Below are 55,158 nucleotides of genomic sequence, written 5' to 3' on the forward strand. Positions count from 1 at the left end.
CCTCCGGTCGATCTCACGCCTCGCTTCCGCGACCGCTTGGACGCCTTCCGTCGGCTATGCGAAGAGCACCGGGATTCGGCTCATGAGAAAACCCGTGCGCTGGCGCGCGAATTTCTCTACGACTGGGAGGCGGTCTGGATCGTCGTCGCCCATCCCTATCTGCCGTTCACCAACAACGAGGCCGAACGGGCCTTGCGGCACTGGGTCATCGCCCGGCTCATCAGCCAAGGCACCCGTACCGAGCAGGGTACCCGTGCCTTTGCCCTGTTGGCCAGTGTCATCGACACCTGCCGGCGTCGCCACATCTTGCCCTGGCCCTACCTGGCCAAGGTGGTCGCCGAGCGGCGTAAAGGCAACGCAGCGCCCCTGCTACCGGCTGCTGCCTGATTTTTGGTAGTGGTCGTCGGGGGGGCTAAACGGTTACACCGCGGAAATCTGGCGGAGAAAAGCGCAGGTCAACATGGCTGTAAGCGCGGAAATGCCGCGCTTACAGCCATGCCCCAGCGTATCCGTCCCTCCGCCGCGTCAAGGGTATGCTGCGCCGGGCTGTCGCCCGCCCTTGACCCGGCTCCAGGAACGCAATTTGCGTGCCCGAGTTTTTGGCGACGCCAGATTTCCGCGGTTTTTGGCCGCCATTGACATTGACCAACGCGCCGTCGTACTCCAACCAGTTCCTCCACGATATCGCTGCTTGAGGCCCACCTCGCCAGTCTCCCGGTTACCTCGCATTGCCATGCCAGCCTTCTCAGATGCCACGCCCTGCCGCACCCGCGGGTCATTACTATACGAACGCCTATTGCACCAACACTACCATGATATTATTACGAAACATTTTTGGTTATGGCATACTAATTCTTCTGCAGAAGGCCAGCATATTTTTGTTGATGCCATTTGTTATCGCGTCGCTGAGCGTTGAAGATTTTGGCAAGGCTAGCCAAGTTTTTATATATTGGCAACTTGTGTATATTGTTTGTGATATTCGGCACCGATGAGGCTCTAGCCAAAAGAGCATCTCATTCAAAGGCGGACTATGGCTCCCTTCTGACAAATGGATATGTGCTTCTATTGTTGGCATCTTCAATATTTGTCCTGTTTAGCTACTTCCTTTCAGACTTACTATATAACTACTTCACAACTAATTTAAGGCCGCGCGATAGGTACATTTCCATAATAACTGTAGCAATTTCGCCAATCGTCATTTCTGCGCTCAAGATTCTTAGAGTTACCGGAGAGTATCCTGCATTTGCGCGTTTTGACAATTATTCAGGTTGCTGTCCAAGCTGCGTCGATAATGACGTTCGTTGTATGGATCGACGGCGGTATGACCGGATATTTGGCGTCATACTTGTTGGCTCTCGCAGCCGCGCTCCTATACGTCCTTGCCGTGCACCGCACACATATAAATCTGAATTTCGTTTCAAGAAAAAGTATCATTGATCTATTGTCGTATGGCGCCAAGATTGCACCGCACACTATCGCAAGTTGGGGGTTATACGGTTTTACGTTGGTATTCATAGGGAAACAGCTTGGCGCAGAGTCGGCGGCAATGCTGGCCGCTAGTAACTACATCCCATATATGGCTAACGTTGTTTCGTACGCCCTTTTGTATTCATTTCAAGAATCGTTATACAAGAAATTAGGCTGCAAGATGCAAATAAGGACTCTGTTGCCGTTTTTTCTTTGGTTATGTGGCCGCTTTCTTCTTGATAGTTATCATAATGTACGCTATGTCAGCAAAAAATCTTCAGTATAATCTTCGATAGCAGGTACGCGTTAAATGATAAGTTGATATTACTACTATTTGCTGCCGTATTTTGCCAGTTTTGCGACTCAATGTTCCAGTATGTGCTATACTACATGGAACGCGCAACCCAATATACGGCGGTATCTACAGTTGCCGCCGTAGTTTTTTAATGTGGTAGGGCTAGTTTTGGCTGCTAGAACCCTGTCAATAGAATATATGGTTGGGGTGTATGCGCTTTCACAGTTCCTGCTCTTATGCATTCGGACAATGCTAGGTATCGGGTTTTATATGAGGTTTCAAAGTGAAATCTGATTTTGCGTGGTATTATCGTACCGCCGAAGCCCTCGGCCGGGGCTTGGGTGGTCTCAGTGTCGATCTAAGCGACTATAAAAAGGCAGCGGTTAATTTCTATGTGCTAAAATGCAGGTCCCACCATGAAAGGGTCGATGCCGATGTTCCAATTGCCGCAGCAGATCTGGAACGAGAGCTCAAGAATCGGAAGCTTTCGCATCGAGAGATAGTTAGGGCCATTGCGAAATACTGTGCTCACCGGCTTTTTTATACTGCTTGGCGCTAAACACGCAAATGAATATCGGTACGTAGTTAAGACCTATGTTGAGGTGGAGTACGAATCTTTTCATGCGTTAAGAAAGGACGAACGGCACCTGGTGCTGATATTCCCTTTTCCGTTGTCCATGAAGAGGCAATTGCGATATATTTATGGGTTGCTTACCGATAACGATCCGTCAAGGGATATAGAATTCTGCGGCAATCCATACAGCTTAAGGAGATTGGCGACGATCATTGTCCGACGTCGTAAATACGATGAGTTCGCTTTTTGAACTAGATGCCGCGATTAAGCTTAACAAGTATTTGCAAAATCTCCATTTTGAGGTACTCTTGAACATGGACGACGTCGATCCTCTTAGCATGATTGTGAACAGAGTTAATTGCTGCAAGAAAACTGTTGTGACTTATTTGCATGGCATTGGAACGTACTCTCCATTTATTTTTACGGACGAGTTAAAGGTGTTTGATCAACGTCAGGCTGATTATTATTCCTCGCTAAATGACATTAAGAAGATTGAGATTTACGACTTCGCTACAAAACGGAACAGCGACAACGCTCAGAGTCAGGTAACACCGAAAGCGGTCATTTTTTTATTCGCAACTTACGAAGTCCAGCGCCATAATTGCTCCCGTAGAAAAGCGGGTTTTACAGGCGCTCGCCAGAATATGCCAAGCTAGCGGTGTGCGCTTGTTTTACAGGCAGCACCCAAACAATACTAGAAGCTTGCCTTTGTATGTTAAGGAAAGTCATGCTGTCAAATGGGACCATAGTAATGGTTGGGAACCAGCAGAATCGTTGGGTTTGAGCCTTTATTCGACGGCGTATTATACGTCGAGAGAGGCCGTCTCGGCGCTAATAGATGTGCCTGAAATTCCAATTAGGTTGCTTTTTTTCGGATGAGTGTAAGGTTGTAAAGGAAGACAATTTGTCACAGCTATTTGGGGTAAGAGATGGTTAGACGCTTATTTGCAAGGCTCTTTAAGAAGGCTCGTTTGCATTCAGTACAGGATTGCTGCATCCACAGCACCTCTCGAATTCAGTCGGGAAGCAACCTTTGTAACGTGGTGATGAACAAGCATTCGTATTGTGGCTACGATTGCGAGATAAGCAATTGTGATATTGGCGCTTTTGTTTCGATAGCTAACTTTGTTAGTATCGGGGGCGGTGAGCATCCAGTAGACTGGGTGTCTACGTCTCCTGCATTTTACGAAGGTCAGCGCAGCATTCCGGCTCAGTTTGCAAACCACAAGAGGAGCTCCCCAAAAAAAAACGATAATAGGTAGCGACGTGTGGATTGGCTATGGAGCGCATATAAGGCAAGGTGTAAGAATTGGAAATGGGGCAGTGGTTGGAATGGGTAGTGTAGTAACAAAGGATGTCGAATGCTATGAAATCGTCGCGGGCGTACCAGCTCGACATGTGCGATTTAGGTTTGCAGAAGAGGTTCGGGAACAACTCAATATGACGAGGTGGTGGGACTATCCGGACGAAACGATCGCGGAACTTGGTGGGCTATTTGACGATCCACTGGCGCTACTTATGGCTTGTTCCAAGAGTGGTGAGTGAGAATTTATATCGACGCAGATGCTTGGAATAATTGCGCAATGTTCCTAATCTATTAGAACAGCTAGTAGTGTACCAATGCCTTTCTTTGACTGCTTTGACTAACCGGCATCGGAGTGAGTTATGGTTAAGGTTGCCATACGAGATGATGACACTAATTTTTTTTACAGACGTAGACTCCTTCTGTAAGGCATATAAGGGACTTGAAAGCATTCCAATTTCAGTGGGTGTTGTGCCCTGGGTGAGCGGCTACAACGGGGATTGTCCCGAGTCATCTGGTATCGATTCGGGGAGTTACTATGACGTAGCCGACAACAAAGACTTGGTATCTTTTCTATCCAGCGGCATTAATACTGGACGTATTGAAGTACTGCTGCATGGCGTCACTCACGAGTACCGCTTCGACGACGGACGTAGACTAGCTGAAATGCAGTGGCGTGAGCTCCAAAGCACCTTGCCCAACAAACTGCTAGAAGCGCGACAGCACCTTCAGCGGCTGACGAACTCGGATATTTCTTGGTTTGTCCCGCCAAGCAATATAATTTATAAAAACGGCATTAAGGCGGTGATATCGGCAGGAATGAATTTGTCAGGCATCATCGGTTTAAGAATTGATCGTGAGTTAAATAGGCAGTGTGTGGTCAACTACTTACTTCGGTGGCTATATCGCGGAATCTATGGGTACCCTTACCCCGCTGTCTTGGAGTATGCTAAACATAACGAGCTCAATGCGTGTCGGATGGCGTCGTATGAGTATCTAAAGGGGATGTTTGATCTGTGTAAGAAATACACGCATCCGATGGTGGTGAATACTCACTACTGGGACCTCCGTGACAATGGGACTAAGCGCGATATGCTGGCGCGTTTTTGTTGACTATGCGGCTGGTGACAATGCAGATTTTGTTCTGATGAGCGATATCGTGCCGAGAAAGCGCAATGAGTAATGCTGGAGCGGGCGGCGATGTTATTTTGATTAATTCTGGAATCTAGTAGTTATTATCCTTCGATAGAGCTGCAAACTATGCGTGAATGGTTATGATTCTCCTACAACTCTTGACGGGAATGATCACCGCCGGGAAAGCGAAGCGGGCTGCCTTGGTCTCGAGGGCCGATGAGCGGGCGATGTTGACGAATTGCGCGACCGAGAGCGGCGTCGGTACGCGAGGTGGAGCGTGCCAAGGTGCTACTGGGCTACGCCAACCGCGGCTTGCGCTAGAACCAAGTGCAAGCTGCGCGCGGCGACTCCACGATTTCCTGGCTATGACAACTCTTCCTTGTATTTCTTTCAAAATCTTTTTTCGCGTCGCTGGAGCACCTCCGGCCGCTGTGGGCGACCGCGAGTGTATAGACCTGACATAATATGAAACAGATTCTCCAAAATCTCAAGAGCGGTAGTAACTGAAGTGGCGGAGGTACCTTCTCCGCGCGCGAGCAACAGTCAGTTGTTGATCCGCACGAGCCGTTCTCTGATCTCCGCCGGCACGGAGCGGATGATGGTCGATTTCGGTAAGGGGAATCCTATCGAAAAGGCCCGCCAGCAGCCGGATAAGGTGCGCATGGTGCTGGACAAAGTCAAGACAGACGGGCTGATGCCGACGCTGGATGCCGTGCGCAACAAACTGGAGCAGCCATTGCCGCTGGGGTATTGCAATGTAGGCGAGGTGGTGGAGGTCGGCAAGGGCGCTGCAGGCTTTGCCATCGGGGATCGGGTCGCGTCCAATGGCAAGCACGCCGAGGTGGTGAGCGTGCCGCTGAATTTGTGCGCACGGATACCGGATGCCGTGACCGACGAGGCGGCGGCGTTTACAGTGCTTGGCGCGATTGCCTTGCAGGGCATTCGGCTGGTTCAGCCGACCCTCGGTGAGGTGGTGGTGGTGACGGGTCTGGGCTTGATCGGGCAGATTGCGGTGCAGTTGTTGCGGGCCAACGGCTGCCGGGTCCTGGGGATTGATTTTGATCCGGGGAGACTGGCGTTGGCCAGGTCATTCGGTGCGGAGGTCGTGAACCTCGGTGCCGCGGAAGATGTGGTGCAGGCTGCCGAGCGGTTTTCACGTGGGCGCGGGGTCGATGCAGTCTTGGTGACGGCGGCCACCAAGAGCAGCGAGCCGATTCATCAGGCGGCTCTGATGTGCCGCAAGCGTGGGCGCATCGTGCTGGTGGGAGTCACCGGACTTGAGTTGTCCCGCGACGACTTCTTCAAGAAGGAGTTGACCTTCCAGGTATCTGCTTCTTATGGCCCCGGCCGCTATGACCCGAACTACGAGGAGAAGGGGCAGGACTACCCGGTTGGCTTTGTGCGCTGGACCGAGCAGCGAAACTTCGAGGCGGTGCTGGACATGCTGGCCGACGGCCGGTTGGATGTGCAGCCGCTGATCTCGCACCGTTTCAAGCTGGATCAGACTGAAGCGGCGTACGCGGTGGTGGGCGGCAGCGAACCGTCGATGGGCATCTTGCTGGAATATCCGACGCGTATGGAGAAGCCTGACGCGGTGATGCGGGAATCGACCGTTCGTCTGGTGTCCGAGAGGTCGCTGACGGGGACAGGTAAGCAGCCGGCTGTGTCGTTTGTCGGTTCCGGAAACTACGCCACCGGGGTATTGATCCCGGCCTTCAAGGAAGCGGGAGCTTTTCTGGCTTCGGTAGCCTCCAGCACCGGGGTAAGTGGGGTGCATGCCGCCAGGAAGTATGGTTTTGCCGAGACCACCACGGATACGGCCAGCGTGTTTGCTGACCCGAAAGTGGATGCCCTGGTGATCACCACCCGACACAACAGCCACGCGGGGTTCGTGCTGCAGGCGCTGGCCGCGGGCAAGCAGGTCTTTGTTGAAAAGCCGATGTGCCTGACCTTGGAAGAGCTAGATGAGATCGAGGCGACGCATGCGCGGCTGGAAAATCAGGGCAGGGCGCCGTTGGTCATGGTCGGCTTCAACCGCCGTTTTGCGCCGCACGTGCAGAAGATGAAGTCGCTGCTGGCCGGGGTTAGCGGACCGAAGTCGCTGGTGATGACGGTAAATGCCGGCGCAATTCCCGCAGATCACTGGACGCAGGATAGTGAAATCGGTGGCGGACGCATCATAGGTGAGGCGTGTCATTTCATTGATCTGCTGCGTTTTCTGGTGGGGAGCTCGATCGTTGCATATTCCCGGTTAGCGATGGATTCGCCCAATGGCGATACCGTCACACTGCAGCTTCGGTTTGCTGATGGTTCCATCGGCACCGTGCATTACTTCGCCAATGGTTGTAAGGCCTTCCCGAAAGAGCGCCTGGAGGTGTTTGCCGCCGGAAGGGTGTTACAGATGGATAACTTCCGGAGGCTGAAGGGCTATGTGTGGCCGGGCTTCAAGGATATGAATCTGTGGCACCAGGACAAGGGCCAGAAAGCCTGCGCTGCGGCGTTTGTGAAAGCAATTTCTGAGGGCGGATTGGCGCCCATCCCGTTCTCTGAAATTATCGAGTCAAGTCGGGTTTCCATCGAACTTGCTGGTTGCTGAGGAATTATCATGGGGAGCGTGGTAGAGTGGATCGACAGTAGCTGGTATTCGGCTTATGCGAAGAACTGGGATGACGCTATGTTCCGCGAGCGGATCATAGCCCACATCAAACCGGATTCGGTCGTCTTGGATCTTGGTGCAGGGGCGGGCATCGTTGCGCAGATGAATTTCAAGGGTTTGGCACAAAAGGTCTGTGGTGTGGATTTGGATCCACGGGTGGTGGATAACCCCATGCTGCATGAAGGACGGGTTTCTGATGCTCGTGGAATTCCCTACGAGGACGAGGTGTTCGACGTGGTGTTTTCCGACAATGTATTCGAGCATCTCGATGACCCATTGTCGGTTTACAAGGAGGTTTCGCGTGTATTGAAGCCAGGCGGTGTGCTCTTGTTCAAAACCCCGAACAAATGGCATTACATGCCGACCATCGCACGCCTGACACCGCACGGTTTTCATCAATTTGTGAACAGGCTACGTGGGCGCGCCGAGGCGGATACGTTTCCAACGCGATATCGCACCAATACGAAAGGCGACGTGTCGCGGCTTGCTGCCGAAGCCGGCTTCACCGTTGAACGCATTGAGCGTATCGAAGGTCGGCCTGAATACTTGCGCATGACTTGGCCTACTTACTTGGCTGGTGCTCTGTATGAGCGCCTTGTGAATTCGACAAGCCTCTTGGCACCGTTCCGGATTTTGCTGGTCGGTACTTTACGCAAGATGGTTTAGTGCCTCTGGTTTGAACTTCTCTTTTGTTGACAATGAACCCGGCACGTTATTTCCATACCCTTCGTCACCTGCGCCCAGTGCAGATCACCGGCCGGCTCTGGCATCGCGTGAACCCGGCAAAGCCTGATCTGAGGGCTGCGCCCTCGCCTAGTCTGGTGGCAGGTCAGTGGGCCACTACGGTTGAACGGCCCGCTTCCATGCTGGCGGCTGATGCGTTCCGCTTTTTGGCTGTGATTGGCCAGGTGCGGAATGCTGTGGATTGGAATCATCCGGCAAGGGAAAAGCTGTGGCTCTACAATCTGCATTACTTTGACGATCTGAATGGGGTCGCTGCGGCTGAGCGCACTGCCTGGCATCGGGCGCTGTTGGCGCGTTGGGTGGCGGAGAATCCACCGGGAGTGGGTAACGGCTGGGAGCCCTACCCGAGTTCGTTGCGGATCGTGAACTGGATCAAGTGGTGGCTTGCAGGAAATGTGCTGGAACTGGCCTGGGTAGATAGCCTGGCCGTGCAGGCGCGCTGGCTGCGACGACATATCGAGTGGCATTTGTTGGGTAACCACCTGTTTGTGAACGCCAAGGCCCTCGTGTTTGCGGGCCTTTTTTTTTGCAGGTGACGAAGCCGCCGAATGGTTGGCGCGGGGTCTGAGAATTCTGGCTCGGGAGGTGCCGGAACAGGTGCTGCCGGACGGCGGTCATTTCGAGCTCAGCCCGATGTACCACGCGATCATTCTTGAGGACGTGCTGGATCTGTTGAACGCGGCCCACGTCTGGCCGGGGCAGGTGCCGGATGCGGTGGTTGCTCACTGGCGGGAAGTGGCGGGTCGGATGTTGTATTGGCTTCAACAGATGATTCATCCGGATGGCGGGATTTCTTTCTTCAACGATGCGGCTCTGGGTATTGCGGCAGATTTCGCGGCACTTGCTGCTTATTCAGAGCGGCTGGGTATCGTTCCAAGCGTGATGGCGACAAAGGGGCGATGCGTGCACCTTGCCGATTCCGGTTACGTACGGCTGCAACAGGGCAATGCGGCAGCTTTGTTGGATGTGGCCCGAATTGGACCAGATTACTTGCCGGGCCATGCTCATGCCAATACGCTTTCTTTTGAGCTTTCGCTATTTGGCCAGCGCGTGGTGGTCAATTCGGGGACGTCGCAGTATGGGCTTGGCGCGGAACGTCTGCGCCAGCGCGGGACGGCTGCGCATAGCACGGTTGAAGTGGATGGCGCGGACTCCAGCGAGGTGTGGGGCGGTTTCCGTGTGGCCCAGCGGGCGAGACCTTTCGGGCTGGCGATCACGGATGAAGACCAAGGATTGAAAGTGATCTGTGCTCACGATGGCTATCGGCGTTTGAAGGGCAAGCCAATTCACCGCCGGCGCTGGTGGCTGGCGGAACACTCTTTGCAGGTGAGCGATTACATAGAGGGTGGGTTCCGCGTGGCGGTGGCTCGCTACTATCTGCACCCCACTGTTCAGGTAACCGGGCAAGGTCAGGCAGGGCAATTCATCTTGTCCGCTGGGCAGATTGTGAACTGGTCTGTCGCGGGCGGTGTTGCCCGAGTGGTCCCCGCTACGTGGCACCCGGAGTTCGGGGTCACCGTACCCAGTCAGTGCGTAGAAATTCAATTCGAAGGTGCTGATGTGGCGATGGATTTCTCATGGAAGTGATATGCACATTCTGTTTCTGACGGATAACTTTCCGCCGGAGGTGAATGCCCCTGCTTCGCGTACTTTCGAACATTGTCGCGAGTGGGTGCGCGCTGGCAATCAAGTAACGGTGATCACCTGTGCGCCTAACTTTCCCAAGGGCAAGGTGTTTGATGGCTATCGCAACCGGATATGGCAAATCGAGGAGATGGCGGGCATTCGGGTGATTCGTGTGTGGTCTTACATCACCGCGAATGACGGCTTTGTGAAGCGGATTCTGGATTACCAGAGTTTCATGGTGTCAGCCACTTTGGCGGCGCTATTCGTTCGTGGTGTGGACGTGGTGATAGGAACCTCGCCGCAGTTCTTTACCGTGTGCGCGGCCTATGTGGTGAGCCGTTTGAAGTGGATTCCGTTTGTGTTCGAGTTGCGTGACCTGTGGCCAGAGTCGATCAAGGCGGTGGGCGCGATGAAGGAATCCGCCGCTATCCGGGCGCTGGAGCGTTTGGAGTTGTTCCTTTATCGGAAGGCGGCCCGGATCGTTTCGGTGACGCATTCGTTCAAGAGAACGTTGATCTCTCGCGGTGTGGACGGCGAGAAAATTGAAGTGGTGACCAACGGCGTGGATATGTCCCGATTCAAGCCTATGCCCAAGGACGCTGAACTGCTGCGGGAACTGGGTTTGGCAGGCAAGTTCGTCGCCGGTTATGTGGGTACTCACGGTTTGGCGCACCATTTGGAAACCCTGCTGGACGCGGCCGAGATGCTGCGCGCTCACCCGGATGACGCTTCGTACCACTTCATTTTCCTGGGGGATGGCGCGCGCAAGCAGGCACTCAAAGACGAAGCGGCGCGGCGGGATCTGGACAATGTGACCTTCATCGATTCAGTGCCCAAGGAGCAGGTGGCGCGCTATTGGTCGTTGCTCGATGTGTCGGTTATCCACCTCAGAAAGACCGAGCTTTTCACGACGGTGATTCCTTCCAAGTTGTTCGAGTGCATGGGTATGGGCTTGCCGGTGCTGCACGGGGTGGCAGGGGAGTCTGCGGACATCGTGCGGGACGAGGGCGTGGGCATCGTGTTCGAACCGGAAAACACGGCTGCACTGGTGCAACACCTGCGGTTACTGCAGCAGGATCGTCCTACGTATGAGCGCTATCGCGCCCAGTGTCTGGAAGCCGCAAAGAAATACGACCGAACGGCTATGGCGAAAAGGATGCTGGGGGTGGTTATGCAGTTGGGGCGGTGAGGGCCTTGACGCTCACGAAGGCCCCGAAGCCGGTGGGTTGGCAGGCCCAAGGCTACCGATTTTCCAATCCAGCAATGAATTTCCGCAGGTTGTTTTTTTGAACGTTCCATAGCCCCGTTGGAGCGATCCATTCGGGCCGCCGCGGACAGGAACGCGGTCGGCCCGTCGCAGCAGGGGGTGTTGTTCAGGATCGTTCGACGAACACGGCGTCCAGGGTCTGTGCGTCGAGCACGCGCTTCGCCCACGCCTCCAGGCGCTCCGGTTCAGCGCCTGCGAGCTGGCTCTCGACCCAGGCCGGCAAGGCCCCGAAGCGCCAGGTCAACAACTGCTTCAGCAGCCGTGCTTCGCCTTGCTCGATTCCCTTCTCGATCCCTCTCTCCATCGCCTGTTGTTCCCATTGCTCGGCAATCGTCAGCATCAGTTCACCTCCACCACTCAAAGTTTCTGTCACGACCTGGCGTAACTGGTCACCGCTCAAGCGGTCGATGCTCGCCGCCTGCGCCAGGTACCGTAAAAGCGTACGGACATAGTCCAACCCCATCGAGCTCTGCGCGAGGTCCCGCAGCAGTCCCAGAATTTCCGGCAACCGTTCGCGCAATTCGTTCCGGAAAATGTACTTCAGGGTCAGCAGCGCCGTATGCAGCATGACCGCGCCCTGCAGCTCGTCGTCCCGGTATCCGCTCAAGTCGATCAGGTGATAGACACACGCCGGCACATAGGCGCGCAGGGCCGGAGCATCTTCCACCTCATCGGCGAATTGCCGGCTGACACGCCAGGTCGCCGTGCCGTGATAGACCACGACCGGCACGATCACCGGCAAGCGGCCGGAATTCCCGGCGTTCATCCATTGTTCCCAGATCCGTACCCGGTAACGCAGGAGGTCCAGGCCGATTCGCGACTCGACGTAGCTCTTGTGTTCGAACAGCACGTGCACATAGCCGGTTCCGCCGCCGCAGAGATCGACGGTGTACAGCAAGTCCGCGGGATGCAGCGCAAGTTCCGGATCGAGAAACGAATCCCTTGCCGTGCGCAAGGTCTTCCAGTCCAGGGCCTGTCCTGCTGCCGCCGGCAGATAACGTTCCAGGAACTCCGCCGCCACCTCGGTGCGCCCGAACACCGCCTTGAAAAAGCGGTCGTGCGGGCTGTTCAACGCTGTCATGTGCGACCTCCGCCAACTCGCTGAAGCTTCATCCTACCACTGTCAGGTCTGACGTCGCCACTTGGAAACAAGAGAAAATTCGGTCTGGAACAGAGGGTCGAGCGCAATGCTGCCGATGGCCGGCTGCAATTCACCACCGACGTCGTCGCGGTGCATCACGGGACGCCGCAGTTCATCGGCGTCGGCACGCCGCCCGACGAGGACGGTTCGGCCGATCTCCAGTTCCAGCCGGACACCGACGCGACCTGCGCGAAGCGCCGAGTCGGGTGATCGTGCACGAACTGCTGCGCCGCGGCGCGGCGATCCGGGCGTACGACCCGGTGGCGATGAACGAAGCGCGGCGGGTGTTGGGACCTGCCGGGGCTGAGCTTCGCCAGCCAGCAGGCGGACGCGCTGCGCGATGCCGATGCACTGCTGATCGCCACCGAGTGGCGCGAGTTCAAGAGCCCGGACTTCGAGCAGATGCGGGCGCTGCTCAAGCAGCCGCTGATCTTCGACGGCCGCAACCTCTTCGACCCGGCCCTGGTCCGCAGCCTGGGGCTCGAGTATTTCGCCATCGGGCGAGGGGAGGCGCATCAGGGGGCGCGTCGGGGGGTGGCGCTGGAGGGGTAGAGGGCGGCGGCAGGGGCTGGGCTGTCCGAGCCTGCAACTGAGAATACTGTCACCGTATTCCCCAGTTCATTCGCCTGCGGAACTGGCTCGTCGGGTTGGCGAAGGCCATGCCTTCGTGACGCGGGTGCTGGCGCAGCCCAAGCTATGGCTGATCGGGGATGAGCATGACCTCGTCGCCGCTTGAGAATCTGTGCGGGCCAGGCAAGCCGCTGGCGAAAGAGCAGCCGGATGCACGCGGAGGTTGCGGGCTTGAAGCGCTCGGCCCTCGCTCGTCTGAAGGATGCTGGAAACCCGGCCAATTCGCTGGAAAGCCGCTTCGACCTGGCCTACAACTCCGCCCATGCGTTGTGCCTGGCTGCACTGCGCTGGCATGGCTACCGGGCCGGCAACCGCTACATCGTGTTTCAGGTGCTGCCGCACACCTTGGGTCTGGGCCCGGAGGTTTGGCGTGTGCTGGCCAAATGCCATGCAATCCGCAATCTGGGCGAGTACGAAGGCGATCTGAACGTGGACGAGCGGCTCGTAGCCGACCTGATCGAAGCTTGTGGCAAGGTGGCCGCCCGACTGGGGGGGGGGTAACACGGTGACAGCATGCGTGTTCCTCCTGATACGCCAGCCTGAAGAAGCCGCGGACCACCCTGCACACTCAGGTTGCATCACGGGGTTGTAAGCCGGAACCCCAGAAATTTCCGTCAGCCGATCAACGTGGCTTGTCTCGCGCCCGGTCGATGCGTTCCTGTATTGCCTGCATGACTTCTTCATGGGTGTACGACCTGGCGTTGGGGTGGTCGGGCGTATTCCTCGCCTTCGTCGATACGACAATCCACCAGTCGATCATTCGTTACCGCCCAAGCCGTCATGGCACAGGCTGTCCGGGTAAAGCGCTGTCGACCGTGACAGCGTTTCCTGTATCTCTTCCAAGTTCTCCGGGGATAGCTTGTCCCATTCTTCATCGGTTATGCGGGCTGCCATCAGCGGGCTCCGGTCAGGCGGTTGCAAGCGTCAGATGCCCGATCGGCTCGGCCGCCGGCCGCACCTTGATTTCGATGTCGTAGCCGAGGCGGTTCAAGCAGTCCATTAGCTTGCGCTCGGACAGGTTGGTGAAGTCGCCGCGCATCATGCCCGACACCTTCGGTTGCGGGATGCCCATGCGCTTAGCCGCCGCTTGTTGCGTCAGTCCAAGGGCGCGCACAGCCTTCCTGATCTCAACCACCAGACCGGTCTTGATTTTCAGTTTCTCGGCGTCGGGCAGTCCGAGGTCGGCGAAAACGTTGCCCGAGCTGCGTTGAACCTCGACGCCTTCAATGATTCGTTTCTGCATTTCGTAGCTCCTTTGCCAATGTCTCGGCCACCTTCAGCCGAGCGCGGATGATGTCCATGTCTGCTTTCGGCGTGGCGATCCCGCTCTTGCTCTTCTTCTGGAAGCAGTGCAGGACGAACATTGCCTCCGCAAACTTGACCGTGTAGACCGCTCGATAGGTGCCGCCAGCATCGTCTTCGACGACCTCCAGCACGCCGGCACCACCGAAGCCCTTGAGCACCTTGGCTGCGTCGTCCTGGTCGCCCATCTGCGCCAGCGACAAGGCGTAACCGAAACGCCGACGCACATCGGGCGGCAACGCCATCAAATCCTTGTAGCTACTCGCAATCCATTCGAGCGGTTTTTCTTCATCAGCCATGATGGCAATTTATACCTGTTCAGGTAAATTTACAAGTGCAGCAAGTTCAAGGCATGTGTCGCCAAACAAATGTTTTACGACACATCTGCAACAGTCACATGCACCAAGGCGAATTCCCAGGTAATTCGGGGACAATATATGTATCTCTGGGGGCTTCTGGCCGACAGTCGGCGGATTGTTGCTCGCGGTCGAGGTGACCGAGAGGATCGCCACCTCACGGTCAGTTTTTTTCTGCAAGCGTGCCGATCCACGAGCCGGATCCTGTGAAACAAGGGACAGCATCTTAATCGTCCCGCGAGTTCAGATCGCTACAGCGTAACCTGGGGAGTTCGGGTTGGGGTCGGTCATCGATAAATCCCGTGCCAGCCAAGCGCTGCCCAGAGGCTGCTTCAAGCCACCCCAGCCCGTCGTGCCAGCGGGGGGTGTGATCGATTACCCGCGGGTTGTTGTTGCGGAGGTGGCGCTGGAGGGGTGAGGGCGGCGGCGTGTGAGCTGTCCGAGCTTGCAATGGAGTGTGTACTGTCACCGAATTCGCAAGGGTCACTGGTTACCCCATAGCCCAGTTGGCGTGATCCATTCGGGCCGCCGCGGACAGGAACGCGGTCGGCCCGTCGCAGAAGGGGGGGGTTCAGGATCGTTCGACGAACACGGCGTCCAGGGTCTGTGCGTCGAGCACGCGCTTCGCCCACGCCTCCAGGCGCTCCGGTGCAGCGCCTGCGAGCTGGCTCTCGACCCAGGCCGGCAAGGCTCCGAAGCGCCAGGTCAACAACTGCTTCAGCAGCCGTGCTTCGCCTTGCTCGATTCCCTTCTCGATTCCCCTTTCGATCCCTCTCTCCATCGCCTGCTGTTCCCATTGCTCGGCAATCGTCAGCATCAGTTCATCTCCACCACTCAAAGTTTGCGTCACTGCCTGGCGCAACTCGTCACCGCTCAAGCGGTCAATGCTCGCCGCCTGCGCCAGGTAGCGTAGAAGCGTACGGACATAGTCCAACCCCATCGAGCTCTGCGCGAGGTCCCGCAGCAGTCCCAGAATTTCCGGCAGCCGTTCGCGCAATTCGTTCCGGAAAATGTACTTCAGGGTCAGCAGCGCCGTATGCAGCATGACTGCGCCCTGCAACTCGTCGTCCCGGTATCCGCTCAAGTCGATCAGGTGATAGACACACGCCGGCACATAGGCGCGCAGGGCCGGAGCGTCTTCTACCTCATCGGCGAATTGCCGGCTGACGCGCCAAGTCGCCGTGCCGTGATAGACCACGACCGGTACGACAACGGGCAGGCGACCGGAATTCCGGGCGTTCAGCCATTGTTCCCAGATCCGCACGCGGTAGCGCAGGAGGTCCAGGCCGATTCGCGCCTCGACGTAGCTCTTGCGACGTAGCTCTTGTGTTCGAACAGCACGTGCACATAGCCGGTTCCGCCGCCGCAGAGATCGACCGCGTACAGCAGGTCCGCGGGATGCAGCGCAAGTTCCGGGTCGAGAAACGAATCCTTGGCCGTGCGCAAGGTCTTCCAGTCCAGGGCCTGTCCTGCCGCCGCCGGCAGATAACGTTCCAGGAACTCCGCCGCCACCTCGGTGCGCCCGAACACCGCCTTGAAAAACCGGTCGTGCGGGCTGTTCAACGCTGTCATGTGCGATCTCCGCCAACTCGCTGAAGCTTCATCCTACCACTGTCAGGACTGACGTCGCCACTCTGAATCGATGTCGATGAGCGCAAGATCGAGATCCTCAACAATGGCGGCATCCTGATCCATGAGCCGGATCTGGAACAGATGGTCCAGCGCAATTCCGCGGATGGCCGGTTGCAGTTCACCACCGACCTCGTCGTCGCGGTGCATCACGGGGCGCTGCAGTTCAGAGGCGTCGGCATGCCGCCCGATGAGTGCGCCACGGCATCGGCACGCACTTTCTCTTCGCCGGCACCGGCTACGGCGGATCGCGCTTTCCCAAGGATGTCAAGGCGCTGGTTCGCAACGGCCACGAGGCCACGATATGGATATCGACCTGCGCGCGCTGACGGCGGTCGAGGCGGCAAACGATAGCCAGAGGCGGGTGCTGGTCTACAAGGTAGTCGCCGGCTTCGGCGAGGATCTGCAGGGGCGAAGCTTCGCCCTCTGGGGCCTGGCCTTCAAGCCGGATACCGACGAGATGCGCGAAGCGCCGAGTCGGGTGTGTGCACGAGCTGCTGCGCCGTGGCGCGGCGATCCGGGCGTACGACCCCGGTGGCGATGGACGAAGCGCGGCGGGTGTTCGGCGACCTGCCAGGGCTGATCTTCGACGGCCGCAACTTCTTCGACCCGGCCCTGGTCCGCAGCCTGGGGCTCGAGTATCACGCCATCGGTCGAGGGGAGGTGCCCCGGGAAGTTGGCGCTGGCAGCGCTGGCTGATCGGATTGAAGCTGCTTTCGTGTTCGGGTCGGTGGCGAAGAATAGCGACACCGCGGCGAGCGACATCGACTTGATGGTGATAAGCGACAGCCTGACTTACGCAGACTTGTTCGGGACGCTGGAAGCGGTGGCGGGGAAGCTTGGCCGACCCGTAAGCCCTACGGTTTATTCGCCTGCGGAACTGGCTCGTCGGGTTGGCGAAGGCAATGCCTTCGTGACGCGGGTGCTGGCGCAGCCCAAGCTATGGCTGATCGGAGATGAGCATGACCTCGTCGCAGCTTGAGAATCTCTGCGGGCCAGGCAAGCCGCTGGCAAAGGAGCCGCCGGATGCACGTGAGGTTGCAGGCCTGAAGCGCTCGGCCCTCGCGCGTCTGAAGGATGCCGGAAACCCGGCCCGACCTGGCCTACAACGCGGCCCATGCGCGTTGCCTGGCTGCACTGCGTTGGCATGGCCCTTGCTTGATCCCTTTCTGAATGCCTCGTTCCATCGTCTCAGGTGATTTCCGGGAATCAAGATCCCGAACAACTACCGCAGCGGCTTGTTTTTCTGGCCATGAGCCCGGCCTAACACCATGACTCTTGGTACGGCCATTTGCGGAAATCACCTCAAATCAGGTTCCACGGTATTGCCAATACGTTTTCACTGACCCAGCGCGTTTGTTCCACGGGGCAGAGGAGTGCGCCTGGGCCACAGTTCAAATGGGCATGTGCGGCCTGGAAGGCTTCGATACCTTTTGCCATGTGCCGGTTTGGGTTGGCGGTGAGTTTGATCTCAATGGGATAGAGCATGCCGTCGCGTTCCAGGAGGATGTCGATCTCGGCCCCGCCGGCGGCGCGCCAGTGGTGAAATGTTGGGTGGGTAGGTAGCCGGGACGCTTGTTTGATCAGTTCACCGACCATGGCCGTTTCGAACAAGGCGCCGAACAGGGGGTGGGCGGTCAAGGCCCGGGGAGAGGAAATTTGCGCATGGTAGCAGGCCAGCCCGGTGTCGGCGAGGTGTCCTTTGGGGCGCAAGGAGACTCGCTTGGCGGGGTTTCCCGAGAAGGCCGGGAGGGAAAACCACTGATACGTGCCTTCCATGATGCCCAGCCAACGCCGGGCGGTTTGCGGGGTCATCCCGATTTCCCGGCCTAACTGGCTATAGTTGATTTCCTGGGCGGTTAGCGCGCCCATCAGACGAACGAAGCGGCCAAAGTCCTGCCAGTCTTCGATGCCACCGGCCAGTCTGGCATCTCGCTCGACATATGTGCGGTGGTAGCCGGCCCAGAAGTCCGGTATCAGGTCTTCGTTCATTTCGATTGCGCGGGGCAGGCTTCCCCGCCAGAGCCATAACGGCAGATTGGTTTCGTGGAGTGCAGCCTGGCGGCTCCAGTCGAAGAAGGCATCCGGCGTTTCCAGCCAGCGGCTTAACCAGCCGGTATCTGAATTGGCGATTTCCTGCAGGGAGAAACCATAGAGATCCAGGAAGGCTGCACGTCCGGCCAGGCTTTCCGAAACGGAACGTAGAACCTGCCACTGCTGCGATCCGGTCACCAGATATTGACCCACGCGATGGGGGTCACGGTCGACGTGACGCTTGATGGCTGCTACTACTTCGGGCGCATACTGGATTTCATCCAGGATGACCGGTGCGGGATGGTTGCGCAGAAAAAGATCGGGCTCCCGCCGCGCATTTTCGACATCCAGGCTGGCGTCGAACACCACGTAGTCAACCTTGGGAAAAAGGTGGCGGAGCAGCGTGGTCTTGCCTACCTGGCGGGCACCACTGAGGACGACGACCGGAAAGGCTTCCACGAGCCTTTGCAGCCGTTCGGATAGGATTCTGTGACGATACATTCTGTCATATTATCAACGTCATCATCAATCTGCAAGGTTATTTCGGTGAAAAATGGTGATGACGAAAAAAAGGTGACGGTATACCTAACTCTCGTCAGAGTAAGGTGATTTCCGAAAATGCAGCGCCCATTGATGGCAGAATACACACCCATCACGACGATGAGACCCTCGCGTATGGAGACGACCTTCTGTTCATTCGCAGGGGTTACTGTTTACCCTATAGCCCCGTTGGCGTGATCCATTCGGGCCGCCGCGGACAGGAACGCGGTCGGCCCGTCGCAGCAGGGGGGTGTTCAGGATCGTTCGACGAACACGGCGTCCAGGGTCTGTGCGTCGAGCACGCGCTTCGCCCACGCCTCCAGGCGCTCCGGTGCAGCGCCTGCGAGCTGGCTCTCGACCCAGGCCGGTAAGGCTCCGAAGCGCCAGGTCAACAACTGCTTCAGCAGCCGTGCTTCGCCTTGCTCGATTCCCTTCTCGATTCCCTTCTCGATTCCCTTTTCAATTCCCCTTTCGATCCCTTTCTCGATCCCTTTCTCGATCCCTTTCTCGATCCCTTTTTCGATCCCTTTTTCGATCCCTCTCTCCATCGCCTGTTGTTCCCATTGTTCGGCAATCGTCAGCATCAGTTCACCTCCACCACTCAAAGTTTCTGTCACGACCTGGCGTAACTGGTCACCGCTCAAGCGGTCGATGCTCGCCGCCTGTGCCAGGTACCGTAAAAGCGTACGGACATAGTCCAACCCCATCGAGCTCTGCGCGAGGTCCCGCAGCAGTCCCAGAATTTCCGGCAGCCGTTCGCGCAATTCGTTCCGGAAAATGTACTTCAGGGTCAGCAGCGCCGTATGCAGCATGACCGCGCCTGCAGCTCGTCGTCCCGGTATCCGCTCAAGTCGATCAGGTGATAGACACACGCCGGCACATAGGCGCGCAGGCCGGAGCATCTTCCACCTCATCGGCGAATTGCCGGCTGACGCGCCAGGTCGCCGTGCCGTGATAGACCACGACCGGCACGATCACCGGCAAGCGGCCGGAATTCCCGGCGTTCATCCATTGTTCCCAGATCCGTACCCGGTAACGCAGGAGGTCCAGGCCGATTCGCGACTCGACGTAGCTCTTGTGTTCGAAGTGGTCGTGCGGGCTATTCAACGCTGTCATGTGCGATCTCCGCCAACTCGCTGAAGCTTTTCATCCTACCACTGTCAGGACTGACGTCGCCACTCGGAAACAAGAGAAAATTCGGACCGGTGTACTCAACTGACCACCAGCACTCGCAATCTGGCTGACGTGTTGCGCCAGGGGGATACGCTGTTATTCGCCAGCGAATGAAGTGACTTCAAGACTCCAGCAATTCTCAAATTGTAGGATACCGTCCGCACTATTGCGCAAACATCGCGTCGGCCCGTGGGGCCAGGACGCTCCCGCTCTCAGACCGTCGTGCGAGTCCCGCAGGCGATGTGGAACGACCGATTGACTGGCGCAAGAGAACGAAGGAATCCGGGTCAGCGTGCGCGCTACCGCGCAGCCGCGTCAGTCATCGCCGGGCTGGCTGCTATAATCTGGCACGATTTATTCCTATAGGAGATAGGAATGCAAGTGGTGAATGTGAGTAGCTTGAAGAACAACCCGACCGATGCGTTGCGCAAGGCCCATGAAGACATGGTGCTCGTCATGAATCGTGATCGGCCGGATGCGCTGATAGTGGGCCTGAACGAGGATGGCGCGCTGGCGGCGCCGGGCGTCAAGGCGGCTTTGGCGACAGTGTTGTTCCGTGAAGGACATCTGTCGCTGGCCCGCTCGGCGCGCCTGGCCGGGATGACGATGTCGCACTTCGCCGCCCATGTTTCACGGCTCGGCATCGCGGTCATCCAACTGGATGCTCAGGAGGCCGTCAGCGACCTGGATACCCTGGATCAATGGCTCGCATCGTCCTGACTGACGCGAGTCCGCTGATCGGTTTGTCGCTGGTGGATGGTTTGCCATGGCTGGCCGCGTTGTTTGGCGAAGTATGGATGCCCGAGGAAGTCAGGAATGAGGTGCTTTCAGGCAGCGGCTTCCCCGGCGAGCAGGCGATCCGGGAGGCGATGGCGACGGGCTGGTTGCGTGTGTGGTCGCAACCGGTTGGTGATTTGCCGTTGCCGGACCTAGACGAGGGAGAAGCCGCCTGCATCCGTGTTGCCATGGGTCATGCCGGCGAGTCGCTGGTGCTGATGGATGAGCGGGCCGGGCGGGCAAGCGCGCTGGAAATGGGCCTCCAGGTAGCCGGTACGGCCGCGGTCATCGGCATGGCCAAGACCCGAGGACTCGTCGCTTCCGCCCGCGACGTGTTCAGCGCCTTGCACCAGTCCGACTTCCGTATTTCCGCCGAAGTGATCCGGATGGTGCTGACCCGAGTGGGTGAGTAGCCCAGTAACGTTTCATCGTTTACATGTGGTGGCGGGTGGGAGGATGCAGTCAGGCTTTCCGTCCGCGCTCGCGGTCCCTGGGCGTCGCCTCCTTCATCGCGGTGACACGGTTGTCGGCATCGACAACCGCAACGACTACTACGACGTTCGCCTCAAGCACGCCGCTGTCCCGACTACCAGGTGATCGTCGACAAGAGCACGGTGCCGGTCGGCACCGCCGACCGGGTGCGTGCGGCGGTGCAGGAGGTGCTGGCGGAACGGGGGTCCGCGTGGACTTTGCCGTCGTCAGCAACCCGGAGTTTCTCCAGGAAGGTGCCGCGGTCGAGGACTTCATGCGCCCCGACCGGATCATCATCGGAGCGGACGACGAGCGCGCCAGGCTGCTGATGCGGGCGATCTACGCGCCGTTTTCGCGCAACCGCGACAAGCTGCTGCGGATGGATACGCGCAGCGCCGAACGGTCATGACTTTTCCAGGCACCCCGATCATGGAAGTCATGACCGTTTCCCTCCCTTGCAGGGCGCATTCCGGCTTGCACGCCGGAATCGTTCGATGGGCGCAGAGCATGCTCTGCGAATTCCCCATCTCACCCCCCCGACCCCTCCCACGGCCCGCGCTGCATCGCGGGCTGGCTGCGGCGGCGCGGAGCAGTGCTCCGCGAAACCCCGCCTTCGCCCCCGCGAGGGGGGAGGGGAGATTCGTCACCGAGTGGCGCGAGTTCAAGAGCCCGGACTTCGAGCAGATGCGGGCGCTGCTCAAGCAGCCGCTGATCTTCGACGGCCGCAACCTCTTCGACCCCGCCCTGGTCCACAGCCTTGGGATCGAGTATCACGCCATCGGGCGAGGGGAGGCGCCTCGGGAGGTGGCGCTGGAAAGGTAGAGGGCGGCGGTAGCAGCTGAGCTGTCCGAGCTTGCGGCACTGGATTGCCACGTCGGCTGCGCCTCCTCGCCATGAGGGTGGGTATCGGTAATCGGAGCGGCGTGGCCCTGCCGGTGCTGTAGTCAGCCTTCGGCAACTTGGGTTGCCAGTTCGAGCAGTGAGATGGCCTGGATGTCGTGGGCCATTCGATAGCGTTCCTGGCCGGGATAGACGACGAACTTGCGCGCGGGGGCCAGGTCTTCACAGGCGGCATGAAAGCCTCGTTCGACTTTTGGATTGAGGCTGCGCTTGATTTCGACCGCCCATAGGCTGTTGTCCGGCCAGGCCAGCAGCAAGTCGATTTCGGCACCGCCGCTGGTGCGATAGAAGTAACCTTGTGCCTTGCCGGCAGCGGCGATGAGCAGGTTTTCCATGACCATGCATTCCCAGCTTTGCCCGACCACCGGATGTGCCAGCAGGGTTTCCTTCTCGGGGATGGCTAGCAGGGCATGGACCAGGCCGCTGTCGCGCACATATACCTTGGGCGATTTGACCAGACGCTTGCCCAGGTTGGCATGCCAGGCGGGCAGACGGCGCACGAGGTACAAGTCCGCCAACAGGTCGAGATAGGCCGCGGCGGTCTTGGCGTCTACGCCCAGGTTGCGCGCGAATTGGGCAATGTTGAGCAGGCCGCCCTGATGATGGGCCAACATGCCCCAGAAGCGACGCAGGGTTTCGGCGGCGATGCGAGGCCCGAACTGTGGAATATCGCGCTCCAGATAGGTGCGGATGAAATCCTGGCGCCATCGCAGGCTGCGGGCTGCATTGGCCGCGAGCAGGCTGTCCGGAAACCCACCGCGTAGCCAGAGTTCATCGGTTGGCAGGTTGGGTGTTTCCAGTACGCTGAAAGGCGCCAGCTCAAGATAGCTGATGCGGCCGGCCAGGCTTTCGCCTGACTGCTTGAGCAGATCAGGCGACGCGGACCCCAGCAGCAGATATTGACCGGTTGTGCGACCTGCTCGCCGAGCGCGGTCGATCAATCCGCGCAGTACCGGAAACAACCCGGGGGCGCGATGCACTTCGTCGATGATGACCAGCTTGTCTTGGTGGTCTGCCAGGTAGAGCTCGGGTTGGGCGAGCTTGGCGCGGTTCTGTTCCGACTCGAGATCAAGATAGAGTGCGTTGATCTGGCGGCCGATTTCCAGGGCCAGCGTGGTTTTCCCGACCTGGCGCGGCCCAAGCAGCGCCACGGCGGGGGTGTAGCCGACTGCGGCTTTGAGTTCGGTAGCCAGTGTTCGCTTGATCATGCTTGCAATTGTGGAACTTGGGTGCATTGATTGCAAGGCTTGAATAGGAAAACGGGACAGTATAGTTAACTCCCCACCAGCCCGGGTGTGATTCAAAGTGATGCGCCAGCGAAATGCTCTGGTTATGCGGCTTGCTTTTCGAGACCCTTCCAATAATCAGCCCATTCCCGGTTGGCGCGGTTGATCCGTAGGGCCAGCATGGCTTCGACATTTCTGGGTGCCCACCAGGCGCCGGGAAGCTTAAGTCGTTCCTGGATGACATAACGATGGGCGCTTTCGATTTCCCCCGAGCCGATCGGCAAACCGCGCTGTATCGCCCCTGGGTAGTCCAGTTGGGACAGGCGGTTACGGATATAGCGGTCGCATGCCGTGACGGGGTGGTCGTCGTGGTCTGCTTCGACCCATGGCGCGAGTGCTTCCAAGACGGCATCGACTTGATTTGCATGCAAGCGGCTCTTTTGCTTCTCCATCCACGCCTTGGGATCGGAGGCGGCACACACTTTGGACGCATCACCGAGATATTCACAAAGATGAAAAAAGTCCACGAGAAACGCCCCCTGCGTGCCAAAGCGAAGGTCTAATTGCGAGGTAATCCAGGCCGCACCGTCCCCTACCGCATGAAGGTGGCTGCCAGGACCAAACCCGGCTTTCGCCGCGCAACGTGCCCACTGCCGCCCGCTTTCCTCGGCGCCACCGGCAAAATGCCCGCCAAACGACGGGGTCGCGCTGCCCACGGGATGCACCAGGCATAACCGGACTTCCTTCCAGAGCAAGGTCTTGCCCTGGCGTTTGTCCTGCGCATCGGGTGAGACTTCCACCACGGGGACCATCGAACCGTCGATTTCCCCAATGAAAGTTCGGGAGTTTTTCGCTCCCGTCACCTCCTCTCGCGCCGTTTCTTGTTCGTAAATGGCTTGCGCGTGAGGTTCGGTGATCCGCTGGGCCGTACTAACTGGCATGGCGATTCCATAGGGCTCTCTTAGCTTGTCTGGCACCTGTCCAAACGGCACGTCCGCTCCAAAGTCGGCCAACACTCGCTGTAACGCCAGGGAAGTGCCCCGGCAAGCCACTCCTGCTCGCTCACTGAAGCGCCGTTCGCTTTGCGTTCCCACTCGCCACAACGGCTCTTCTACCGTGATGTCGCCGAAGGTCGTGTGCCAGTAGAGTTTTTTTTACCCCCGCTTCGGCCCGCGGATGCCTGGCCTACCCGTGCTGCACTTCGCGCAATCCCGTTCTGCGCCCAGGCCGTTAACACCTCATTGCCCATTTGTCGGACTTCTTCAATCACCCGGCGCTCAGCCGCGTCGGCTTTTTCCAAGTCGCCACCCGCATCCTCCACCACCCCGAGCAGGCTTTCAAAACGCGCACGTAACACCGGATGGCCATTGAGCCGTTGTAAAAAGATCCGGTCTTGTTCAGGCAGGTGGGGCATCGTTGGCTCCTCAGGTTCGTCATTACGGACATCCAGGGGGGATTGGATGCCGCGCATCACTTTGAATCGCACCCCCCGATGGCAGGGGTATGTTCAGGCGCACATGGTTATAATACATTAGCGCCTTATAAATGCTTTCGTGCAACTCGTTCAAGCGCCCCTTTCACGCTTCGCCCTTGGTTCAGGATGCCGCGCCAGCCGGGCAAGGGAACCCGGTTTTCGATTGGCCGATCTAGGCGCAGCAAAACTCAGGTTTTCTCAGGTCACGCGGCCACCGCCGCCTGTTCGGCTTGCTTCAGCAAGGCAGCAGTAACGGCCTCGTCATGGAAGGCTTCGCCGCAGTTCTCGCACACCAGCGCCGGGACTTCGCGGAAAACGATCGTCATGCCGTCGCGCTCAAGTGGAACAGTCACAGCGCCAGGTCGGGGTTCACCGTGCCGGCAGGGCATCTCATGGGATTTTCCTCGTGACCATGTTCGGCTTTCTCCGGTCACGCGGCCCGGTCGCCTTGCTGCACGCGCATCAGGTCCAGCAGGAATTCGGGTGCAAGGTCTGCGCCGTTTGACCATGCCGCCGTGCGCATGACCGGATGTTGGCTTGCCGTGGCGAACAGCACCGGATCGCGCAGCGGCTCGAACACTTCGCCGTCAAGCTCGTTCGATAAATCGACTTCTCCCGCCGCGCCATTGTTGAAGCGCAGGAGCAGGCGATAGCCCGACAGCGGGGTTACTTCCGTGGTGTGCAGAATCATGAGGGTTACTCCAGTGGATCAATCGGATTCAGCGGCTTGCGCAGCATGGCAAGCTCCCAGTCGGCTTCAATTTCTTTCCGGTGCAGCGCCAGCCATTCGCGCACCATTGACAGCGCCCGTCCGGGCAACGAACCGGCGTACAGCTTGCCGTCCAAGGTCATCAAGGCTTCGTGCTCGCCATAGACCGCGTGAAAATGCATTGGCGGATGCTCTCGCCAGTTCATGTAAATGACGATGCCGAAAAATCGTGAAATCTCAGGCATGGCTACACCGTTCCGCGCTTCTTTATCTGCACCACATCTGCACCGGACTTCAGGCCGCCAGCCTCCAGCATGGCAGCCGTCGCGGTATTCACTGCGGCCCGCACCGGGTCAAGGTCCAGCCGGGCATAGATCGCTGTTGCCTGCTGGCTCTTGTGGTTCAGGCTCTTGCCGATGACGGCCAGTGATGCGCCTGTACGCGCCTGCCAGCTTCCCAGGGTGCGCCGCAGGTCGTGCAGGGTCACGCCGTCCGCCTCGTTGCGCCCGTAGGGAATGCCGGCCCGCTCCATGATCCGGATAATGCCCTTCTTCGGTTCCACCATGTGCCCCGTTGCGCCGATGCCAGGGAACACGAAGCCGCCAGCAGTCGCTTCTTGGCGCGCCTTCAGGATCTCCACCGCTTCCGGGCAGAGTGTCACCGTTTGGGGAGTACCGTTCTTCGTCACCGGCAGCCGCCAGTTTCCTGCCGCCAGGTCGATCTCGCGCCAGTGCATCGCGCAAACATTCGCCCGCCGCGCACCGGTCAGCAGCGCCAGCAGGATGAAGTCACGCATGGCGATGCTCGGTTCTTCGGCCAGCGCCGCGAAGAATCGTGGCAGTTCGTCGGGTTGCAGGAATCGGTCACGGGTCACGACTCGCCCGGCCACCTTGACGCCATGCGCCGGGTTCGCGTCGAGATAACCCCACTCGATCGCCTTGGCGAACAGCCCCGATGCCAGCGCCCGGATCTGGCGCACCGTCGCCGCCGCCTTGCCTGCCTTCTCGGCGCCAGAAACGACTCTGGCAACATCGGCTCGCGTGATTGTCGTCAGCTTCTTGTCGCCCAGTGGCTTCTGCAGGTAGTACCTGAATCGTTGCTGATCGTCGCGCCATGACAGCTTCTTTTCACCGTGCCGGGTGCCGTACTCGGCGAAGAATTCGGTCAACGTCGGCTCAGCCTTGAAGGTGCGTTTCACTTCGGCAGGGTTCGCCCCGTGCTCGATCTCGGCATTGACCGTAGCGGCAGCCTTGCGCGCTTGCTCCACCGTCATCGCGGGGAAGCGCCCCAGGGTTACCCGTTCCGGCCCGCCGCCCTTGGTTCGCCGGTACATGGAGAAGGTTTTCACGCCAGCCGGGGTTACACGTAGCTGCAGGCCTGTTGTCTTGGTGTCGTAATACGTTGCGCGCGTGCCGGTCGCAGGTGTAGGCAGCGCAAGGATTCTCTCCTTGTTGAACTGGAATCTTGCCGCATCATCCATGACATCACCTTATGCGTTCGTTCTGTGCTGGGGTTACGCCGGGGTTACATTTGCCATCAAAAACGGTGCTTTTTGGTGTAACCCCATTAAGGTGAGTATAGCCGTAACATGTTGCTGTGTATAGGTTTATTAAGGTATGTTAATCCGCATGTCTGAATTGAATCACGGACTGTTAATCCGTAGGTCCCTGGTTCGAGCCCAGGTCGGGGAGCAAAATAAAATCAAGCACTTAGGCCACTTTCAAAGGTGGCTTTTTTTGTTTCCAGTCGTTTGCGTAAGCAAAATCCAGCAATCCAGATCAACGTCAGGCAAGGGAAACCAAGTCGGTAGGGTGTCGACAGTCACGCTGTAATGCTTCCGGTAACGCTCTGTCTCTTTTCTGCAACATGCCTCATTTCCGCCATGCTCGCCGATCGATTCTTCGTCCAATCCTGAGCACTGACCACAATCGCCGCCGGCCACCATGCCAGCATTGACGCTGGCGACTTTTCTCAATCGCCGAGCCTGACCTGGAGCGATCGGCCGCAAGCCGCCATTCGGCTGGGAATGTCAATCTACTCGCCTAGCCGGCAACTCTGAAGCGGGAGCACATTTGGTGGTGAAACAATTATGATCGTGCTCCCATCCAACAGCTTCTGGAATGTCCTAGCTGGTTCAGAACTGCAATGGGGCGATCAGGCCGTTGGGGCGCGAGTCCCGGACTGTTTGATTGGAACTGCCTTCGGGCAGTTGCCTTACTCGCCAACAGGTGACGCACAACGCCCTATCTATTGGCGCGGCACGGCAAGGAGTTAGGCGCAGGGGGAGGGGCCGATTGCCCCCATCTGCGTTATTCTGCGATCTGAATGGGACGATGCGATAGCATCGCAGCACAGGGCACCAGCCTCAACGCGTCAAGAAAGGCCGGCCATGTCAGCTTGTTGAAGGTCGCTGTCACATTGGCAAGGTGATGGTGCAACCTTCCGACTGTCCGACGTGCTCCAAGACGCTTGACGCCGGGCTCGCACAGCTCACGGTCGGGCTCGCCTGGTGGTACCAGAAATACGCGAAGGATCAGTCACCGCAGGATGCTGGCCGGTACGAGTGCGCCGAACAGGAGGTGCGAGCGAAGCGTACCGGCCTGTGGGCAGATGGTCACCCGGTACTGCCCTGGGACTGGCGGCGTGGTATGCGGTAAGGAGGAATAAAATGGATAGTACCTTCAGCGCGGTCAGGAAGAAGTCAAAGGCAATCGCCGTTGCCGTTGCCTTGCTGAGTCTGGTGACGCTCAATCTCTTAACGCTGACCAATGACAGCGTGCATGCGAAAGCCTACGGATTTCTGGAAAGCATCGCACGAGCGACGGTGGGTGTCGGAGTGCTCCAGAATAGCCCAACCGAGGTCGCAAGGCGCGCCGTTGCGGCTACGCGAGAACTGAGATCTCAGAATGAGCACCTCGTATCCCGGAATCAGGAACTGCTATCCGAGAATGATCGCGTGGTATTGCAGAAAAAGAACTTGGCGCATCGTACCCTGATCCTGGTGGAAGCCGTAAACACTCTCATCGCACACACCAGTGCTCTTCAGGCAGAAATGATCAAAGCGACAGCATGGGCACAGTGGTATGAGAACCGGCACGAGGAGATGCGACGCGTGGCGCATGACATATTGGGGCGCGCTACCGCGAGGCTTTCTAGGGGTGCTGTTCGCAGCGCGTCGACCTTGTCCGGGAAAGCGATTCCAGTTGTCGGGGCCGCGATCGCAGTAGGTGCCTCTGGACTGGATCTGATAGACACTTGCAAAATAATGAAGGACATGAACCACCTTGCCAAGTCGATGGAATTGCCGGAAGAGGAGGGGCTGTCGTCTGTTTGCCGGGTCGCATTGCCTGCATGGTAGGCTGTGGCGGAAGGGCGAGCGGTGATGCCTCAGAAGCAATGGCCGGTGACGATTGACGAAGCGGTCGGCGTGGTGATCGCTGCACTGCCGGACGACAAGAAGGCGAGCATTGTCGCTCTGGCGCAGGCTGGTAGTGAAACTGGCTGAAAAAATGAACGACGAGTGGCTGAAGAAGCTGCCGGCGGAGCGATTGCTGGAGGTGCCGAAGCGTCTGCTGGACGACGTCAAAGAGTGACATGATCGGCTGAACCAAAACCCGGACAACAGCTCGCGCCCGCCCACGAGCCTGGCCCCTTGGGAGAGAGCCAGCGACGCGGAGGTGGGCCGGGATTCGCCAAGCGAGACCGACCCGGTAGAAGCGGATGAAGGGGAGACGGAAACCGGGAGATCACGGAAGAGACGGCCCAATCGGAAGAGAAGTCCCCCTCAGCGCCGCAGGCGGCAAAGAAGAAGGCCGGCAAGCCGGCAGTCAGGGCTTTGGCCGTACCCAGAAACTGACGGTCACCGCTACTTGCGAGCACCGACCGGAGAACTGTGCGGCGTGTGGGCTAGCGCTGGCGGCGGACGCCAAGTTACGCCGTGGAAGGAATCCGGCCTGCTGCTGTGGCTGTGGGCTTTGGTCACCACCCACACGGTGCTGTTCCTCATTGGCCCGCGCAGCGCAGAAATGATGATGTTCATTGCTGACCAGGAACCGGCATGACGTCCGTTTGCGAAAAATCATGGCCCTTGAAAAGCAGCACATCACCCCGGCGGCTGGTCAAGGCATAGGCGAAACAATCGCCGAAGTTCAACCCGGCCGGATGGTGCCACTTGCCGAAGCGTTGCCAGGCGTCGAAGGCTGTTTGCACCAATTCGGCGTCGGCGGGTTCGACCTGCACTTCCGCGGCGTCGAGCAGTTCGCCCAACGCCTGCACACCCGGGCAGCCGAGCCGGGCTGAGATCACCATCATCGCCTCCAGCCAGTTGGGTGCACAGATCACCGGCATTTCCGCGCCGGCGAGCGCGAGAGCCAACGCGTCGCCTTCCGGCTCCCCCAGCAGGATGGCGACCAATGCCGAGCTGTCGACGACCATCTTCAGCGCGGCAGTCCGTCCGCTCCCAGCCCGAGGATCTCGGCCTCGGGGCGCTCATCGAGCACAGGCAGGCGAGCGCTGCGCGTGGCAATCGCGCGGATACGGGCCAGCCGCAGGTCGGCATCAGACCGGCTGGCAGGAAGGCTTCGCAACGCATCGAGTTGACTGATGACCTCCTGGTTGAGCGAACGGCGGTGGGCCCCCGCCTGTTCCTTCAACCACTGGTGCAGATCGGCAGGCACATCGCGCAAGGTGAGGGTCGGCATAGGGTTCTCCAGTGACATCGAAATGACTGTAGTTTAGCATCAGTGAGGAGCTGCAGGCGAAACGCGGCAGGGCAGTCCGTCAGGCTTCGAGTTGACTGCGACGCTGTCTGGCGGCGAGCCGGTGCAGGAGGCATGACCGGCCCCCCTCCGTTCCTGCTTACTCGCTTCCGATACCACGCGTAAAAGTGCTTCGCATTCCAGCCTTCGTGTCGCCGCCGGTACGTCGACAGCAGATCCATCACTTCGTCTACCGGCGCCTTCCGATGCGAAACCTGTTCCAGGCGCCGATCTAGCAAACCTTCCAGGCCATCCGCTTCGTACCGCATCAGGTACCGTCGGAACGTCCGCTCGCAAACCCCCAGCAGACTCGACGCTTCCGCCTGCGTCAGCCGACCCGCTTCCCAGCCTCCATACGCTTCTTCAAACCGCATCTTCCTGATCTCCGGTAGCAACTCCGTCCGTCTCGTCTCGCTCCTCCTTGGCAGCAACATAAACCGGACAGATTACTTGTTCCCTACATCGAGGAGGCGCCCGCTTGGACAGTTGCGTCGTACGCTGCTACAATCTCAACACTGGCATGAGTGGCTTGGTCTTCGCTGTGTCGCGTCGGCAGCGAGCAGGTCATTCGGCTGGCCCGCAATCCTACCAGTCTGCTGGGCAGAACCACCCCGCGCGTCGGAGTCGACGGACCGGGAACTGGCTCCGATCAGCGCTTGGGCGATCGGGCTGGCGTCGGCTCACGGGCAGGGGCAATGGTACTTGACTTGGTGTTGAGGGTGCAGTGCACTCGCGTTGAACCTGCTCAGTGTGCTGGCCAAGGACTTGCCTGCATGTTGTTGCAGCGATGGCCCTTGCGTGAAGTACCAGCGCTTGAGGTATGGTTTTGATGAGCAGAGTTGCATGCCTGAAGCGCTGACAGCCGTCTGGCCCGGCAAATCATATCCCCTGGGCGCTACCTGGGACGGAGAGGGGGTCAATTTCGCCTTGTTCGCCGAGCACGCCGACAAGGTCGAGTTGTGTCTATTGGACGGCAGCGGACGACAGGAACAACAGCGCATCGAGCTGGGCGAGCAAACCGACCAAAACTGGCATGCCTACCTGCCTGAAGTGCGTCCGGGCCAGTTGTACGGCTACCGGGTCCATGGTCCTTATCGGCCTGAGGAGGGACACCGCTTCAATCCGCACAAGCTGCTGCTGGATGCCTACGCCAAAGCGATTGTCGGCACCGTCGAGTGGAGCGATGCCCAGTTCGGTTACCGCATCGGCAGCCCCCGCGAGGATTTGAGCTTCAGCCGCCGCGACAGCGCGCCCGGCATGTTCAAGTGCCAGGTGATCGATCCCGGTTTCGTCGACGACCGCCATCTACTGGACCGAGGGCTGAGAAACTACTGGGGCTACGATTCCATCGGCTACTTGGCTTGCGCCTCAATGCGGCTCTGCTGCAGGAACATGCGGGTGAGCTGGAACGATAGTCAAAACCGGTGACGTCTTGCGCATTTCACAACCGATTTACCCTGAGCAAGGGAAGGAATAATTATGATAGAAGCCAAGTTGAATGACGAAATGATCCGAATCGCCGAGGCTCGCCACCACGATCCGTTTTCGGTGCTGGGAAGGCATCCTTGCGGTGAAGGCGTTGTGGTACGGGCCTACATCCCGCACGCGACGGAAGTTTTCATCGCCGAAGGCAATTTGCCGCTGGAACGTATTCCGGATTCCGACTTTTTCGAGTGGCGGGGTTCCGGCAAGAACCTTCCGGAACACTATCGCCTGATCTGGCGCGATACCTGGCATCACGACCATATTGCCCACGATCCTTATAGCTACCTGCCGCAGATAACGGATTTCGATCTGCATCTGTTCGGTGAAGGCAGGCACAGTCACGCCTATAATTTCCTCGGGGCAAACGAACATGAGATTGACGGCGTCGCTGGCATCCTGTTCGCCATCTGGGCACCCAACGCCGAGCGTGTGAGCGTCCTGGGTGACTTCAATCACTGGGACGGTCGTCGCCACGCGATGCGCGTGCGTCCGGGGAGCGGGGTATGGGAGCTGTTCATTCCCGACATCACCCCCGGTATCTTCTACCGCTTCGAGATCAGGAACCGGAACAGCGGCGAGGTGCTCACCAAATCCGACCCCTACGGCCGACGCTTCGAGATGCGGCCAGGAAATGCATCGATTGTCGCTCCTCGCTCCACTTACGTCTGGCAGGACACCACCTGGATGGAGCGGCGCGCCGCGGCCGACTGGCAGCATGCGCCGATGTCTACCTATGAGGTCCATCTCGGCTCCTGGCAGCGTGGGTACGAAGGGGAATTCCTCAACTACCGAGAGTTGGCGAGACAACTGGTCGAATATGTAACCCGGATGGGCTTCACTCATATTGAACTCCTGCCGGTCACCGAGCATCCGTTCGATCAGTCGTGGGGCTACCAGGTCACCGGCTATTTCGCGCCGACCAGCCGTTTCGGCACACCGGACGACTTTCGCTACTTCGTCGATCTCTGCCATCAGAACGATATTGGCGTGCTTCTCGACTGGGTTCCCGCCCATTTCCCCAAGGATGCCCATGCGCTGGCGCGGTTCGACGGCACGGCGCTCTACGAGCATGAGGATCCACGCAAGGGCGAACACCTGGACTGGTCGACGCTGATCTTCAATTTCGGCCGCAACGAGGTGAAGAACTTCCTGATTTCCAGCGCCATTTATTGGCTTGACGAGTTCCATATCGACGGTTTGCGGGTGGATGCCGTCGCTTCCATGCTCTATCTCGATTATTCGCGCACCGAATGGGTGCCCAATCAGTACGGCGGCAGGGAGAACATCGAAGCGATCGAGTTCCTTCGCCAACTCAACGCCACAACCCACACGGAAGCTCCCGGCACGCTGATCATCGCCGAGGAATCGACGTCCTGGCCGCAGGTGACGCGCCCCACCTACATTGGCGGACTGGGCTTCGACATCAAGTGGAATATGGGCTGGATGAACGATACCCTGCGCTACATGGGACAGGAACCGATCTACCGCCAGTACCATCATGACCTGCTCACCTTCAGCATGCTGTATGCGTTTTCAGAGAACTTCATGCTGCCTTTCTCGCATGACGAAGTGGTGCATGGCAAGGGCTCGATGCTCAACCGCATGCCCGGCGACGAATGGCAGCGTTTCGCCAATCTCAGACTGCTCTACACCTACATGTTCACTCATCCGGGCAAGAAGCTCCTGTTCATGGGCACCGAGTTCGGTCAAGGTCTCGAGTGGAACAGCGCGGGGGTTCTCGATTGGTATGTCCTCGACTTTCCTTTGCATGCCGGGATGCAAACCCTGGTGAAGGATCTCAACCACCTGTATCGCGGCTCGTCCGCCCTGCATGGAAACGAGTTCGAGTGGCAGGGATTCGAGTGGATCGATTGCCACGATTACCAACAGTCGATCCTGAGCTTTGTCCGCAAGACTGACGACGAATTCGTGGTGGTGATCGTCAACTTCACTCCCGTCCCGCGTATGGATTACCGCATTGGCGTGCCGCAACCGGGCAGCTATCGAGAAATCCTCAACTCGGATTCGCATTTCTACGGCGGTGGCGATTTGGGCAATGGCGATGGGCCACTCGTCGCCGAGGAAGTGCCGTGGATGAACCGCCCGTATTCATTGTCCATTACGGTGCCGCCGCTTGCCGGCATTGTCCTGGCGCTGAGCGCCTGATGCTGCGCGAGGACTACTGCGGAACGTAAACTCGGAGAAAGCGCGTGTGACTGGCTCCGGGAGCCACGCGCGCACGACGACTTCACCATGGGGGGCCATGTTTGCTTGTGACTCGATGCCATTGCCGGCGGTTGCCGGCAATGGCATCGAGGTGGCTCCGCTTCTCAATCTGTCGGTGTCAGCGACGCCAGTCAATCCCAGGTCGATGGCTTGCCCAACGAATACCGGGCAGCGCCGGACACGGGACCCGCCTGGGAACCTTCCGAGGTCGCCGAGCGGATCATCGAGTGTTCCGGCGCCGAGATTCGCAACGGCGGCTTCCGGGCCTTCTACTCGCCACCCAACGATCTCATCTACCTGCCGCTCCGTTCTTCCTTCAGGGACCAGGCGAACTACTACAGCACGGCACTCCATGAGCTCTGCCACTGGACGGGCCACGCCTCTCGCCTCGGCAGGAAGCTCGGCAAGCGCTTTGGCGAATCGGCGTACGCGATGGAAGAGCGGATCGCCGAGATGGGCGCGGCCTTCCTGGCCGCGCACTGCCGGCTTGAAGGTCAGGTGCAGCACGCGAACTACATCGCCAGTTGGCTGGAAGTCCTCAAGCGCGACAAGCGCGCGGTGTTCACCGCTTCCGCGCAAGCCCAGAAGGCAGCCGACTATCTGCTTGAACACGCCGGGCTGATCACCCTGGCCGACGCCATGCCGCTCGCTGCCTGAAGCGTACAGACGCTGTGGGCAATTCTGTGGACAAAGCTGAGGACAGGCTGTGGAGAGCCGGCTCATCCACAAATTCTGTGGATAGATCGTCGAAAAAGCCTATGGAAACCTCCCGAATTTCCCGGCTGCGCTGATGTCCCGTCGGTGCTGCTTACGTATTGGGCAATCTCTTCACCGATACGCGATCTGTCCCTGCGCCCCAGGGCGCCGGGCGGGCTCTGCCGGTGACCGGCGGGGCTTCCCGCAATCACCACAAGACTGTTTGGCGACATTGATGCGGTCGATAATCTCGACGGGCTGACCTTCGACGGCGAGTTGATCGTCGAGATCAAGTGCCCGGTCAGGGGATGCACTTCCACCCTCTGGAAGGCCCAGATACCCGCACACTACGACGAACACCAGTTGATGGTATCGAAGGCGGCTATGGCGCATCTGTACGTCTTTGACGGTGAGCAGCAGGAGGGCCTCTTGCTGGAGGTGGCGGCGGACCCCGCTCGCTGGAAGCGGATACAGCAGGCCTGGGACGACTTCATGCGCTGCCTGGCAACGTCGACTACAAGCGGGTGCCTGAGCTGCAGGGCGTCAATCTTGATGCCTATCGGCAGAAGGGGCGGTTCGAGACGAGGGTCTCGGTTCAGAAGTAGCCACACGGTTTGGGCTGGGGATGCTGGCAGTACCCAGCCCATGCATTTGTTGGGACAAATGTTGTGACAAATTCCCAACAAAGCAAAAAGGCCAATCCGAAGATTGGCCTAATCGCTTGATTCTATTGGCACGCCCGGAGCGATTCGAACGCCCGACCCCTTGGTTCGTAGCCAAGTACTCTATCCAGCTGAGCTACGGGCGCCTTGCCTTGTTTGAGGGCGAGATTATACCCAGCCGATTCGCCTCACTCAAGCACTATTTGCATTGCCGTTGCCAATAGGGCCGATGTTCCGCCTTGGCCGTGTCGGCCGGGATCAGCCGCAATGCCTCGCGAGACTGGATCCATGCTCAGTCCAGTGCTCGCCCGACGATCTCGAGGACATCTGATGACAGTCCATCGATCGCTCGCAGGCTTTCGAGCGCCGAGCGTGCGTGTCCTTGCCGGGTCTCGTCAAACCTGCGCCAGCGATCGAAGCGCCGTGTCAGGCGCGCGGCTACCTGCGGGTTGATGGCGTCGAGCCGGCCGATCTGCGCAGCGAGGAAGTGGTATCCGCTGCCGTCGGCAGCATGAAAACGTACATGGTTGTTGCCGAAGGTGTTGATCAGCGCGTAGACCTTGTTCGGATTGTGCAGGTCGAAAGCGGGGTGGCTCAGCAGGCGCTGCACTGCTGCCAGCGTTCCGGGTAGCCGGCTCGACGCCTGCACCGACAGCCACTTGTCCACCACCAGCGCTTCGTCCTGCCAGCGCTCGTAGAATGCGGCAAGCACCTCGGTGCGTTCGCTGCAGTCCTGTTGAGCGAGCGTGCCGAGGGCGGCGAACTGGTCGCTCATGTTGTCGGCTGACGCGAACTGATGCAGTGCCAGGGTTCGCATCTGGGGATCATCGAGTTCGTTGAGATAGCCCAGGCAAAGGTTGCGCAGCGCGCGCCTGCCGGCGGCGGCGGGTGTCGGCTGGTAGGCTCCGTGCGGCGCCAGAGAGGTGTAGCACCGGAGCCATTCGCTGTCGAGCCGTTCGGCAAGAAAGCGGCGCAGACCGTTGCGGGCCGCGTGCAGGGCATCCGGGTCGACGGTCGCGGCTTCTTCGGCGAGCGTCGCTTCGCCGGGCAGCGTCAGGACTTCGGCAGCGAAAGCCGGGTCTGCCGAGGCTTGCCCGAGAACCTGTGCGGCGGCCGCAGCGAAGCTCTGCGGCCAGTGTGCCGGTCGGCCAGCGGCCAGGTCTTCTGCGGCTGCCAGGATCAGCCGACTGGCCAGACGTTGTCCGGCCTCCCAGCGACTGAAGGGGTCGCTGTCGTGGGCGAGGAGGTGACTCAGATCTGCATTGCGCCAGTCGTAATCGAGAATCACCGGCGCCGAGAAATCGCGCAACAGCGAAGGGATCGGGGCGACCGGCAGATCTTCGAAGACGAACTGCTGTTCGCTCGCTGTCAGGGAGAGAACGCGCGTCGTTCGGCCTCGCTCGGCACAATCGCCTTCTCCGAGCAGCCGCAGCGGCAGGTCGGTGCCATCCGGACCGTTGAGGCCGATCGCCACCGGGATGTGGAAAGGCTCGCCGGCTGCATCGGCGCCTGGCCGCGACTGTGACAGCGTCAACTGGTAGCACCGCGATGTCGGGTCATGACTGCCGCTGGCGCGCAGCCGCGGCGTACCCGCGTGGTCGTACCAGCGCTTGAACTGCGAGAGGTCGACTCCCGAGGCATCGGCCATGGCAGCGACGAAGTCATCGCAGGTCACTGCCTGACCGTCATGGCGTTCGAAGTAGAGGTCCATGCCGCGCCGGAAGGCTGGCCTGCCGAGCAGCGTCTGGAGCATGCGCACCACTTCGGCGCCTTTTTCATAGACGGTGCTGGTGTAGAAATTGTTGATCTCGATGTACGAGTCGGGGCGTACCGGATGCGCCATCGGGCCGGCGTCTTCGGGAAACTGCGCGGCGCGCAGGGCGCGGACGTCGCGGATGCGGGTGACCGCGCGGCTGTGCATGTCGGCGCCGAATTCCTGGTCACGGAAGACGGTCAGACCTTCCTTGAGCGAGAGCTGAAACCAGTCCCGACAGGTCACGCGATTGCCGGTCCAGTTGTGGAAGTACTCGTGCGCGACGACACGGTCGATGTTCTGGTAATCGCCATCGGTGGCGGTGTCGCTACGGGCAAGAACGTACTTGGTGTTGAAAATGTTCAGGCCCTTGTTTTCCATCGCGCCCATGTTGAAGTCGCCGACGGCGACGATCATGTAGTGATCGAGGTCGCATTCGAGTCCGAAGACTTCCTCGTCCCAGCGCATCGCGCGTTGCAGGGCGTCCATCGCGTGCGCGCACTGGTCGAGCTTGCCGGGCTCGACATACACCGCCAGTTGCACGCTGCGCCCGCTGCCGGTGGTGAAACGGTCGCGCAGCACTTCGAGGCGGGCGGCGACCAGCGCGAACAGATAGCAGGGTTTGGCAAAAGGGTCTTCCCACTTTGCCCAGTGGCGATCGTGTCCTTCGTCACCGCTGCCGACCGGGTTGCCGTTCGCCAGCAGCACCGGCAGGCTCGCCTTGTCGGCGTGCAGGGTGACGGTATAGCGCGACATGATGTCCGGGCGGTCCGGGAACCAGGTGATTCTGCGAAAACCCTGTGCCTCGCACTGCGTGAAGTAGCCATCCTTCGAGCGAAAGAGTCCGGAGAGGCTGGTATTGTGGTCGGGGTCGATACGCGTCAGCGTGCTCAACAGCAGCGCATCCGGCGGGTTGTCGATGGTCAGCGCCGAGTCGGTGCAGGTGTAGTCGTTTGCGCCGAGCGGCTGTCCATCGACGGAAACCGAGAGTGTTGCCAGTCCATGGCCGTCGAGTTGCAGCGGCTGCCCGGGCGCCGCCACCGGATTGCGCCGCAATTGCAGGTGGCTATGGACCAGGACAGCGTCGGCGTGGAACTGCACGTCGAGGTCCACACGATCGACCAGGAAGGGTGGTGGTGTGTAATCCTGGCGATGGATGATCTGCGGGGTTTCGGTCTTCATCAAGTATCCATGTCTTTCTGCCGGTCGTGCCCGTCTGGCGACGACGATCGGTCAAGGCGCCGGCGGGTGCACTGGGTCAGGGCTTCTTCAGCAGGCCGGTTCGGCGCAGTTGCTCGGCTATGCCGTCCGCGAGTTTGCGGTAGCCGCCGGCGTTGGGGTGAATGGGGTCGGCCTTCAGCGTCGGGTCAGAGAGAATGGCGGCGAGAACGCCTTCGACCAGCGGCAGTTTTTCTTCTTTGGCCAGTTCGGCGTAGATCGCCGAATCGGGTAGCCTGCCGGTTGCCGCGCCGAGCAGCGAGAGCCTGGGCACGGCGACCAGAACGACCTGGCTGCCGGACTGCCTGACGGCGCCGACGATGGCGCGCAGATCGTCCTTGACGGCGGTTTCCGGGCGCCTTTGGAGAAAGTCGTTGCCGCCGATTTCGACGATCACCAGCGCTGGCCGGGTCTGGGCAATCGCCTCGCGAATTCTCGCCTGGGCAGCGTTTGCCGTGTCGCCCGGGATACCGGCGTTATGGACCTGCCAGCCGCTGATCGCTGCGAGCCGAGCCGGATAGTCTTCGCCCGGAGCGGCGCCACTACCGAAGGTGATGCTGTCGCCGAAGGCGAGGATCTGGCTGCCTGGCGGCAGCGACGCCAGCCGCGCCGAGTCGTGGCAGCCGGCGAGGAGGAGAATGGTGAACAGCAGCAGGCGGAGGCGATTCATGGCCTGTCAATCGGGCAGATATCGCGATCTTCGGATCATGGCAGCTCGTCGCGATGCAGCAGGAAGACATACTGATCGCCAGCGCTGGTGTCGAGCCAGGTGAAGGGCGTCGCCGGAAAAGCGGCTTCCAGGGCATCGCGATTGTGGCCGATCTCGACGACCAGCAGACCGTTTGGCCGCAGATGCTGGCGCGCGCCAGCGAGGATTGCACGCGTCAGGTCGAGTCCATCCGGACCACTGGCCAGCGCCAGTTCGGGCTCGCGTCGATATTCCTCGGGAAGGGTCGCCATCGACGCAGCATTGACGTAGGGCGGATTGGCGATGATCAGGTCGTAGCGCTTGCTCCTGAGGCCGGCGAAGAGATCCCCTTCGACGAGCCGAATCTGCGCTGCGAGATCGTAGTCGTCGACGTTGCGCCGCGCCACCGCGAGTGCCTCCGGCGAGATGTCGACGGCGTCGATGCGGGCGGCCGGGAAAGCGTGCGCCGCGAGGATCGCGAGACAGGCCGATCCGGTACAGAGGTCGAGAACGGCAGTCACTGCGTGGGCATCGTCGATCCAGGGCGTCAGTTGCTCGCGCAGCAGCTCGGCGATGAACGAACGCGGAACGATCACCCGTTGGTCCACATAAAAACGATATTCGCCCAGCCAGGCCTCGTTGGTCAGGTAGGCGACCGGCAGCCGCTCCCGGATGCGGCGGTCGATGACCCGCAGCACGGCGGCCCGTTCGTCGCTGGTCAGTGTCGCGTCGAGAAAGGGTTCGAGCCGCTCCAGTGGCAGGTGCAGGCTGTGCAGCAGCAGATAGGCGGCTTCGTCCCAGGCGTTGTCGGCACCGTGCCCGAAAAACAGTTTCGCCTCGTTGAAGCGGCTGACCGCGAAGCGCAGCAGATCGCGCAGCGTCGACAGCTCGGTCTGGGCCTGGTCAAACATCGGCGGGTAACAACTCTTCGATCATCCGCCGATAGATCGCGGCGAGTTGCGGCAGGGCGGCGACCTCGACGCATTCGTTGACCTGGTGAATGGTGGCATTGACCGGGCCAATTTCGAGCACCTGCGGACAGATTTCGGCGATGAAGCGGCCGTCCGAGGTGCCGCCGCTGGTCGACAGCTCGGCGGCATGGCCGGTTTCCGCACGAATCGCCAGCAGTGCGGCGTCGATCAAGGCGCCACGGCCGGTGAGAAAGGGCCTGGCCGCCAGCGTCCAGACGATGTCGTGGTCCAGGCCATGCCGGTCGAGCAGCGCGCACAGGCGGGTCTGCAATTGTTGCGGAGTGCTGGCGGTTCCGAAGCGGAAGTTGAAGTCGATCTCGACGCTGCCGGGAATGACATTGCTGACGCCGGTACCGGCGTGGATGTTCGAGACCTGCCAGGTGGTCGGCGGAAAAAACTCGTTGCCGTCGTCCCAGGTGGTTCCCGCCAGTTCGGCAATCGCCGGTGCTGCCAGATGGATCGGGTTTTTCGCCAGATGCGGGTAGGCAATGTGGCCCTGCACGCCTTTGACGGTCAGTTTTCCCGAGAGCGAGCCACGCCGGCCATTCTTGACCATGTCGCCGAGATGATGGAGCGCTGTTGGTTCGCCGATGATGCAATAGTCGATCAACTCGCCACGCTGGCGCAGCGCATCGGTGACGACGACGGTGCCGTCGATGGCGTCGCCTTCCTCATCCGAAGTCAGCAACAGGGCGAGCGAGCCGCGATGTGCCGGACAGTCGGCGACGAAAGCCTCGGCAGCCGTCACGAAAGCGGCCAGCGAAGCCTTCATGTCGGCGGCGCCGCGTCCATACAGCAGGCCGTCTCTCTGCACGGGCTGGAACGGGTCGCTGTGCCATTGTTCCAGGGGTCCGCTCGGGACGACGTCGGTGTGGCCGGCCAGACAGAGCAATGGGCGGCTATCGCCGCGGCGCGCCCAGAGGTTGCTGACGCTGCCGCGATTGATGAACTCGCAGTGGAAGCCGATGGTTTCGAGGCGGTTGGCGATGATCTGCAGGCAACCGGCGTCTTCGGGAGTAATCGAGCGTCGAGCGATCAGTTGCTCGGCCAGCACCACCGTGGCGTCGCGAGTCGCTGCCCCGTTGCCGTCATCTGCCATCTCGTGCTTCCTGGGGTCCGCTCTCGGCTTCGTCAAGGCTGAGCGTAAACTCCTTGTACGACGGGCTGCAGGGGTTGGTACCAGCGAGGTCGAAAGTCGCTTCGTGCAGCTTTTCTTCGCTTCCCGATCCGCCGGTAGCTTCGAAGTTGTTGATCAGCCATGACAGATTGGTTGGTGAGTCGGCATTGAGCAGCGCTTCCTGCAGTGTAATCACGTCGCTGCGATACAGCCGGACGAGATCCTGCTCGAAGGTTTGTGATCCTGGTGCGAGACTCTGTTCCATCGCTTCCTTGAGGGCAGGGATGTTGCCGTGCTCGATCAGTTCCTGCACGTGATAACTGTTGAGCAATACTTCGACCGCCGGCGTCTGCAGACCATCTTTTCTTTTGACCAGACGCTGCGAAATGATGGCCTTCAAGCTGACCGAGAGGTCCATGTACAGCGCGCCCCGGCTATCGCTGGGGAAAAAGTTGATGATCCGGTTGAGGGCGTGATAGCTGTTGTTGGCATGCAGCGTGCCGAGGCAGAGGTGGCCAGTCTGTGAGTAGGCCATTGCCGCCTGCATGGTTTCCTTGTCCCGGATTTCGCCGATCAGGATGCAGTCGGGGGCCTGCCGCATGGCGTTCTTCAAGGCATTCTCCCAGCCGAGAGTATCCATGCCGATTTCGCGCTGGTTGACCAGCGACTTTTTGTGCTTGAACAGATATTCGATCGGATCCTCGATGGTGAGAATGTGACCCGTGCAAGTGCCGTTCCGATGGTCGAGCATCGACGCCAGGGTGGTTGATTTTCCCGAACCCGTCGAGCCGACGATCAGCACCAGGCCGCGCCTTTCCATGACCAGGTCGGCCAGCACCGGCGGCAGCCCCAGGGTATCGAGCGCCGGGATATTGCCGACCACGTAACGAACGACGATCGAGATCGAGCCGCGCTGCCGGAACAGGTTGATCCGGAAATTGCCAAGCTTGGCGATGCCGAAGGAGAGGTTCATCTCCCTCGTCTCTTCAAATCTTGCTGCCTGTTCCGGACTCAGCAGTTCGGTGGCGATCTTCTCGATCATCTCCGGCGCCATGACCTGCTGATTGACCGGTACGGTAGCACCCTGGATCTTGATGTGGATCGGTGCGCCTGCGCAGATGAAGATATCCGAGGCGCGCCGATCAGCCATCACCTGAAAGAGTTTGTCGAGAATCATCCGCTGGCCGCCGGATCAGGAATCGGTGGGGGAGCGGTCAGTCGCCGCGCAGCAGATCATTGATGCTGGTCTTGGCGCGGGTGCCCGCGTCGACCTTCTTGACGATGACCGCACAGTAGAGGCTGTAGCCGCCGTCCCTGGCGGGCAGATTGCCGGCCACCACGACCGACCCCGGCGGCACGCAGCCATAGCTCACCGAACCGGTTTCGCGGTCATAGATCTTGGTGGACTGGCCCAGATAAACGCCCATCGAGATCACCGAACCTTCGCCGATGATGACTCCCTCGACGACTTCCGAGCGGGCTCCGATGAAGCAGTTGTCCTCGATGATCGTCGGGTTGGCCTGCAGCGGCTCCAGCACACCGCCGATACCGACCCCACCCGAGAGGTGCACGTTCTTGCCGATCTGGGCACAGGAACCGACCGTTGCCCAGGTATCGACCATCGTGCCTTCATCGACATACGCACCGATGTTGACGTACGAGGGCATGAGCACCACGTTCTTGCCGATGAAGGCGCCACGGCGGGCCGTTGCCGGTGGAACGACGCGAAAACCGCCACGCGCGAACTGATCGCTGTCATAACTGGCGAACTTGTTCGGTACCTTGTCGAAATAGCGCATCGCGCCGCCATCGAGCAGCGTGTTTTCCTGCAATCGGAACGAAAGCAGCACGGCTTTCTTGATCCATTGGTGGGTGACCCAGTCGCCAGCAATCTTTTCGGCGACGCGCAGGGTGCCTTGGTCGAGCTGGTCGATGACGCTTGCCACGGCTTCGACGATGGCTGCCGGGGCTTGGCCGGGTTGCAGCGAACTGCGGTTTTCCCACGCCTCATCGATGATCTTCTGGATTGCCTGCATGACTGCCTTCCCTAGAGTTTTACAATGTTGCAATGAATGAACGGATACGCTCGGCGGCCTCGACGCAGTCGGCGAGCGGCGCGACGAGTGCGATCCGCAGGTAGCCGGCGCCTGGATTGACTCCCTGGGCAGTACGCGCCAGGTAGCTTCCAGGCAGCAGAACGACATTATAGTCGGCGAGCAGCGCGCGGGCGAAATCGCTGTCGCTGCACGGTACCCTGGCCCACAGGTAGAAACCGGCGTCGGGCATTGCCGTGGTCAATACCTCAGTGAGAAGTGGCGTCACCGCCGCAAACTTTTCCGTGTATTGGCGGCGATTTTCGACCACATGTGCCTCGTCGTTCCAGGCCGCGACGCTCGCCGCCTGTATGGCCGGACTCATCGCACTGCCATGATAGGTGCGATAGAGCAGGAAAGACTCGAGGGTAGTGGCGTCGCCGGCGACGAAGCCCGAACGCATGCCGGGAACATTGGATCGTTTGGACAGGCTGGAGAACATCACCAGGCGCTCGAAACCGCGACCGAGCAGGCTGGCGGCCTGCAGGCAGCCGAGTGGCGGCCTCGCCTCGTCAAAATAAATCTCCGAGTAGCATTCGTCCGAGGCGATCACGAAGCCGTACCGGTCGGCGAGGGCAAACAGCTGTTTCCAGTCATCGAGGCTGAGCACCTTGCCGGTAGGATTGCCCGGTGAGCAGACAAAGAAGAGTTGCACCCGCTGCCATTCGGCCTCGCTCAGCGCTGCGAAATCGAACGCGTAATCGTTGCCCGGCAGGGTATTCAGGAAGCGCGGCTCGGCACCGGCGAGATACGCGGCACCCTCGTAAATCTGGTAGAAGGGGTTGGGGCTGACGACCAGCGGCGTGTTGCCTCGCGACGCATCGACAATCGTCTGGGTAAAGGCAAACAGGGCTTCGCGTGAGCCATTGACCGGGATCACCTGGGTTTCCGGGTCGATCCCCTGCAGGCCATAGCGGCGCTGCAGCCAGGCAGCAATGCTGTTGCGCAATTCGCTGCTGCCGAGCGTGCTCGGATAACTGGCCAGACCGCCCAGTCCGGCGCTCAGGGCGTTCCTGATGAACGCCGGTGTCGCGTGCTGTGGCTCGCCAATCGACAGCCTGATCTCGCGGTACTGCGGGTTTGGCGTGATGCCGGCAAAAAGCTGTCGCAACTTCTCGAAGGGATAAGGTTGCAGCTTGCTGAGGTGGGGATTCACGGGCTCGAACGACTCATGGCGGGACGCCTGATTATAAGGGGCATCGACCGACGGTGAAAGGAAGCGTGCCGCAAACGGTGCGAATGAACGGTGTTGTATCTGCTTCCACCTGCGTCATCCGAGGATTTCAGGATCACCGTTTTCTGCGAACAGCCCCGCTGCGGGTCCGGGTCGGCCGAAGAAGTAACCCTGGAAGGCGCGACAGCCATAGCCGGCGAGGAGATCCCGCTGCACCTCGGTTTCCACGCCCTCGGCGATGACCCGCAAACCCAGGCTCTGCGCCAGGGCGATGATGGTACGGGCGATGGCGGCGTCGCTGACGTCGGTCAGCAAATCCCGGACGAAACACTGGTCGATCTTCAATTCGTCGAGCGGCAAGCGCTTGAGATAAGACAAGGCGGCATAGCCGGTACCGAAGTCATCGAGCGAGAGACTCACCCCGCAAGCCTTCAGTGCAGCCATCTTGGCGATGATTTCCTCGCCATCGTTCAACAGCAGGCTCTCGGTGAGTTCCAGCTTGAGCCGCCGCGGGTCGGCACCGCTCTCCTCGAGCATCGCCAGCACCTGTGGCACGAAGTCCGGGTGCTGGAACTGGCGAGCACTGACATTGACGACCAGCTTGAGGTGGGCCATCGACGGTCGTGCGGCCCAGGCGACCAACTGGGCGCAGGCCGTTGCCAGCACCCATTGGCCGAGGGGAACGATCAGGCCGGTATCCTCGGCCAGCCCGATGAACTCTGCGGGAGGGACGAGACCGCGTGCGGGATGCTGCCAGCGCAGCAAGGCTTCGGCACCCGTCAGGCGACCCTGGCCGTCCACCTGCGGCTGGTAGTGGAGCAGGAACTGCTGCTGGCGAATGCCCTGGCGCAAATCCGCTTCGAGAGCGGCACGCGCCGCAACCCCCGCCTGCATCTCCGGATCGAAGAAACGCAGGGTATTGCGGCCCGAGGCCTTGGCCTGGTACATGGCCAGGTCGGCCTGTTTCAACAGTTCATCGACGCCTTCCCGGTGCCCACGAAACAGCGTGATGCCGATGCTCGGGGTGCTGTGATGCTCGCAACCGGCAAGCTGGTAGGGTTGGTTCAGGTAGTCGAGGATTTTCTCGCCAACCTTCTTGGCCGCCAAGGCGGCGGTGCGGGCACTCCGGTCCAGGTTCTCCAGCACGACGACGAACTCGTCGCCGCCGAGGCGAGCCATGCTGTCGCCCTCGCGGACGCAGGCGGCAAGTCGCTGGGCAACCTGTTGCAGCAGCAAGTCACCCATATCGTGACCGAGGGTGTCGTTGAGGGTCTTGAAGTTGTCCAGATCGATGAACAGGAGCGCTCCCTGACGCCGGCTGTGCTGACTGGTTGCGGTGGCCCGTTGCAGTCGATCGAGCAGGAGCCGCCGGTTGGGCAGCCCGGTGAGGGTGTCGTAGAAGGCGAGATGAGCAATCTCGTCCGCCGCCGCCTTGCTCTGCGTAATGTCGGTCAGGGTGCTGACGTAGTGACTGACCTCGCCGTCAGCCCCTTTCACTGCAGTGATGGTCATCCATTCGGGATGCACCTCGCCGCACTTGTGTCGGTTCCAGATTTCTCCGTGCCATGCCCCCTTACTCCGGATGCTGTCCCACATCGCTTCATAAAAGGCGGCATCGTGGCGGTCCGAGCGGAGCAGGCGTGGCGTCTGACCGACTGCTTCCGCGGCAGAATAGCCGGTGATTTCGGTGAAAGCTACGTTGACCCGCAGGATCACGCTATCGGCATCGGTGACCATCATGCCCTCCTGCGCCTCGAAGGCTGCAGCGGCGACACGAAGCTGCTGTTCAGCGTGTTTGCGTTCGGTGATGTCGGTCAGGATACAGTGCGTGCGCAGGAAGTTGCCTGCCTGATCACGAGCGATACGCCCGTTGATCAGCACCCTTCGCCGGCTCCCGTCCGGGCGAACGAAGTCGAACTCGGGAGCATCGACGCGGCCACGGTCCTTGAATTGTGGAAATTCCAGGCTCAGCGTTGCCAGCGAGGCATCGCTGATGAATTCCCCGATGAAATGCCCGATCACCTCTTCCCGGTTACGTCCGATCAGGCTGAGCCAGGCCTGGTTCACCATCAGAATGTTGCCGGCGATGTCGAGCGACTGATAGGGAAGCGGCGCCTCGTCAAACAACTCGAACAAGCGTTCCTCACTCTCGCGCAGAGCCATTTCGGCACGCCTGCGCACCAGTTCGCCGGCGGCGCGCGGTGCTACCAGTTGCAGCAGCGATTCGGCCAGGCGACGGTTGGCCAGGGGTTTGCGGCCGATGATCGCGATCAGGCCGATCGGTTTGCCATCGAAACTCCACAGCGTGGTTCCCACATAGCTCTCGGCGCCCATCGTCTGCAGCACCTCATCGCAGGGAAAGCGTTCGCGGACCTTCTCCGGAAAGCAACAGACCAGATTGCCGACGACATCGCCGCAGGGCGTATCTTGCAGCGCATAGGACACGTTGTCTTCGAAGGCGCCATCGGCATACACCGCCAGCGTGTGGGCGTGCAGACTGTCGCCTTCGAGGCGATCGATGCAGACGTAATCCATTTGCAGGCTTTGCGCGAGGTATTGTGCCAGCGATTTGAAAAAGTCCTCGCTGGCGTGCCGATTGCCGCACTCCAGCAGGAAGTGGCGGGCATCCTCGATCTGTTGGTGTTCGCTGATGTCGGTCAGCGTGAGGCGCACCACCGGGTCCCTCTGTTCGGTGGCCACACGGCGGCAGTTCACCAGCGCATGGAAAACGGTGCCGTTGCCGCGCATCAGCGCCAATTCGGCATTCTGTGCAGCGTCGGTCCGGGTCAGCCCTCTGAACAGTCGCTGCCAGCGCTCTCGATCGTCGCTGGCGACCAGGCCCGTGAAGTGCTGTCCGAGCAGTTGTTGACGTTCCACCCCCAGCAGGGCGGCGGTGGTGAGGTTGGTCTCGGCGATCTGGCCGCTGCTGGCAAGGGTGAGATAGGCGACCGGTGCGAACTCATAGAGATCAAGGTAGCGGTCGCGGGATTCCTCGAGAGCGAGCTGTGTCCGCCGCAACTCGTCATTCTGGATTTCCAGTTCAACCCGTTGCACCTGGAGCGTGTGCACGAGTTCTTCCATGGAGCGGTTCGCCGCTTCGCCCGCCGGTCCCTCGACAGCAGCATGCGGCGGCGACATGCGCCGTTTCACGGTCACCTCTGGTTGCCTTGCCAAGCGCCCCCTTTCCTGCTGAACAGTCATCAAATACTGCGCAGTCCTCCGGACCCAAGCGAGTGCCAACACGATACACGCTTGTCCCCGCGGACAAAAGTGGTTCGCAGGGTCAATGACGGTCCCATTGCTCTGCATTGATCTGAATCCACACGATGACAGGCAGGTGATCGCTGCCGACTTCCGGTCCCAGTCGCTTGTCCACCACGCGGATTGGCTCCGTCACCAGGCAGTGATCGAGAGGAATTCGCGCCAGCGGCATCCAGTCGGGCCACGAAGCGAAAAGGCCACGTCCCTCGGAGGTGTTCCTGAGGCGACCATCAGCAAGCAAATCAGCAAAGAACGGACTCCACGGAGTCGTGTTGAGATCCCCGATGACGATGACCGGCGAGGTTTGCCTGCGGACAAAGGCCGCGATTTCCCGGAGTTGATCATTCCGCAGCTCGGCGTATTGCGAAGTGACAGGCGGTAGCGGATGGGTACCGAGCAGCAGGATGTCACGGCCGTCGAATCGGACCGTCGCAGTGATCGAGGGAACGCCGGCGTGACCAAGCTCGACGATGCTTGCCCTGGTCAGAGCTGTGCGGCTGAAGAGTGCGATGCCGAAATTGTCATCGCGTGCGTTCGCAATGCGATGCGGATACTCGCCGGCCAGTGGCGCAAGCCTGTCCATCCAGCGATCATCCACTTCCATCAGCAGGACCACGTCCGCATCGGCGTGGCGCAGGAAGTCCAGCAGCAGGTCGCTGCGCTGGTTGGCGGTGTGAACATTGATGCTGACGAGCTGCAAGCGCGCGCCGGCCGCCGCTACCTCTCCGGTGGGGCAGAGCAGCCACAGCAGCAACACTCCGTTGATGGTCGCACAGGCAGTGCAAATGGCCGTTGTCCGCCAGCGCCCTTGCCATGCCCAGAGCCCGGCCAGAGTGAACAGAGCGACCGCCAGTTGAACACGGAAATGGGCGCTCAGTTCAAAAATCCACCACAGTCGTCCGAGAAATCCGGTGAACGTCGCTGTCGCCAGAAGCACGCTGCAGGCTTCGAGCAATCCCACGCGCGAGACGGTGGATCGTTTCACAGAGTGCGATCAATACCGGACGACCACCAGCCGGTCTGCGCCCGATTCGGCTCCCCAGGCCTCGCCGGCGCGGCCTGACATCTGGCGTACGTTTGCGCCGCGTGCGCTGCTCGGGAAACTCTCGAAAGTTTCGCTCTGGGGATCGAAACGCACGATGGCATTGGCCGTGAAGTCGGTCAGCCAGACCTTGTCGCGCTCGTCCACCCACACCGAATAGGCACGTGCTGAGGCGCCAGGTAGCTTCCAGGCTTTCCAGGACTTGCTGGCAGGGTCGTACGCGCTGACCTTGCCGCTGTTCCATTCGCTGACCCAGATACGTCCGCTCGCATCGCTCCATACGCGCCGCGCTCCCTGGTTCGGCGTCGGCGGGTCGATGGGCTTCGCCTCACCACTCGCGAGGTCGATGCGTGCGATATGGTTGCCGGCGAGCGAGGCATAGTAGACCTCGCCTGATGGCGTGGTCGTGATGCCGTAGGGCCCACTGCCGCGTGGCGACTTCCACAGGTCCACCTTTCCTGTCGTCGGGTCCAGCCGGCCGTAGTACCCCGACTGGCCAGTGAACCACAGGCGGCCGGATTGGTCGAAAGTCGCGGTGTTGAGGTTGGCGTAGGCCGAGCCTGGCAACGGCCAGCGCCTGATTTCCCGAGTCGCCGGGTCGACGCGCACGATGGCATTCAGTCCGCTGTCAGTGACCCAGGGCGCACCGTCAGGACCAACGATCACCCCGTGCGGGGACGAGCCTTCCCCCAGTCCGATCTGTTCGACCTTGCCGTTCGTCGGGTCGACCCTGCCAAGCGCGCCTTGCCCTTGCGCCGTGTACCAGACCGGGCCGCCTGGTTTCGGGTCGGGCGCCACGTCGTGTGGCCGTGCTCCGCGCGGCAGCTCGAAGTAGCGCACCTCCGCAGCCTCCGCGCCGGCAGCGAAAACAAGACAGGACCAAACAAGACAGGACAGCCATCGTCCCAGGTGATTCATCCAGATCATCATCGTCGTCCCCGCAGCGTGCAAGCCAGGAGCAGGGACGCTGCAGGCATGACTTGCACACGAAAGATAGGAAATGCAGTGCTACGCCAGAGAGTATCACTGAGCACGGCAAACGCGGTCAATCGAAAAACTTCTCGCTTTTCTCGGGCGGCCGTCTATATTGAATTAAATGAATTGCCTGCCTCGACTCATGCAAGTGCCGGTCAATCTGGAGCTATGCAGCCGAGGAAAGGACAGGCGTTTCCGGCAACTGACGTTGATGAGAAAGGAGTCAGAAATGGCAAAGAAAGCACTGATCGTGGGAATTAACGACTATGCACCGGTCGGAGCCGGAGGCCCCGACCTGAGGGGGTGTGTAGCCGATGCGCGAGACATGGCAAATACCCTGCATGTGCTCGGAATCGTTCCGGCGGTACCGGCGAGCATGCGCATCCTGACCAATGCGAATGCGACGCGGGCCAATATCCTCAGCGGGCTGAAATGGCTGATCACGGGCGCAAAGGCGAAAGATGTGCTGGTGTTCTATTACTCCGGGCATGGCTCCCAGATTCCCGATCCCAGTTCGGAAGAGTCGGTGGACCACATGGACGAGACCATCTGCCCACATGACTTCGCGAGCGCTGGCATGATCACCGACGACGTACTGCGGCAGGCGATTACCGGTCTTGCGGCGGGCGCCAATCTCGATGTGATCCTGGATTCCTGCCACTCCGGCACGGCGACCCGGGAACTGGCAAACTTCACGGTACGCTACGTCGATCCGCCGCTCGAACAGAGCTTCTTCCGGGACGCCAATCCCAGGGCCGACCTCAGGCGCCTCATGGGTCGGGGGGCCGCCGCGCGGGACGCGGTAGTCGTGCCTGGTCTCAACCACGTACTGTGGGCCGGTTGCCGTGACAATCAGCTATCCGGCGAGGGACCGATCGATGGAGGGATTCGGGGCTTCTTCACCTACTGCTTCTGCAAGGCACTGCGCGCGACCTACCCCAACGTCACCCGCGGCAGGCTCGATTCGATCGTTACGCCGGCCGTCAAGGCGAAGAACACGAGCCAGACGCCACAGCTTGAAGGCACGCCAGCGTCGATCAACGAGAAGGTATTCACCTGATCGTCTTCGCCCGGCCGCTTTCTGCCCGCCCCCCGCAGGGGGTGGGCGATGGGGGGGTGAAGCCCGGCCGCGCGAAGCGGCCGCATTTCTTTCTGTGATAGGCTCGGCTTGCTCCCAGGTCACCGATCCATTTCGCGCATGACGACCGCCAATACGCTGTACACCGTTCTCGGCGTGGCGCCGGATGCCGGCAGCGAAGAGATCGACGCCATTTTCCGGGCTCGGGAGCTGGCCTTGCAGGGTCAGGCGGACGAGCTTTCGCTGCTGCGTTGTGGCCTACGAAACGCTGCGCAATGCCGATCAGCGCGCTGCATACGATCGCAAGCTGGCGAAACAGCAACAGACCGTTCGCAGCAAGCGACGAAAGTGGAAAAATACGCACGCCTGGACGGCGAAGACGCATGTCTGCTGTTCGCTCCCGGCGCCGGCAACGACAGCCTCACCTGGGGCAGTTCGGACTCGCTGCGACCAGGGGACACTGTGCACACGATGGGACATCCCGGCGGGTCGAGCAGCATCATCTGGTCGGAAGGGCAGTTCCGCATGCGCGTAGACCGCGGTCGCGAGAGCGTGCTGGTGTCGAATAACTATTGCCGTCCCGGCTCCTCGGGCGGGCCGCTGCTGGATAGCGAAGGCCGACTGGTCGGCGTGGTCTCGCAAGTGCAGGTCAGGGCCAGAGACCGCGAGCCTGTGCAATACGGCGACTGTATTTCGGTCCCCGAAGCCAGCGCCCGCGTGCTGCTCGGCAAGCCGCTGTTCCCCATCGCTCTGGCGCCGGCGCAGTACCTCCGCAATGACTGAAAACGACACTGGACAAATTGATGACCTGCACCTGCAGCAATTTCAGTGTGCTCAAGCCGAAGAATACTTGCGCCAGCACGTAGCCAGCACGTAAACCGGCATTGCCGGTGTCAAGCGATCGCCGCCGGCAAGCCGGTCCAGAGGATTCCCGCGGGCAGGCTGGCGCGTCCGATGCGGCCCTGAAAACCACGCGCCGGCAGCGCATAGCAGCGTACGTCGTCGTCCTGCGGCTTGATCAGCGCGTCGATCTCCTGCAGGCAGCGATCCTTGGCGGCGTCGCTGCCGACCAGCAGGAAAATGCTGTATTCGAGCGGTGAGGCATGCCTGCACATCTCGTGATGGACGCGCAGCAGGCGGCGCGGATTGCTGATGTCGTAACCGATGACGAAAGCCTGTTCAGAAGTCATCGCCGTCCACCTCGCGTCGGTGGCCGGGGCAACGCTGCCGGCCGGGCACGGCGCACCCACCGCACCCGCCGCCGAAATCGCGTTCGCCACGTCGGAGATGCTCTCGGCGAGCAGCTTGCGCAGGCGTGCCGCCAGCGCCTCCCACTCGGCGTAGAAGCGCGCGCGGCCGGCCTTGCCGAGCAGGCAGCCGCTCTCGGTACTGGAAAAATCCTCCGGACGCAGCTTCTCCGAGCGAAACAGCATCAGCGCGTGCTGGTCGACCTCGACGCGCAGCGGCTCGACGAGGTCGCAAGCCAGCGACTCGCGCCCGAAGTCGAGCGCGTGGTAGAAGCCGATGAAGGGATCGAGCCCGGCGCCGTACAGCGCCAGCACCGCCTCGGCGTGCAGCAGTGTGTAGCCGAGCGAGAGCAGCGCGTTCGCCGGATCGCGCGGTGGCCGGCGGTTGCGACCATTGAAGTGCAGGCGAGCCGGCAGCAGCTCGGCGAAACCCTCGAAGTAAGCGGCCGCGCCGGCGCCTTCGAGGCCGCGCAGCGAAGCCATCGACGGCTGCTGATCGACCGCCGCGATGCTGGTCGCCAGTCGCTGCAGGGTCAGCGTCAGCAGGTAGCGCGAGCCGGCTTCGCTGTCGCGGCGCGCGGCGAGGAATGCTGCCTGCGAGCGCAGCTTGGCTTCGACGATGGCGCGAGAAAAGCGCAGGCAGAAATCCGCATCGAGCGACAGCCGGTACTGCGCGACGCGGCGTGCGGCGTCGTTGTGCGGACGACCGAGCAGCATCGTCGGCTCCGCCTTGCGGCCCGAGAGCACCACCACGCCGATGCCGCGCTCGCCGAGCTTGCCGAGCAGCGATGAAGACAGCGTCACGTCGCCGCGCAGGAACACCCGCGCCAGCGGCGCCAGCGGCACCGTGCCGATGCGCTCGCCATTCTCGTAGAACACCAGCGCCTCGCCATCGGCCTTGAGCGTCACCCCGCGCCGGTCCACATACAAGCTGGTCATCGCCTTCTCCTGGCCATCAGACAATCAGAAAAACATCGGTCACCGGTGCCGTCGCCCGCCCCAGCAGATCGCGCGGCATGCGCGGATCGAGCTGGAAAATGTGCGCGCGGTCGTGGCTCAGGTCGAGCATCCCGGCCAGCGTGTCTCGCACCTCGCACAACTCGGCGGCGGTCAGCCAGCACTCGAAGAACGACTTCTGGCCGCCGACCTTGTAGCCGATCAGATACCGGTGTACCCGCTGCAGCCGCTTCGGCTCGCAGATGTCGTAACAGACCAGGTACAGGGTTCGTGCCGCATCGCTCATGGCGCCACGATAAGACGGCCCGGCGCGGTTGTCCGGTCTGGCAAGCTTGCCAGCGGGGCAGATAGTAGAGGCGAAGTGGAGCCCTATGCGGCACTGCGTGCCGCAGTCGCGGAGATGCCAGGGCAAACAGCCGATGATCGGCCTAACGGTCATGGCTTTGTGAGACACCCCGGATGATGAAAGCCCTGACCGTTTCCCTCTCCCCCGACCCCTCTCCCGCGAGTGGAGAGGGGAGATTCGTGAGTCGCTGACGCGACTTTCACGGTAAGTGCTTCGCGAAGAGTTCGAAGCCTCCTGACGAGGGCGCAACACAAGAAAGCAACAAAGGGGCAAGCTTGATCTGCAGATTTCAATCAAGCTACAACGGCTCCTGCTCTCTCGCCTCTGGTACGACCACTGCCGGCTTTTTCGGCCGGCCACGCGGTCGGGCTTCGCGCCGCTGTCCGGTCGCCTTCTCGATGCTGTCGAGAAACCGGGAATCCCCCAGAGGCTGGCCCTGATCCAGCGCCAGGCGGATGTCGTCGACCGTCTTGGCGTTCAGTTCCCGGTCGAACCACTCCCGATACGCCGTCCGCCGGTCCGCTTCGGTCCTTCCCAATTCACCATACAAGGGATGCGGCGTCAGCAGATGGTCGGCCTGTCCGAGCCCGTTCGCACGGATTGACGTAGCGTACGTAAATACGTACCATGGCGTTCTCATTGGAGATCAACCATGATCACACTCACCGCGAGCGAAGCCCGAGCCAATCTGTACCGCCTCATTGATCAGGCCGCAGAGTCCCATCAGCCGATCCACATCGCTGGCAAGCGCAGCAGTGCAGTTCTCCTCTCGGCGGAGGATTGGCAGGCCGTCCAGGAAACGCTGTATCTGCTCTCCGTACCCGGCATGCGCGAGTCCATCAAAGAAGGCATGGCCGAGCCTCTTGGCGAAAGCGCCACGAGGCTCGACTGGTGAGTTGGCAGGTCGTTTTTTCCAGGCATGCAGAGAAAGATGCGAAGAAGCTGGCCGCGGCAGGCCTGAAATCAAAAGCCCAAGAGCTGCTTGCAGTACTTGCCAACGATCCATTCCAGAATCCGCCGTCCTACGAGAAGCTGGTTGGTGATCTTGCGGGTGCCTATTCTCGGCGCATCAATATCCAGCATCGCCTGATCCATGAGGTTTTCGTCAAAGAACGCGTCGTTCGCGTGCTCAGGATGTGGACGCACTATGAATAAGAGTGGCCCAGGCGCACGTTCCAAGGGGCCGGTGAGTGTGGTCCCCCGAGCTTTCCCCTGAGTGCGCCGAATGTTCATTCTTCATCTGCTTCAGTAAGCCGTCATACTGCGCATGACTTCCTGCCCAGAACCACACAATTTTTTCACCGCCCAGAATACCGACTGCTCTGTAATCTTTGGTGATTCGCACGGAGTAAACGGGGAGACTCGAATGGACCCTCTTGAAATTCAAACTTGGATACCACGGATCGTCACGAAATAATGTATAGGCTTCCTTGGCTTTAGCTTGAATGTCTCGTGGCAACACTCGAAAGCATTTCAAAAACTTTGGAGTGGCTCTTGATATCACAGCTTGTTCGGATCTAGTTCTGTTGTCTTGCCTTGATCTTCTTCCCGCAAAGCTTCGGCGGCCAACTGAGCCAAGATGTCTTCCGACTCAGAAAAAAAGCTCATCCCACCTCTTTTCCGATTTGATCTCGTCAAGAATCATCCGGGCAAGAATGTTTTGCTCCAAAGTCGGGAGCTTTGAGGCAATCTCAAAGGCTTTCTCAAGCAAGCTAGTCATGGTACTTTTCGTCTCCTATTTCACATCTATATGTTGAAAGAAGAAGAAAAGGGATCTGACCCTCATGGCGCTCGTTGGCGACAACGAACTGGAGTTCTGGTGCGAAGTCTCAATCCCTTTGATTTCAGGGCTGGTTACTGACGCGTAACTGGAGAACGAAAGCCCAGCGACAGCCGGGTCTCAATCCCTTTGATTTCAGGGCTGGTTACTGACGTACAAATAGAAGCTAAGAGTTCTTAGCTTCTTAGTCTCAATCCCTTTGAT

General features: G+C 60.1%; 55 protein-coding genes, 1 tRNA gene and 7 pseudogenes. 29 read left to right on the forward strand and 34 right to left on the reverse strand.

The window, feature by feature from the left end; translation table 11 throughout:
* From E4Q08_RS14410 to E4Q08_RS14445, 9 genes are all read left to right on the forward strand, one after another.
* On the forward strand, positions 1-387 hold a 387-nt coding region (locus tag E4Q08_RS14410), incomplete at its 5' end, for an IS66 family transposase (protein ID WP_169070905.1).
* A 2,263-nt stretch (positions 388-2,650) separates the two neighbouring features.
* On the forward strand, positions 2,651-2,992 hold the full coding sequence (locus E4Q08_RS14415) for a hypothetical protein (protein ID WP_169070906.1): 342 nt from the start codon (positions 2,651-2,653) through the stop codon (positions 2,990-2,992).
* Between the two features lie 610 nt (positions 2,993-3,602).
* Positions 3,603-3,881, forward strand: a complete 279-nt coding sequence (locus tag E4Q08_RS14420) for an LbetaH domain-containing protein (RefSeq protein ID WP_308240137.1) — start codon at positions 3,603-3,605, stop codon at positions 3,879-3,881.
* A gap of 142 nt (positions 3,882-4,023) precedes the next feature.
* Positions 4,024-4,752: a DUF2334 domain-containing protein gene (locus E4Q08_RS14425; protein ID WP_169070907.1), complete on the forward strand. Its 729-nt coding sequence runs from the start codon at positions 4,024-4,026 to the stop codon at positions 4,750-4,752.
* Between the two features lie 616 nt (positions 4,753-5,368).
* Positions 5,369-7,369, forward strand: coding sequence for a bi-domain-containing oxidoreductase (locus E4Q08_RS14430; RefSeq protein ID WP_372703714.1), 2,001 nt, complete (start codon positions 5,369-5,371; stop codon positions 7,367-7,369).
* A gap of 9 nt (positions 7,370-7,378) precedes the next feature.
* Positions 7,379-8,095: a class I SAM-dependent methyltransferase gene (locus E4Q08_RS14435; RefSeq protein ID WP_169070908.1), complete on the forward strand. Its 717-nt coding sequence runs from the start codon at positions 7,379-7,381 to the stop codon at positions 8,093-8,095.
* 23 nt (positions 8,096-8,118) lie between these two features.
* Positions 8,119-8,709 (forward strand): hypothetical protein, encoded by a 591-nt coding sequence (locus E4Q08_RS25780; RefSeq protein WP_308240138.1) that lies wholly within the window; start codon positions 8,119-8,121, stop codon positions 8,707-8,709.
* Positions 8,684-9,760, forward strand: a complete 1,077-nt coding sequence (locus tag E4Q08_RS14440; protein WP_308240139.1) for a heparinase II/III domain-containing protein — start codon at positions 8,684-8,686, stop codon at positions 9,758-9,760. The genes E4Q08_RS25780 and E4Q08_RS14440 overlap by 26 nt, the downstream gene beginning before the upstream one ends.
* A 1-nt stretch (position 9,761) precedes the next feature.
* Positions 9,762-10,988, forward strand: a complete 1,227-nt coding sequence (locus tag E4Q08_RS14445) for a glycosyltransferase family 4 protein (RefSeq protein ID WP_169070909.1) — start codon at positions 9,762-9,764, stop codon at positions 10,986-10,988.
* Between the two features lie 184 nt (positions 10,989-11,172).
* Here E4Q08_RS14445 and E4Q08_RS14450 read toward each other — a convergent pair whose 3' ends face one another.
* The gene (locus tag E4Q08_RS14450; protein ID WP_169070910.1) at positions 11,173-12,147 is read right to left on the reverse strand and encodes an Rpn family recombination-promoting nuclease/putative transposase; all 975 of its coding nucleotides are present in this window, start codon (positions 12,145-12,147) and stop codon (positions 11,173-11,175) included.
* A gap of 123 nt (positions 12,148-12,270) precedes the next feature.
* Between E4Q08_RS14450 and E4Q08_RS26185 the strand changes: the two are divergent.
* The 3 pseudogenes from E4Q08_RS26185 to E4Q08_RS14465 form a co-directional block, all read left to right on the forward strand.
* A pseudogene (locus tag E4Q08_RS26185) lies at positions 12,271-12,315 on the forward strand (hypothetical protein); the annotation flags it as partial.
* A 48-nt stretch (positions 12,316-12,363) separates the two neighbouring features.
* Positions 12,364-12,759 (forward strand): annotated as a pseudogene (locus tag E4Q08_RS14460) (UDP binding domain-containing protein); the annotation flags it as partial.
* A 164-nt stretch (positions 12,760-12,923) separates the two neighbouring features.
* Positions 12,924-13,338 (forward strand): annotated as a pseudogene (locus E4Q08_RS14465) (hypothetical protein).
* Between the two features lie 255 nt (positions 13,339-13,593).
* On the opposite strand, the gene E4Q08_RS14470 reads toward E4Q08_RS14465, so the two are convergent.
* The 5 genes from E4Q08_RS14470 to E4Q08_RS24865 form a co-directional block, all read right to left on the reverse strand.
* Positions 13,594-13,731: a hypothetical protein gene (locus E4Q08_RS14470; RefSeq protein WP_169070911.1), complete on the reverse strand. Its 138-nt coding sequence runs from the start codon at positions 13,729-13,731 to the stop codon at positions 13,594-13,596.
* Positions 13,732-13,744: 13 nt separating this feature from the next.
* A complete protein-coding gene (locus E4Q08_RS14475; protein ID WP_169070912.1) occupies positions 13,745-14,080 on the reverse strand; it encodes a helix-turn-helix domain-containing protein in 336 nt (111 codons plus the stop codon).
* Positions 14,061-14,438 carry a type II toxin-antitoxin system RelE/ParE family toxin gene (locus E4Q08_RS14480; protein WP_169070913.1) on the reverse strand — a complete coding sequence of 126 codons (378 nt, stop codon included), beginning with the start codon at positions 14,436-14,438 and terminating at the stop codon, positions 14,061-14,063. Before E4Q08_RS14480 ends, E4Q08_RS14475 begins: the two co-directional genes overlap by 20 nt.
* A 628-nt stretch (positions 14,439-15,066) precedes the next feature.
* Positions 15,067-15,759: an Rpn family recombination-promoting nuclease/putative transposase gene (locus E4Q08_RS14485; RefSeq protein ID WP_308240140.1), complete on the reverse strand. Its 693-nt coding sequence runs from the start codon at positions 15,757-15,759 to the stop codon at positions 15,067-15,069.
* Complete coding sequence (locus tag E4Q08_RS24865) at positions 15,735-16,067, reverse strand: Rpn family recombination-promoting nuclease/putative transposase (protein ID WP_248594932.1); 333 nt, start codon at positions 16,065-16,067, stop codon at positions 15,735-15,737. The genes E4Q08_RS14485 and E4Q08_RS24865 overlap by 25 nt, the downstream gene beginning before the upstream one ends.
* A 66-nt stretch (positions 16,068-16,133) precedes the next feature.
* Here E4Q08_RS24865 and E4Q08_RS14490 point away from each other — a divergent pair.
* Both E4Q08_RS14490 and E4Q08_RS14495 read left to right on the forward strand, forming a co-directional pair.
* A pseudogene (locus E4Q08_RS14490) lies at positions 16,134-16,823 on the forward strand (UDP binding domain-containing protein); the annotation flags it as partial.
* Positions 16,801-17,106 carry a nucleotidyltransferase domain-containing protein gene (locus E4Q08_RS14495; RefSeq protein ID WP_211203433.1) on the forward strand — a complete coding sequence of 102 codons (306 nt, stop codon included), beginning with the start codon at positions 16,801-16,803 and terminating at the stop codon, positions 17,104-17,106. The pseudogene E4Q08_RS14490 and the gene E4Q08_RS14495, both read left to right, overlap by 23 nt.
* Before the next feature lie 323 nt (positions 17,107-17,429).
* On the opposite strand, the gene E4Q08_RS14500 is transcribed toward E4Q08_RS14495, so the two are convergent.
* The 3 genes from E4Q08_RS14500 to E4Q08_RS14510 all read right to left on the reverse strand — a co-directional run bounded on the left by E4Q08_RS14500 (position 17,430) and on the right by E4Q08_RS14510 (position 19,814).
* Positions 17,430-18,659, reverse strand: coding sequence for an ATP-binding protein (locus E4Q08_RS14500; protein WP_169070915.1), 1,230 nt, complete (start codon positions 18,657-18,659; stop codon positions 17,430-17,432).
* 293 nt (positions 18,660-18,952) lie between these two features.
* Positions 18,953-19,510, reverse strand: coding sequence for a DUF4351 domain-containing protein (locus tag E4Q08_RS14505; protein ID WP_169070916.1), 558 nt, complete (start codon positions 19,508-19,510; stop codon positions 18,953-18,955).
* A gap of 43 nt (positions 19,511-19,553) precedes the next feature.
* Positions 19,554-19,814, reverse strand: coding sequence for an Rpn family recombination-promoting nuclease/putative transposase (locus E4Q08_RS14510; RefSeq protein WP_169070917.1), 261 nt, complete (start codon positions 19,812-19,814; stop codon positions 19,554-19,556).
* A gap of 432 nt (positions 19,815-20,246) precedes the next feature.
* Here E4Q08_RS14510 and E4Q08_RS14515 point away from each other — a divergent pair, with 432 nt between their 5' ends.
* The 4 genes and pseudogenes from E4Q08_RS14515 to E4Q08_RS14530 form a co-directional block, all read left to right on the forward strand.
* Entirely contained in the window at positions 20,247-20,591 is a 345-nt protein-coding gene (locus tag E4Q08_RS14515) for a UPF0175 family protein (RefSeq protein ID WP_169070918.1), read from the forward strand.
* Entirely contained in the window at positions 20,573-21,061 is a 489-nt protein-coding gene (locus tag E4Q08_RS14520; protein ID WP_169070919.1) for a PIN domain-containing protein, read from the forward strand. The genes E4Q08_RS14515 and E4Q08_RS14520 overlap by 19 nt, the downstream gene beginning before the upstream one ends.
* Positions 21,062-21,220: 159 nt before the next feature.
* Positions 21,221-21,519 (forward strand): annotated as a pseudogene (locus E4Q08_RS14525) (UDP-glucose 6-dehydrogenase); the annotation flags it as partial.
* 239 nt (positions 21,520-21,758) lie between these two features.
* Positions 21,759-21,941: pseudogene (locus E4Q08_RS14530) on the forward strand (UDP binding domain-containing protein); the annotation flags it as partial.
* 122 nt (positions 21,942-22,063) lie between these two features.
* On the opposite strand, the gene E4Q08_RS14535 reads toward E4Q08_RS14530, so the two are convergent.
* The 7 genes from E4Q08_RS14535 to E4Q08_RS14565 form a co-directional block, all read right to left on the reverse strand.
* Entirely contained in the window at positions 22,064-23,227 is a 1,164-nt protein-coding gene (locus tag E4Q08_RS14535) for an ATP-binding protein (protein WP_169070920.1), read from the reverse strand.
* 122 nt (positions 23,228-23,349) lie between these two features.
* Positions 23,350-24,659, reverse strand: a protein-coding gene (locus tag E4Q08_RS14540) for an ISKra4 family transposase (protein WP_169070921.1) whose coding sequence is annotated in 2 segments (ribosomal slippage) — positions 23,350-24,399 and positions 24,402-24,659 — 1,308 coding nt in all. Because the reading frame shifts where the segments join, the coding sequence is not laid out codon by codon here.
* Between the two features lie 263 nt (positions 24,660-24,922).
* Entirely contained in the window at positions 24,923-25,228 is a 306-nt protein-coding gene (locus E4Q08_RS25785) for a type II toxin-antitoxin system MqsA family antitoxin (protein ID WP_308240141.1), read from the reverse strand.
* Positions 25,150-25,410 carry a DUF2442 domain-containing protein gene (locus tag E4Q08_RS14550; RefSeq protein ID WP_034908724.1) on the reverse strand — a complete coding sequence of 87 codons (261 nt, stop codon included), beginning with the start codon at positions 25,408-25,410 and terminating at the stop codon, positions 25,150-25,152. Before E4Q08_RS14550 ends, E4Q08_RS25785 begins: the two co-directional genes overlap by 79 nt.
* A gap of 5 nt (positions 25,411-25,415) precedes the next feature.
* A complete protein-coding gene (locus tag E4Q08_RS14555; RefSeq protein WP_034908722.1) occupies positions 25,416-25,673 on the reverse strand; it encodes a DUF4160 domain-containing protein in 258 nt (85 codons plus the stop codon).
* Between the two features lie 2 nt (positions 25,674-25,675).
* Positions 25,676-26,908 (reverse strand): tyrosine-type recombinase/integrase, encoded by a 1,233-nt coding sequence (locus E4Q08_RS14560; RefSeq protein ID WP_034908719.1) that lies wholly within the window; start codon positions 26,906-26,908, stop codon positions 25,676-25,678.
* Between the two features lie 240 nt (positions 26,909-27,148).
* Positions 27,149-27,403 carry a hypothetical protein gene (locus tag E4Q08_RS14565; protein WP_169070923.1) on the reverse strand — a complete coding sequence of 85 codons (255 nt, stop codon included), beginning with the start codon at positions 27,401-27,403 and terminating at the stop codon, positions 27,149-27,151.
* Between the two features lie 454 nt (positions 27,404-27,857).
* On the opposite strand from E4Q08_RS14565, the gene E4Q08_RS14570 reads away from it, so the two are divergent.
* From E4Q08_RS14570 to E4Q08_RS14580, 4 genes are all read left to right on the forward strand, one after another.
* Positions 27,858-28,085: a thermonuclease family protein gene (locus E4Q08_RS14570; RefSeq protein ID WP_211203434.1), complete on the forward strand. Its 228-nt coding sequence runs from the start codon at positions 27,858-27,860 to the stop codon at positions 28,083-28,085.
* An 11-nt stretch (positions 28,086-28,096) separates the two neighbouring features.
* Positions 28,097-28,786: a hypothetical protein gene (locus E4Q08_RS14575; protein ID WP_169070924.1), complete on the forward strand. Its 690-nt coding sequence runs from the start codon at positions 28,097-28,099 to the stop codon at positions 28,784-28,786.
* 24 nt (positions 28,787-28,810) lie between these two features.
* Positions 28,811-28,933: a hypothetical protein gene (locus tag E4Q08_RS25475; protein ID WP_256435995.1), complete on the forward strand. Its 123-nt coding sequence runs from the start codon at positions 28,811-28,813 to the stop codon at positions 28,931-28,933.
* Positions 28,934-29,327: 394 nt separating this feature from the next.
* Entirely contained in the window at positions 29,328-29,489 is a 162-nt protein-coding gene (locus tag E4Q08_RS14580) for a hypothetical protein (protein ID WP_169070925.1), read from the forward strand.
* Here E4Q08_RS14580 and E4Q08_RS14585 read toward each other — a convergent pair.
* Genes E4Q08_RS14585 through E4Q08_RS24875 form a run of 3 tightly spaced genes read right to left on the reverse strand, consistent with a single transcriptional unit; the run spans position 29,464 to position 30,619 of the window.
* Complete coding sequence (locus E4Q08_RS14585) at positions 29,464-29,862, reverse strand: type II toxin-antitoxin system VapC family toxin (protein ID WP_169070926.1); 399 nt, start codon at positions 29,860-29,862, stop codon at positions 29,464-29,466. The two genes, E4Q08_RS14580 and E4Q08_RS14585, sit on opposite strands and share 26 nt — an antisense overlap.
* A gap of 2 nt (positions 29,863-29,864) precedes the next feature.
* Positions 29,865-30,128: a FitA-like ribbon-helix-helix domain-containing protein gene (locus E4Q08_RS14590; RefSeq protein WP_169070927.1), complete on the reverse strand. Its 264-nt coding sequence runs from the start codon at positions 30,126-30,128 to the stop codon at positions 29,865-29,867.
* A complete protein-coding gene (locus E4Q08_RS24875) occupies positions 30,077-30,619 on the reverse strand; it encodes a helix-turn-helix domain-containing protein (RefSeq protein WP_308240142.1) in 543 nt (180 codons plus the stop codon). The genes E4Q08_RS14590 and E4Q08_RS24875 overlap by 52 nt, the downstream gene beginning before the upstream one ends.
* A gap of 409 nt (positions 30,620-31,028) precedes the next feature.
* Here E4Q08_RS24875 and E4Q08_RS14600 point away from each other — a divergent pair.
* From E4Q08_RS14600 to E4Q08_RS14610, 3 genes and pseudogenes are all read left to right on the forward strand, one after another.
* Positions 31,029-31,547 (forward strand): annotated as a pseudogene (locus tag E4Q08_RS14600) (hypothetical protein); the annotation flags it as partial.
* 117 nt (positions 31,548-31,664) lie between these two features.
* Positions 31,665-33,836: a 1,4-alpha-glucan branching protein GlgB gene (gene glgB, locus E4Q08_RS14605; RefSeq protein WP_169070928.1), complete on the forward strand. Its 2,172-nt coding sequence runs from the start codon at positions 31,665-31,667 to the stop codon at positions 33,834-33,836.
* Positions 33,837-34,046: 210 nt separating this feature from the next.
* Complete coding sequence (locus tag E4Q08_RS14610; protein ID WP_169070929.1) at positions 34,047-34,553, forward strand: ArdC family protein; 507 nt, start codon at positions 34,047-34,049, stop codon at positions 34,551-34,553.
* Between the two features lie 770 nt (positions 34,554-35,323).
* Here E4Q08_RS14610 and E4Q08_RS14615 read toward each other — a convergent pair.
* The 11 genes from E4Q08_RS14615 to E4Q08_RS14665 all read right to left on the reverse strand — a co-directional run bounded on the left by E4Q08_RS14615 (position 35,324) and on the right by E4Q08_RS14665 (position 49,489).
* A tRNA-Arg gene (locus E4Q08_RS14615) sits at positions 35,324-35,400 on the reverse strand.
* A 146-nt stretch (positions 35,401-35,546) separates the two neighbouring features.
* Positions 35,547-38,189, reverse strand: a complete 2,643-nt coding sequence (pepN, locus tag E4Q08_RS14620) for an aminopeptidase N (protein ID WP_169070930.1) — start codon at positions 38,187-38,189, stop codon at positions 35,547-35,549.
* 76 nt (positions 38,190-38,265) lie between these two features.
* Positions 38,266-38,895 (reverse strand): GDSL-type esterase/lipase family protein, encoded by a 630-nt coding sequence (locus E4Q08_RS14625; protein WP_169070931.1) that lies wholly within the window; start codon positions 38,893-38,895, stop codon positions 38,266-38,268.
* Positions 38,896-38,930: 35 nt separating this feature from the next.
* On the reverse strand, positions 38,931-39,824 hold the full coding sequence (gene prmB, locus E4Q08_RS14630) for a 50S ribosomal protein L3 N(5)-glutamine methyltransferase (RefSeq protein WP_169070932.1): 894 nt from the start codon (positions 39,822-39,824) through the stop codon (positions 38,931-38,933).
* Positions 39,817-40,983 (reverse strand): succinyl-diaminopimelate desuccinylase, encoded by a 1,167-nt coding sequence (gene dapE, locus E4Q08_RS14635; RefSeq protein ID WP_169070933.1) that lies wholly within the window; start codon positions 40,981-40,983, stop codon positions 39,817-39,819. The genes prmB and dapE overlap by 8 nt, the downstream gene beginning before the upstream one ends.
* The gene (locus E4Q08_RS14640; protein WP_169070934.1) at positions 40,973-42,178 is read right to left on the reverse strand and encodes a PilT/PilU family type 4a pilus ATPase; all 1,206 of its coding nucleotides are present in this window, start codon (positions 42,176-42,178) and stop codon (positions 40,973-40,975) included. Before E4Q08_RS14640 ends, dapE begins: the two co-directional genes overlap by 11 nt.
* Before the next feature lie 37 nt (positions 42,179-42,215).
* Complete coding sequence (gene dapD / locus E4Q08_RS14645) at positions 42,216-43,037, reverse strand: 2,3,4,5-tetrahydropyridine-2,6-dicarboxylate N-succinyltransferase (protein ID WP_034912990.1); 822 nt, start codon at positions 43,035-43,037, stop codon at positions 42,216-42,218.
* 19 nt (positions 43,038-43,056) lie between these two features.
* On the reverse strand, positions 43,057-44,250 hold the full coding sequence (dapC, locus tag E4Q08_RS14650; protein WP_034912993.1) for a succinyldiaminopimelate transaminase: 1,194 nt from the start codon (positions 44,248-44,250) through the stop codon (positions 43,057-43,059).
* A 114-nt stretch (positions 44,251-44,364) separates the two neighbouring features.
* Positions 44,365-47,442, reverse strand: coding sequence for a sensor domain-containing protein (locus E4Q08_RS14655; RefSeq protein WP_169070935.1), 3,078 nt, complete (start codon positions 47,440-47,442; stop codon positions 44,365-44,367).
* 109 nt (positions 47,443-47,551) lie between these two features.
* A complete protein-coding gene (locus E4Q08_RS14660; RefSeq protein ID WP_169070936.1) occupies positions 47,552-48,514 on the reverse strand; it encodes an endonuclease/exonuclease/phosphatase family protein in 963 nt (320 codons plus the stop codon).
* Positions 48,515-48,523: 9 nt separating this feature from the next.
* The gene (locus E4Q08_RS14665; protein ID WP_443984455.1) at positions 48,524-49,489 is read right to left on the reverse strand and encodes a Vgb family protein; all 966 of its coding nucleotides are present in this window, start codon (positions 49,487-49,489) and stop codon (positions 48,524-48,526) included.
* Between the two features lie 286 nt (positions 49,490-49,775).
* Between E4Q08_RS14665 and E4Q08_RS14670 the strand changes: the two genes are divergently transcribed.
* Together E4Q08_RS14670 and E4Q08_RS14675 are read left to right on the forward strand one after the other, a co-directional pair.
* Positions 49,776-50,606, forward strand: coding sequence for a caspase family protein (locus E4Q08_RS14670; protein WP_034912997.1), 831 nt, complete (start codon positions 49,776-49,778; stop codon positions 50,604-50,606).
* 138 nt (positions 50,607-50,744) lie between these two features.
* Positions 50,745-51,407 (forward strand): S1 family peptidase, encoded by a 663-nt coding sequence (locus E4Q08_RS14675; RefSeq protein ID WP_169070937.1) that lies wholly within the window; start codon positions 50,745-50,747, stop codon positions 51,405-51,407.
* A gap of 110 nt (positions 51,408-51,517) precedes the next feature.
* On the opposite strand, the gene cas1 is transcribed toward E4Q08_RS14675, so the two are convergent.
* The 3 genes from cas1 to E4Q08_RS14695 all read right to left on the reverse strand — a co-directional run bounded on the left by cas1 (position 51,518) and on the right by E4Q08_RS14695 (position 53,814).
* Positions 51,518-52,810: a CRISPR-associated endonuclease Cas1 gene (cas1, locus tag E4Q08_RS14685; protein ID WP_248594930.1), complete on the reverse strand. Its 1,293-nt coding sequence runs from the start codon at positions 52,808-52,810 to the stop codon at positions 51,518-51,520.
* Between the two features lie 16 nt (positions 52,811-52,826).
* Positions 52,827-53,114 (reverse strand): CRISPR-associated endonuclease Cas2, encoded by a 288-nt coding sequence (locus tag E4Q08_RS14690; RefSeq protein ID WP_034912485.1) that lies wholly within the window; start codon positions 53,112-53,114, stop codon positions 52,827-52,829.
* Between the two features lie 358 nt (positions 53,115-53,472).
* On the reverse strand, positions 53,473-53,814 hold the full coding sequence (locus E4Q08_RS14695; RefSeq protein WP_169070938.1) for a hypothetical protein: 342 nt from the start codon (positions 53,812-53,814) through the stop codon (positions 53,473-53,475).
* A gap of 12 nt (positions 53,815-53,826) precedes the next feature.
* Between E4Q08_RS14695 and E4Q08_RS14700 the strand changes: the two genes are divergently transcribed.
* Positions 53,827-54,069, forward strand: a complete 243-nt coding sequence (locus E4Q08_RS14700) for a type II toxin-antitoxin system Phd/YefM family antitoxin (RefSeq protein ID WP_034949359.1) — start codon at positions 53,827-53,829, stop codon at positions 54,067-54,069.
* Positions 54,066-54,329: a Txe/YoeB family addiction module toxin gene (locus tag E4Q08_RS14705; protein ID WP_169070939.1), complete on the forward strand. Its 264-nt coding sequence runs from the start codon at positions 54,066-54,068 to the stop codon at positions 54,327-54,329. Before E4Q08_RS14700 ends, E4Q08_RS14705 begins: the two co-directional genes overlap by 4 nt.
* Here E4Q08_RS14705 and E4Q08_RS26405 read toward each other — a convergent pair.
* The gene (locus E4Q08_RS26405; RefSeq protein ID WP_443984454.1) at positions 54,304-54,678 is read right to left on the reverse strand and encodes a type II toxin-antitoxin system RelE family toxin; all 375 of its coding nucleotides are present in this window, start codon (positions 54,676-54,678) and stop codon (positions 54,304-54,306) included. The two genes, E4Q08_RS14705 and E4Q08_RS26405, sit on opposite strands and share 26 nt — an antisense overlap.
* Positions 54,679-55,158: the final 480 nt, after the last annotated feature.

This window comes from Candidatus Accumulibacter contiguus (assembly GCF_012940005.1).
In the GTDB taxonomy this organism is placed as follows: Bacteria; Pseudomonadota; Gammaproteobacteria; order Burkholderiales; family Rhodocyclaceae; genus Accumulibacter; species Accumulibacter contiguus.

Coding starts and splice junctions, on each gene's coding strand:
- E4Q08_RS14450 (WP_169070910.1), bottom strand. CDS start 12,147: ATGACAGCGTTGAACAGCCCGCACGACCGCTTTTTCAAGGCGGTGTTC.
- E4Q08_RS14435 (WP_169070908.1), top strand. CDS start 7,379: ATGGGGAGCGTGGTAGAGTGGATCGACAGTAGCTGGTATTCGGCTTAT.
- E4Q08_RS14535 (WP_169070920.1), bottom strand. CDS start 23,227: ATGATCAAGCGAACACTGGCTACCGAACTCAAAGCCGCAGTCGGCTAC.
- E4Q08_RS14690 (WP_034912485.1), bottom strand. CDS start 53,114: ATGAGCGATGCGGCACGAACCCTGTACCTGGTCTGTTACGACATCTGC.
- glgB (WP_169070928.1), top strand. CDS start 31,665: ATGATAGAAGCCAAGTTGAATGACGAAATGATCCGAATCGCCGAGGCT.
- E4Q08_RS24875 (WP_308240142.1), bottom strand. CDS start 30,619: ATGTTGCTGCCAAGGAGGAGCGAGACGAGACGGACGGAGTTGCTACCG.
- E4Q08_RS14425 (WP_169070907.1), top strand. CDS start 4,024: ATGATGACACTAATTTTTTTTACAGACGTAGACTCCTTCTGTAAGGCA.
- E4Q08_RS25785 (WP_308240141.1), bottom strand. CDS start 25,228: ATGGTCAAACGGCGCAGACCTTGCACCCGAATTCCTGCTGGACCTGAT.
- E4Q08_RS24865 (WP_248594932.1), bottom strand. CDS start 16,067: ATGACAGCGTTGAACAGCCCGCACGACCGGTTTTTCAAGGCGGTGTTC.
- E4Q08_RS14640 (WP_169070934.1), bottom strand. CDS start 42,178: ATGATTCTCGACAAACTCTTTCAGGTGATGGCTGATCGGCGCGCCTCG.
- E4Q08_RS14475 (WP_169070912.1), bottom strand. CDS start 14,080: ATGCAGAAACGAATCATTGAAGGCGTCGAGGTTCAACGCAGCTCGGGC.
- E4Q08_RS14500 (WP_169070915.1), bottom strand. CDS start 18,659: ATGTATCGTCACAGAATCCTATCCGAACGGCTGCAAAGGCTCGTGGAA.
- E4Q08_RS14675 (WP_169070937.1), top strand. CDS start 50,745: ATGACGACCGCCAATACGCTGTACACCGTTCTCGGCGTGGCGCCGGAT.
- E4Q08_RS14470 (WP_169070911.1), bottom strand. CDS start 13,731: ATGGCAGCCCGCATAACCGATGAAGAATGGGACAAGCTATCCCCGGAG.
- pepN (WP_169070930.1), bottom strand. CDS start 38,189: ATGAAGACCGAAACCCCGCAGATCATCCATCGCCAGGATTACACACCA.
- cas1 (WP_248594930.1), bottom strand. CDS start 52,810: ATGACCAGCTTGTATGTGGACCGGCGCGGGGTGACGCTCAAGGCCGAT.
- E4Q08_RS14555 (WP_034908722.1), bottom strand. CDS start 25,673: ATGCCTGAGATTTCACGATTTTTCGGCATCGTCATTTACATGAACTGG.
- E4Q08_RS14570 (WP_211203434.1), top strand. CDS start 27,858: ATGGTGCAACCTTCCGACTGTCCGACGTGCTCCAAGACGCTTGACGCC.
- E4Q08_RS14665 (WP_443984455.1), bottom strand. CDS start 49,489: ATGAATCACCTGGGACGATGGCTGTCCTGTCTTGTTTGGTCCTGTCTT.
- dapE (WP_169070933.1), bottom strand. CDS start 40,983: ATGGCAGATGACGGCAACGGGGCAGCGACTCGCGACGCCACGGTGGTG.
- dapD (WP_034912990.1), bottom strand. CDS start 43,037: ATGCAGGCAATCCAGAAGATCATCGATGAGGCGTGGGAAAACCGCAGT.
- prmB (WP_169070932.1), bottom strand. CDS start 39,824: ATGTTTGACCAGGCCCAGACCGAGCTGTCGACGCTGCGCGATCTGCTG.
- E4Q08_RS14560 (WP_034908719.1), bottom strand. CDS start 26,908: ATGGATGATGCGGCAAGATTCCAGTTCAACAAGGAGAGAATCCTTGCG.
- E4Q08_RS14590 (WP_169070927.1), bottom strand. CDS start 30,128: ATGCCGACCCTCACCTTGCGCGATGTGCCTGCCGATCTGCACCAGTGG.
- E4Q08_RS14695 (WP_169070938.1), bottom strand. CDS start 53,814: ATGAGAACGCCATGGTACGTATTTACGTACGCTACGTCAATCCGTGCG.
- E4Q08_RS25475 (WP_256435995.1), top strand. CDS start 28,811: ATGCCTCAGAAGCAATGGCCGGTGACGATTGACGAAGCGGTCGGCGTG.
- E4Q08_RS14520 (WP_169070919.1), top strand. CDS start 20,573: ATGGCTCGCATCGTCCTGACTGACGCGAGTCCGCTGATCGGTTTGTCG.
- E4Q08_RS14625 (WP_169070931.1), bottom strand. CDS start 38,895: ATGAATCGCCTCCGCCTGCTGCTGTTCACCATTCTCCTCCTCGCCGGC.
- E4Q08_RS14585 (WP_169070926.1), bottom strand. CDS start 29,862: ATGGTCGTCGACAGCTCGGCATTGGTCGCCATCCTGCTGGGGGAGCCG.
- E4Q08_RS14430 (WP_372703714.1), top strand. CDS start 5,369: ATGATGGTCGATTTCGGTAAGGGGAATCCTATCGAAAAGGCCCGCCAG.
- E4Q08_RS14480 (WP_169070913.1), bottom strand. CDS start 14,438: ATGGCTGATGAAGAAAAACCGCTCGAATGGATTGCGAGTAGCTACAAG.
- E4Q08_RS14550 (WP_034908724.1), bottom strand. CDS start 25,410: ATGATTCTGCACACCACGGAAGTAACCCCGCTGTCGGGCTATCGCCTG.
- E4Q08_RS14670 (WP_034912997.1), top strand. CDS start 49,776: ATGGCAAAGAAAGCACTGATCGTGGGAATTAACGACTATGCACCGGTC.
- E4Q08_RS14575 (WP_169070924.1), top strand. CDS start 28,097: ATGGATAGTACCTTCAGCGCGGTCAGGAAGAAGTCAAAGGCAATCGCC.
- E4Q08_RS14445 (WP_169070909.1), top strand. CDS start 9,762: ATGCACATTCTGTTTCTGACGGATAACTTTCCGCCGGAGGTGAATGCC.
- E4Q08_RS14415 (WP_169070906.1), top strand. CDS start 2,651: ATGGACGACGTCGATCCTCTTAGCATGATTGTGAACAGAGTTAATTGC.
- E4Q08_RS14700 (WP_034949359.1), top strand. CDS start 53,827: ATGATCACACTCACCGCGAGCGAAGCCCGAGCCAATCTGTACCGCCTC.
- E4Q08_RS14510 (WP_169070917.1), bottom strand. CDS start 19,814: ATGACAGCGTTGAATAGCCCGCACGACCACTTCGAACACAAGAGCTAC.
- E4Q08_RS14515 (WP_169070918.1), top strand. CDS start 20,247: ATGCAAGTGGTGAATGTGAGTAGCTTGAAGAACAACCCGACCGATGCG.
- E4Q08_RS14505 (WP_169070916.1), bottom strand. CDS start 19,510: ATGCTGCATACGGCGCTGCTGACCCTGAAGTACATTTTCCGGAACGAA.